Raw genomic sequence first — 54,341 nt, 5'->3', positions numbered from 1 at the left:
CGCTCGCGCCCAGCAGCATCACCGCCACCTCGGCGGGGGCGACCCGCTCCACCATGCGCGCGACCGCCATCATCTCCGGCGCGCCGGTGACGAGGCCGCCCAGCACCCGCCGGTCCTCCGGCGCCCTGTCCGCCAGCCGCACATTCTCCGCCTCCAGCCGGTGGACGTGAAAAGCGCGCGCGACGATATGGCGCAGCGAATCGAGGTCGATGGGCTTTTGGTAGAAATCCCACGCTCCCTCCGCGATGGATCGGCGCGCGCTTTCCCGCTCGCCATGGCCGGACGCGATCACCACCTTCGTATCGGGCGCGATCCGCAATATCTCGGCCAGCGTGGCGAAACCCTCCGTCACCCCGTCCGGGTCCGGTGGCAGGCCGAGGTCCAGCGTGACGACATGCGGGGATTCCGCGCGCAGGATGGCGATCGCCTCCTCACGGTCGCCCGCCATGAAGATCTGATATTCGTCATAGGACCAGCGGAGCTGCCGTTGCAGTCCGGCATCATCCTCGACGATCAGCAATTTCGGGCGGCTATCAGCCATCAGCCGGTCTTTCGGTCACGCAGGTGGGGGAGGGGGGACAGGGCGTCTGCCTCACTGTCCACGACCAGCGGCAAAGAAAGCGTAAATTCGGTGCCCTCGCCCTCGCGGCTGGTGACGCTCAACTGTCCGCCCATCGCCATTATCAGGGATCGGGCTTCGTGCGCGCCCAGCCCGAATCCCATCGCCTTGGTGGAGGCAAAGGGCCGGAACAGCCCGTCGCGCACGAATTCGGCCGACATGCCGCAGCCCCGGTCGGTGATCCCGACCCGTGCCCTGTCCCCCTCCTGCGTCAGGGCGAGCCGCACCGGCGCGCCGTCCGCCAGCGTCGCGTCGAGGGCGTTCTGCACCAGATGGCCGATGGCCTGCGTCAGCCGCCCGGCGTCGCCGCGCACCATCAGCCGCTCCGTGCCCGACACCTGCACCCGGCCGCGTGCCGCGCCGCGCCCCGTCACGTCGCGCACCACCGCGCCCATGTCGCATACGGCCCTGTCGCCCGCCCGCACCGGGTCGGGCCGGGCCAGCCGGGCGATCAGGTCGTTCATCCGGTCCGCCGTCTCGCGCAGGGTCAGCACCATGTCGGCGCGAAAGGCGGGGTTTTCCGCATGACGCTCCGCATTGGCGGCCAGCAGGCTCATCTGGCTGACCATATTCTTGATGTCGTGCAGGATGAAGGCGAATCGGCGGTTGAACTCGTCGAACCGCTGCCCCTCGGCCAGCGCCTGTTGCTGCCGCCGCTCGTTCAGTGTCACGGCCAGTTGCCGCGCGACGACGCGCAGCATGTCGAGGTCTTCCCAGTCCACGCCGCCGCGCCCCGGCGGCCGGGCGAGCAGCACCGCACCGGTCAGTATGCCATGGTGGATCAACGGCACCAGCGTCCAGGCGGCCAGCGTCTCCGCCATCCAGCGGGGCAGGGCGTCGGCCAGCGGGTCGGCGGGGTCGAGGATGTCCGCGATCCATCCCGACGCCTGCAATCGTTCGGCCAGCCCGGCGTCGATCACATGGCCCGGTGCGTCCGCCTCCGGCCAGTTCCAGTCCGCCTCCGGCGCCAGCGTCCCGTCCTCCCCCCGCATCATCAACAGCGCACCGGGCGCGCAGACCAGTTGCGCCACCGCTCGCGCGGCCCGGCGCGGGGGCAGGCCGCCATCCGTTCCGTCGCTGCCCAGCGTGTCCGCAAAGCGCATCCACTCCTGCCGATAGTCGTATCGGTGGGTGAACAGATGCTTGGCCACCTCCACCCGCAACCAGGCGCGAAAGGGCGCGGACGGTAGCAGGATCAGGGTGAAGACCGACAGGGCGAACACCGCGCCCAACTGGATAAGCTGGGCTGGCACATTCTCCGTCACGCGGATCAGCACGATCATCGCCAGCAGAACGACGGCATAGAGGATCGCCAGCGCGACGGTGACGGTGTGATAGGTCGCACGGCGCGACAGGGTGATCGCCCGCCGCTCCCGCTGCCCCGTGCCCAGCATGATGAGCGGCGCGATCAGCGTCATCACCACGCCGCGCATCTGGCCGATGGCGATGAAGCGGCCGTCGCTCAGCCACGCCAGCAGATAATGGTTGAACTCATAGGCCCACAGGATGGTGAGCGCGCAGCCCAGCCAGCCTATGCTGCTGCTCCTCTCCCGGTCCAGCCGCGCATACAGGCCATGGAGCAGGAAGATCGCGCCCAGCGCCGTGGACGCGCGCAGCAGCCAGCTCGTCTGGACCAGCGGCTGCACCGTCTCCTCGGTCAGTACCAGGTCGCTGACCACCATGTCGAGGCATAGCTGGCACCCCAGTGCCAGTAGCAGGGCATAGAATACCGGCCGCGCGCCGGCGGGCATCGCATCGACGCCGGGCCGGGTGCTGGACCCGCGCAACAACAGCCAGGACACGGTCAGCCAGGCCCCGTTGCGCGCGGTCTCCGCCACCCCGCCCGAAAAGCTGGGCAGCCCTGCCACGCTGCGCGCCACCAGACCATAGAGCGCCCACAACGCCGTGATGACGAGGGCGACGATCAGCATCTGCCGCGCGGAACTGTTGCCGCCCTGCCCCCCGCCAGCCTGCCCCCCGATACTCTGCTGTCCGCTGCCCTGTCGTGACGTCACTATCGCGATGGCCGTGAACAGGGCCGCCGCCAGCGCATAGCCCCAGTCGCCCAATATGACCCAGAAGCCGGTCATGGCTGCTCGTCATTCAGGGTGGCGGCACCGGCCCGCACCGATTCAGCATCGCCGAATCGCATGTCAGCGCGCACCCTCCGGCCAGATGATGACGCGGATCGTCTGGAGCAGGATCAGCAGGTCGAGGAAGGGGGAGTAATTCTTGGCGTAATAAAGGTCATATTCCAGCTTGTTGCGGCTGTCCTCGATCGACGCGCCATAGGGATAGTTGATCTGCGCCCAGCCGGTGATACCCGGCTTCACCATATGCCGCTCCGCATAATAGCGCAGGTGCTGGACCAGATCGTCGACGAACTGGCGTCGTTCCGGGCGCGGCCCCACGAAGCTCATGTCGCCCTTCAGCACCACCCATGTCTGCGGCAGTTCGTCGATACGCAGCTTGCGCAGCCAATATCCGACGCGGGTGATGCGCGGGTCGTCTTTCTCCGCCCACACCGCCTGTCCGTTCACCTCCGCGTCGATCCGCATGGTGCGCAGCTTGACGATCTGGAACTCCTGCCCGAACAGGCCGACACGTGCCTGCCGGTAGAAGGCCGGTCCCTTGCTATCGAGCTTCACGATCAGCGCGCCCAGCAGGATGACCGGCGCGGTAAGCACCAGCAGCAGCGCGCTGGCGCCAATGTCGAACAGGCGCTTGGCAAGGCTGGACAGGCGTTGCCCGGCGGAAAATCCGTCGGAAAAGATCAGCCAGCTCGGATTGACGGTGTCCAGGTCGATACGGCCCGTCTCCCGCTCCAGAAAGGTGGACAGGTCGTTGACGTGCACGCCGGTCGTCTTGATGCGCAACAGGTCCGCCATGGGGACGGAATTGCGCCGTTCCTCCAGCGCCAGGATGACCTCGCTCGCCGCCATGCGCACCACGAAGTCGGACAGGTTGAAGATGGCGTTGCGGTTGATCGCTTCCTCGATCACCTGCTCGCCGTCGTTCATCTGGATATAGCCCACGACCAGAAAGCCGCTGCCCTTGCGTTGCTCCAGTTGGCGCACCCGGTCGGCGCGCTTGCCCGCGCCCAGCACGACCAGCCGCCGCTTGAACGCCTCCCCGCCCAGCATGGAGCCGATCATGACCCGCAGCGCCAGCAGCGCGCCGAACGACAGCACCATGGCGTAGAGCGAATTGGACCGCCACAGCGTCAGTTGCGGCATGGTGAAATGCATGACCGACAGGAAGATCACGCCCAGCGAGATGGCGACCAGCAGGCGGGCGGTGGCGAACCGCAGCGATTGCAGCGCTTCAGGGCCATAGACCCCCACCGCGATCATCGACACCAGCAAGGATACGCCAAAGCTCAGCAGCGGCCCGACCCGGCCATAGATTTCGCCGACATCCATGCCGATCTGCTGCGCGCGCAATATCCAACCGGCCTCCGCCGACGCGATCAGCAGCAGGAAATCCAGCAGGCCGAGCAGCAGCACGGGGTAGGGGATATAATGTTTGAAGAGCCTGATCATCGTGCCGCTGTCCTTGGCACCGCGCCGGGGCGACGCCTGCCGTCCGGCGCGCCGTCCCATTGTGGTACGTTCATCCGGCTCGCTTATGCCCGGAAAAAGCAAAAATAGACTGAACAAAGCGGTGGGCATGGCGCGAACCCTGCCGCCACCCCTTGGACCGGCCCCGCCACGCACCCCCGGATCGCGCTCGTCGCTGGTCCCACTCCCGCCCCCGGCCTCCGCCGCCCCGTCCGCCGCCGGGCCATGCCATACACGGGCCGTTCAGCCGCCGGGGCGGAGGATGCCGCCATGACCCCTGCACCGCGCTCCACCCTGCCGTTCCTGCCGGCCCTCGGCCTCCTCCTCGCCGCAGCGTTCCTCCCCGCCGCGCTCGTCGCCGCGCAGGAACCGGACGAACGGATCAACGCGCTGGTCGTCTATGGCAATGATCCCTGTCCCCAGTCGGACGACGGCACCATCATCGTGTGCGCGCGCAAGCCGGAGAATGACCGCTATCGCATCCCCAAGGAATTGCGGAAGAAGGAGGCGGTGACGGTCGGCGCACCCGGCTGGGCCAGCAATGTGCAGTCGCTGGAGGCGTCAGGCCGCGTGCTCCTGCCCAACAGTTGCTCGGCGGTCGGCACCAATGGCTTCACCGGCTGTTCGCTGGCCATGCTGCGCCAATGGTATGCCGAACGGCAACTGGAAGGCCGCGCTCCCCCCGCCCGCTAGGGCTTATGCAGGATTTGGCGCGCGATAACGCCGGTCCGCACATTCATGTCTGAACTTTTGCCGGATCGCGACGTTGCTCCTCTCAATGACCTTTTTTCGAGGAGCACCTGATGGCCGATGCCCGCATCTTCGCGGATCTGAAGAAGGATCACGACAATCACCGCGCCCTGCTCGCCCGGATCGACGAGACGAAGGACAAGGGCGCGCTGGAGAAATTGTTCATCGAATTTCGGACGGAGGTGACGGCCCATGCCGCCGCCGAGGAGGAAAGCCTCTACTCCACCATGCTCGCCAAGCCGGACTTGCGCGAGGAGGCGCAGCACAGCGTTTCCGAGCATAAGGAGATTGAGGATTATATGGAGGAGATGGCCGACCATGACGCCGGTTCGGTGAAATGGAACGCTATCTATGCGCAACTGCGCAAACGCTACCTCCACCATATCGAGGAGGAAGAGGAGGAGATGTTCCCCGAAGCCTCCGATGGCCTCTCCGATGCGGAGGAAAAGCGCCTCGCCACGGTCTTCGAGGCCCGCAAGCCCGCCGAGCTGAAGCGCGCGGAAAAAGCCATCGCCGAAGAAGAGAAGGCGTAAACCGCCTTCTCCTGAAGCCGTCCCGCCATCATCGGCGCTGAACGGCTGAAGCGCCCCTTATAGCAGCCCCAACCGCGCCAGTTCGCTGGCCAGAGCGGGCGGCAGCGTGTCCCCGCTGTCGCCCGTCGCATCCGCAGGCTTGTCGCTATCCTCCAGATAGCGCCAGCCCTGATGCGCCCGGCGCGGCCGCGCCTCCACCGCGATCAGGCGCGGTTCCAGCCTGATCCACACCTTGCCGTCCGGCTTCTCCGCAAAGCCGCGCAGCGGGCTGCGCCCCACCATCACCCCGCCCAATATCCAGTAGAGCGAGCCGCCCTCCATCTCCGCCACGCGCTTGGGCATGTAGCGAGTGGTGAGGAGCGCCTCCTCCGCATGGCTCTCCAGCCAGGCGCGCAGCGTGACCGCGCTGTCCGAGCCAAAGGCGATCTTGGTCATGTGGAGCGGCACCGCCCGCCCCTATCCCGCGATGCCGCTGAGCGTCGCCAGGCCCAGGAAGGCGAAAAAGCCCATGGAATCCGTAATCATCGTGACGAAGATGGAGGAGGCCACCGCCGGATCCTGATCCAGCCGGTCGAAGATCAGCGGCACCGCGACCCCCGCCAGTCCGGCGGTCACGATATTGGTCATCATGGCCGCCGCGATGACCATGCCCAGATGGCTGTCCTGAAAGACCAGCGATACACCGACGCCCAGCGCGATGGCGACCGTGCCGCCGTTCATTACCGCGACCTGCAACTCGCGCCGGATCGACCGCCATGTGTTGGACTGGGTAATCTGGTTGGTGGCCAGCGCCCGCACGGTCACCGCCATCGTCTGGCTGCCCGCATTGCCGCCCACGCCCGCCACGATCGGCATCAGCGTCGCCAGCGCGACCATCCGCTCGATCGTATGTTCGAACAGCGCGATGATGGTGGAGGCCAGCAGCGCGGTGAACAGGTTGGTCAGCAGCCAGCGCACCCGCGCTTTGTAACTGTCGACCACCGGCTCGTTGATGTCGCCCTCGCCCGCGCCGGACAGGCGCAATATGTCTTCGCCCGCCTCCTGGCTGATGACGTGCACGATGTCGTCGACGGTTATCATGCCCGCCAGCCGCCCGGCCGGATCGACCACGGCGGCGGAGATGAGCGCATATTTCTGGAAGCGCAGCCCGACTTCCTCCTGATCCATGTCGACCGGGATCAGCGTCTGCTCGCGCTTCATCACATCGGCCATGGCAATGCCGCGCGGACAGGTCAGCAGCCAGCTCAACTGGCACGTCCCGATCGGCCGGTGGCCCTCGTCCACGACGAACACTTCCCAGAAGTCGGTGGTCAGGTCGCTGCCGTGTTGCAGGAAGTCGATGACCTGCCCCACCGTCATATGCTCCGGCACCGCGATCAGGTCGCGCTGCATCAGGCGGCCGGCGGATTCCTCCGGGTAGGACAGGGCGCTCTCGATGGCGGCCCGGTCCTCCGGCTCCATCGCGTCGAGCACGGCCTTCTGGTCGTCCTCCTCCAGATCCTCGATGATCGCGACCGCGTCGTCGGTGTCCAGCTCGCTGGCGATGTCGGCGAGCTGTTGCGGCTCCAGCGCCTCGACGATGGCCTCGCGGACATAGTCGTTCAGTTCGGACAGCACTTCCGCGCCGACCAGGTCGCCCAGCGCCGCCGCCACCGCGCCGCGCTGTTCATTGGGGACGAGTTCGAGAAGGTCGGCGATGTCCGCGGGGTGGAGCGGCGCGACCAGTTCGCGGGCCTCCTCGTCCCGGCCCTCGTCCACCGCGTCCAGCACGGCGTTGACGAAGTCCGGCTTCAGCCGGTCGTCCTCGTCCAGCGAGCCGCCGTCCTCCATCACGATTTCGCCGTCCGCCCGCTCGTCGTCGATCGGGCCGTCGCCGTGCGAACCGGGGCGTACACTGGCCTTGTCGTCACTCATCGCCAGCTCCTTTCGCACTGCACAACGTATCCGGCCCTGCTTTTGCCCAGCTTGTGCCCAAATGCAATCATCCGGGGGCTTTCATCGACGCGGGTTAGGCGATAGGACGGCCCGCCTGTACCGGGTGCCCGCCGCCCGGACGCCAATCTTTCAGAAGGATGCCCCATGGCCGATCAGACCCTTACCCTCACGCTCGACACGGGCAATGGCACCGGCGATGTCGTGATAAAGCTGCGTGACGACCTGGCGCCCGGCCATGTCGAGCGTATCGTCAGCCTCGCGAAGGAAGGCTTTTACGATGGCGTGGTGTTCCATCGCGTGATCGACGGCTTTATGGCGCAGGGCGGCGATCCGACCGGCACCGGCATGGGCGGTTCGGAGCAGCCCGACCTCAAGGCGGAGTTCAGCGCGGAACCGCATGTGCGCGGCGTTTGCTCCATGGCGCGCGCCAGCAACCCGAACAGCGCGAACAGCCAGTTCTTCATCGTGTTCGACGACGCCACCTTCCTCGACCGCCAGTACACTGTCTGGGGTCAGGTCACGTCCGGCATGGAGCATGTCGACGCCCTGCCCAAGGGCGAGCCGCCGCGCACCCCTGGCAAGATCGTCAAGGCGACCGTCAGCGAAGGCTGACAATTGGTGACCGTCAGCGAAGGCTGAATCCAGCGTCCCTATTATCGGTAAAAACCCTCCCCGGACCTGTGCCGGGGAGGGTTTTTCGTTATCCGAGGCTTCCGGCTCAAAGAGGAATGTCGTCCCCCTCCCGCTTGCGGGAGGGGCCGGGGGTGGGCAAGCGACCGACAGGTCGCTGTCGGCGTCGAACACCGCGCGAGCCTATCCCCAACCTCTCCCGCAGGCAGCAGGGAAGGCACCCCCAAATCCCCTCCCCACACCCTAATCGCTTGACAGGGGGAAGTGCGCCCTGTCTGTTTCCCGGCCAATATCGGGGGGTGGCAACTATGGATGCAGACAGGCCGAGCGCGTCTCGCTTTACTGGGCGATGGCAGGACTATGCGCCTATTGCCTTCACCAACCTGTTGCTGATGATCGTCACGCTGGGCATCTATCGTTTCTGGGCGACGACGCGGACGCGCAAATATCTATGGGCCAACACCCATTTCATCGACGAATCGCTGGAATGGACCGGGACCGGCGTGGAACTGCTCGTCGGCTTCCTCATGGCGCTGGTCTTTTTTGGCATCCCCTTCTTCTTTCTCCAGTTTGGGGCGCAGGCGCTGGCGTTGCAGGGGCATGCCGCCATCGCGGGCCTGCTGGGCATCGCTGCCTTTCTCGTCCTGCTGATGCTGGCGGGCGTCGCGCGTTTCCGGGCGCTGCGCTACCGGCTCAGCCGCAGTTGGTGGCACGGCATCCGGGGTGGCAGCGATGACAATGGCATCGCCTATGGCTTCTCTTGGCTGTGGAAGAGCATCGTCGGCGCGCTGCCGCTCTGGCTGTTGATTCCCTGGTCGATGACATCACTGTGGAACGACCGGTGGGAGAGGATGAGCTTCGGGTCGCAGACCTTCCGGTCGGAGGCGCAGGCGGGACCGATCTACAAGCGGTTCCTGCTCTTCTACCTCCTCCCCTTCGTGATCGCGGCGGGGGCGGTCGGGGTCGCCGGGCTGTTCGCATCCGGCTTCCTGCGGCGGGACATGGACGTGACGGCGGCGATCGGCGCCATCCTCGTCCTGATCGTGGCGGTCATCGGCATCTACATCCTGCTCGGCCTGATCGCGCTGGCCTATTATGCGGCCTTCCTGCGGGAGGCGATCGGCAATCTCTCGCTGGGTGAGATCCAGTTCCAGTTCGGGGCGAAGACGGTGCAGTGGCTCAAGCTGTTCCTGGGCGATGTGCTGCTGGTCGTCGTCACGCTGGGCTTCGGGGCGCTGTTCCTCTCCTATCGCCACTGGAAATTCTTCGTCACCCATCTGGAGGCGACCGGCGAGGTCAGCCTGTCGGCGCTGGGTCAGTCGCGCACGCGCGAGCCGGGACAGGGCGAGGGGCTTCTCGACGCCTTCGACCTCGGCGCGCTCTGATCGACGGGGGCGGCATGGACGACGGCGCAGCGATCACGGGGCAGGACGGCCAACAGGGCGCCGCATGGCATTATGACGGCCGCTCCGCCACGCGCCATGCGGTGCGGGTAGCGCCCACGGGGGAGGGCTTCACCCTGTCGGGCGACGGCGTCTTCAGCGGGCCGCACCGCTGGTCGGACATTGCGGCGCTCGACGGGACGCGGGGCCGGTCGGTCTATGGGCTGAACGGGCTGGCGGGCTGGCGGCTGATCTTCGAAGGGCCGCCACCGGAGGCCTTTGCCGTGCATCTGCCGCTGCCCGCCCGCTATGGCCGGTGGGTCGATCGGTTCGGCCTGACCCGCGCCGCCATCGGCTTTACGGCGATCGCGGCGGGATTCGTCGCGCTGGTGCTCAGCGCGCCCTCCTGGATCGCGCCCTTCGTGCCCCGTTCGGTGGAGAACCGGCTGGGCGACGCGATGATCGGCGATTTCGGCGGGCGCTTCTGCCGCACGGCGGCGGGGCGGACGGCGCTGGACCGGCTCGCCACGCATCTGGGGGCGGAGGCGGCGGGCGTCCGCTCGGTCGAGGTCGCCAACATCCCCATGGTCAATGCGGTGGCGATGCCCGGCGGGCGGATCATGATCTTCGACGGGCTGCTGAAACAGGCGAAGTCCGCGGACGAGGTGGCGGGCGTGCTGGCGCATGAGATCGGCCATGTCCGCCACCGCGACACCATGGCGGCGCTGATTCGCCAGCTCGGCCTCAGCATGGTGCTGGGCGGGCTGGACGGCAATGTCGGCGCGCTCGTCTCCGGCGCATTGTCGCTCAGCTATGGCCGCGATGCGGAGCGGGCGGCGGACGTCTACGCCATCGACGCGCTGCGCACCGCCGCCATCTCACCCGATCCAATCGCCGCCTTCTTCGACCGGCTGGGCGGGGGCAAGGGCGGGGAGAAGCTGGAACGGGCGACGGGCTGGATCAGCTCGCACCCCGTCTCGGCGGATCGCAAGGCGGCGTTCCAGAACAGCAAACAGCGCGGCAAAACTTATGGCCCCGCGCTCAGCGATGCCGACTGGGCGGCGATCCGGGGCATGTGCCGCGCCGATCCGAAGGGCGCGAAGGCGAGCGGATTTTCCTGGTGAGACATGACTGACGAGACGGTTCCTGCGCACCCCCTGATTGAGATGCCCCCGCTTCAGATGCCCCCGCTTCAGATGATTGCGCGGGCGGACGGCCTGCGCCTTGCCTGCCGCTATCGGGAGGGGGCGGGACCGGCGATCGTCTTCCTGCCCGGCTATATGTCGGACATGGACGGGGGCAAGGCGTTGGCGCTCGACGCATGGGCGGCGCAGGAAGGGCGGGCGATGCTGCGCCTCGACTATGCCGGCTGCGGGGCGAGCGAGGGGGCGTTCACCGACGGCACGCTGGCCAGCTGGCGGGACGATGCGCGCTTCCTGATCGACTGTTTCGTGCCGGGCGAGGTTATATTGGTCGGGTCGTCGATGGGCGGCTGGATCGCGCTGTTGCTGGCGCGGGCGCTGGGGGCGAAGGTGCGCGGGCTGGTCGGCATCGCCGCCGCGCCGGACTTCACCCAATGGGGCTTTACCGACGACCAGAAGGCCGTCCTTCAAAGCGAGGGGCAGATCGTCGAGCCGACCGATTATGGCGACCAGCCTTATGTGACCACCCGCGCCTTCTGGGAATCGGGGCAGGCGAATCGGCTTCTCGACGCCGCCATCCCCATCGAAGCGCCCGTGCGGCTGGTGCAGGGGCAGGCCGACCCGGATGTGCCCTGGCTCACTGCGCTCACCATTGCGCGGCGGATCAGTTCAGCCGATGTACAGACGTTGCTGGTCAAGGATGGCGATCATCGCCTGTCGCGGCCGGAGGATATTGCCCTCCTCCTCCGCACCGTCGCGACCCTGCCCTGATCCCGCTTCTCCGACCGAAGAGATAGACCGCCATGTCCCTGTTCCTCGCCCTGCTTGTCGCCGCCTCGTCCGGCGTCGATCCAGAACTGGGCGCGGTGATGGGGCGTCGCCTGCCCCCCGCTGAACGGCGGCTCAAGGGGCGGGGCATCGTCACGCCCGCCATCGACCCCGCGCTGGAGGAGTGCGCCGACCTCGCCCGGCGCGACAGCGGCGCGGCGATCACCCGCGCCCACCAGTGGATCGCGCGCAGCGACGGCCCGGCCGCGCGCCAGTGCCTCGGCTTTGCGCAGGCGCAGGCGGGGCACTGGACGGAGGCGGTGGCGGCGTTCCGCGACGGCGCACGGCTGGCGGGCCGTGACGCCGCCGCTGCCGCGCGGCTGTGGGCGCAGGCGGGCAATGCCGCGCTGGCGGGGCAGGATACGGGCGGCGCGCTGACCGCGCTTGACGCCGCTCTGGCGGGGACGGCGCTGCCTGACGGGATCGAGCGGGGCGAGGCCTATCTCGACCGCGCCCGCGCCCGCGTGGCGGTGAAGGACGAGGCGGGCGCGCGCGCCGACCTCGACAACGCCATACGCCTCGCGCCGCAGGATCCGCTCATCTGGCTGTTGTCCGCGACGCTGGCCCGCCGCATGAACGATCTGCCGCTGGCCAAGCGCCATATCGCGGAGGCCGCCTCGCGCGCGGGCGATGACGCGGCGGTGGCGCTGGAGCAGGGCGTGATCGCCGCGCTGGACCAGGACGATCTGGCCGCCCGCGCCGCCTTTCACCGGGCAAAGACATTGGGCGCGGGAACGCCGGTGGCGGAGGCGGCGACCGGCTATCTCACGCAACTGGGCGATGCTCCCGTCACTGCCACGCCCGCCATGGGCAAGCCCGCCGCCACTTTGCCCGCCCGGCCCAATGCCCAGCCCCAGTCCCAGCCTCAGTCGAGGTAGAAGTCGACGGTCGTGACGACCCGCACCTTCTTATAGGGTGAATCCGCGACGCCATAATTGCCGCCCGCCGCATCGCCATCGCGCGCCTCGATGGAGAAAAATCCCTGCGTGGCGCTCTTGATCCCGCCGACAGCGGTGTCGCTGTCCTTGGCGAATTGCTCGGCGGCCTTGCGCGCGTCCATGGTCGCCTGCGCCACCATCGCCGGCTTGACGGCGTTGAGCTTGGTGAAGCTGTACACCATGCCCGACCCTTCTTGGAGCGTCACGCCGCGCCGGACGAGGTCGAACTGCCCCGCCACCGCGCGCCGGGCGCGGGCGATGTCGGTGGTGCGCAACTGCATGCGCTGGGTGATGGTGATGGTGTTGACGCCATTGTTCATGAACTGATTCACGCCCGCGCCGATCGGCGACAGGTCGCTGGGCTTGAACCCGACCCCCGCGAAATAGCCCTTGAGCGCCGCCGTATTATTCTCGATCTCCGCCCGGACGGTGGGCAGGTCGGTGCCTGTCGCGGAATAGGCGATGGTCCAGGTGGCGAGGTCGGCGGTCACGTCCCGCTCCGCCAGTCCGCGCACGGTCACAGACCGGTCGGCGGCCTTTGCCCGTTTCAGCCCGTCGCCGAGCAGATAGCCGCCCGTCACCATTCCAAACGCCAGGAGGGCGGCACTGCCGATCGCCACCTTGCCCGCGCCCTCTTGCCAGATCGCCATGCTGTCATCCTCCCTCACCTGCGGTTCGGGGAGAACGCGCGGGCAGGGGAGGCTCTAGGACATCATGGTTGAACCGTGCATGAATTACGATGAACGGTTCGAGGCGCTACTGTCCCTCAGAACAGCGGCGCGACGCCATAATATTGGTACAGCGCCTTGGTATAGGCCTCGTCGAATTGCGGTTCGCGGCTGAGTTCGTAGCGGGGCGCATCCTCCAGCTGCTTCTTGTCGAGCGCGACGACATAGCCGCCTTTGTCGAGGTCGTAGCTCAACATGCGCCAGGGCAGCGGATAATGCTCATGGCCGATGCCCAGAAAACCGCCAAAGGACAGGACGGCGCATTCCACCTGCCCGTCGCGCTTGCCGATCAGCAGGCGGCTGATGCTGCCCAGCCGCTCGCCTTCGGGGTTGTAGACCGCCGTGCCTTCCACCCGGTCCGATGCGATGACCGATGATCGGTCGTATGTGCCGGTGTCTGCCATGATCCTGATCCTTCTCCTGTGCCGGCCATCGTCCGGCGACGGCCCGTCGCATCAAGAACCCGCCGCGCACCGCCGCGTTCCGCCACCCGCAGGGGCCCGCAGGCACCCGCAGGGAACCAGCCGGACGAAACGGTCGGCGACAGGGACGAACGGAAACGCCGGCTTCTGTGCAGCGCGCGGCACTGGTGTAGGGTGGCGTGGTCGTCGCAACGCTTTTCCGGTGAAAGGCCATGCGGACGACGGCAAGGGGATGGAACCGGCGCAATGCCTCCCGCGTTCAATGCCGAAACGACCGATCCTTATACAGGACCGGATTCGGCGGATTTTGGAGGTCATGATGGCACAGCAGGAAACCCATATCTCGACCGACCGCGCGCGGGCCGGATCGACGCCGCATATTGTCCGCTATGTGCTGGGCATATCGCTGGCCCTTGCAATAGTCGCGATGGCCCTCATCTTGGGCGTTCAATAGGATCTGGCCGGCTTGACGATGGGGATGCTGGATCGCGCGCAGGCCGAAGGCCGCACAGACAGGCCGCAAGGCGACATGCACCATGGGTCGCCGCGACTCCGGGTCGTGCCCCGGTCGGCAGGGTGAGGGGAAGAGAATGACGGCCGCAATGGCGCATGACGACCACGGGTACGACCCGGAGTCGATCATGCCGGACATTCCCGAACTCGCCGAGGATCGTGTCCAGCTGAGCGATACGGAGTTCAAGGCGCAATTGACGGCCATCGTGCCGCATCTGCGCGCCTTTGGCCGCTCGCTGTCGGGCAACCGCGACCTGGCCGACGATCTGGTGCAGGAAACCCTGCTCAAGGCATGGGCCGCGCGCTCCCGCTTTCAGGCGGGCACCAATATGCGCGCCTGGACCTTCATCATCCTGCGCAACCATTATCTCTCGCAGGTGCGCCGCAACCGTTTTCGCGGCGAATGGGACGATCTGACCGCCGACCGCATATTGGCCGCGCCCGCCAGTCAGGACCGGCATATCGACCTGACCGACCTGCAACGCGCGCTTCAGGAATTACCCCAGCCCCAGCGGGAGGCGCTGATCCTCGTCGGCGCGGGCGGCTTTGCCTATGAGGAAGCGGCGGAAATCTGCGGCGTCGCGGTGGGCACGATCAAGAGCCGGGTTGCGCGTGGCCGCACCGCGCTGGAGGCGATCCTCGAACAGGGCGCTCTTCCGGCGCGCTCGACCCATCATAACAGCGCAGAGGGTGTGCTAACCGAGATCATGGACGAAGTGGACCGGCTCAGCGAAGGCCGCTGATCGCCGGTTGTCGGTCCAGTCTTCGGGCCGAGCCGGTGTTCGGGTCGGTCTTCGGGATTGCGCCGCGTCTGCCGTCAGGCTCCAGCCGCCCGCACCCCATTTCGTCAGGGCGCGGTCTTGCGGTCCAGTTCCTGCAACAGGCTCATGAAATCGTCGCTGTCGCCACCCGGCGCAAAGGCCCGGCGCAACGCCACGCCCACGCCGTCCGAGCGGGCGGGCGATACGACTTCACGATAGCGCGATCCGTTCATGCCGTTCCTTTCTTCTGGGGACTTATGGTTGCGATATTCCATCATGCAGACAATAACGGCGGGAAAATGCCAAAGTTGCGTTGTTAAGCCGCGACTTGCGACGAATGGACAGGGTGTCGGCTATGGATGGGGTTATGACAGGATTGACCGATGCGCTGGACCGTGCCGGGGCGAACAGCGGCTATCTGGCGCGCCAGATGGAGGTGTTTCCCGACATTGTGGCGCTGCTGGCCGACGGCGCGATAGACGTCGCCTGGGACCGGGCGGCGCTGGTCGGGGAGGGCGAGCCGGTCGGCCGGGCGCTGCGCCTTGAAAAGCGGGCGCGGGGCCTCGTCATCGCTATTGCCGATCTGGCCGGGGCATGGCCGTTGGAAACCGTCACCGCGCGTCTGTCCGCCTTTGCCGACGCCGCGCTGGACCGGGCCATCGCGACCGCCTTTCAGGAACGCTACCCGGATGCGGAGCCGCGCGGCTTTGCGGTGCTGGCGCTGGGCAAGCATGGCTCGGCGGAACTCAACTACAGCTCCGACATCGACCCCATATTGCTGTTCGACCCGACCACCCTGCCGCACAGCACGCGGGAGGAGCCGGTGGAGGCCGCCGTGCGGCTGGGTCGCCGCGTCGTCTCGCTGATGAACGATGTGACGGCGGACGGCTATGTCTTTCGCGTCGACCTGCGCCTGCGCCCCTCGCCGGAGGCCACGCCCATCGTGCTGCCGGTGGAGGCGGCGATCAGCTATTATGAATCGACCGCCATGGGGTGGGAGCAGGCCGCGTTCATCCGCGCCCGCGCGGCGGCGGGGGACCGGGCGCTGGGCCAGATGTTCCTCACCGCTATCCGCCCCTTCGTCTGGCGGCGCAGCCTCGATTTCGGGGCGGTGTCCGGCATCGGTGAGATCACCCGCCGCATCCGCGACCATTATGCGCAGGGCCAGCGGCTGGGAGCGGGCTACGACCTGAAGCGCGGTCGCGGTGGCATCCGCGAGGTGGAGTTTTTCGCGCAGATCCACCAACTCATCCATGGTGGCCGCGACCCGTCGCTGCGCGCGCCCGCGACGCTGGATGCGCTGGCGGCGCTGACCGCGGCGGGCATCGTGGCGGGTGAGACGACGGCTGTGCTGGGCGCCGCCTATCGCGAATATCGCACCATCGAGCATCGGCTCCAGATGGTGAACGACCTTCAGACGCACAGTCTGCCGACCTCGCCCGAATCGCTCGACACCGTCGCGCGCCTCGCGGGGCTGGCCGATGGCGACGCGCTGGTCGCGGAACTGGCCCCCCATATCGAGCGGGTCGGCACCCTTTACGACGGACTGGTCGCGGCCAGCGGCGGCGACAAGAACGATCATCTGTCGCGCAGTCCCGACGCGCTGGCCGAGCAACTGGCGGAGATGGGCTTTGCCGATCCCGCCCCCGCGCTCGCCCGCATTGCGGAGTGGCGGGAAGGCAACGCCCGTGTCCTGCGCTCACCCCCGGCGCGGGAGGCGCTGGAGGACATGCTGCCCGAAGTGATGCGCGCCATCGCAAAGGCGCCCGATCCCGCCGCCACCGTGCTGCGCCTCGACGCGCTGCTGCGCGGCCTGCCATCGGCGATCAACATCTTCCGCCTGCTGTCGGCCCGGCCCGGCCTCGCCCAGATCCTCGTGGAGATATTGAGTCATGCACCGACTCTGGCGGAGGCGCTGGGGCGACAGGCGTCGCTGCTCGACGGGCTGATCGACGCCAGCGCTTTCGACCCCATGCCGCCCATCGCGCAACTCATCGCGGACTTCGGGCATCAGGAGGCCGGAGAGGGTTATGAGGCGCTGCTCGACAGCGTGCGCAAGAAGGTGGGCGAGCGCCGCTTTGCATTGGGCGTGCAGATCGTGCGCGGGGCCAGCGATCCCATAGAGGCGGCGGCGGGCTATGGCCGGGTCGCGGGCGCCGCGATCGAGGTGCTGGCCGCCGCGACCGTCGCGGAGTTCGAGCGGACGCATGGCCGCATCCCCGGCGGCGAACTGGTCATCCTCGCGCTCGGCCGGCTCGGCGGCGGGTTGCTCACCCACGCCTCCGACCTTGACCTCATCTTCCTGTTCACCGGTGATTTCGCGGCGGAATCGGACGGCGCAAAGCCGCTGGGCGCGACCCAATATTTCAACCGTCTGGCGCAGCGGGTCGGCAACGCCCTGTCCGTCGCCACGGCGGCGGGGCCGCTGTACGAGGTGGACACCCGGTTGCGCCCGTCCGGCGCGCAGGGCCTGCTGTGCGTCAGCTACGACAGTTTCGCCCGCTATCAGGCGGAATCGGCCTGGGCGTGGGAGCATCTGGCTCTGACCCGCGCCCGCCCGGTCTTTGGCTCGGCTGCGGCGCGCGGGGCGTTGCAGGACATCGTGACCCACACCCTCCGGGCGGAGCGGGACACCGCCGAACTGGCCCGTGCCGCCGTGAAGATGCGCGGCGACATTGCCACGCACAAGCGGCCCAAGGGCGATCTGGACGTCAAGCTGCTGCCCGGCGGTCTGGTCGACATCGAATTTCTGGTCCATGTCACGCAATTCCGCACCGGGCAGGGTTTCGCGCCGGACCTGCGGGACGCGATTGCGACGCTGACGGATGCGGGCCATCTGCCCGCCACCATCCTGCCCGCGCACGACCTGATGATCCGCTATCTGGTCGTCGCGCGGCTGGTGACGCCGGGGTCGGAGGAGCCTGCGGCGGAGACACGGCCTCTCGTCGCGCGCGCCTGCGGGGCGAAGGATTGGGCCGATCTGCTTGCGCAAATCGCGGCGGCGCGGCAGAGCGTCGGCGCCGCATGGGGCGGGATTGCAAAGGAGTTTGGCGATGCTGACGACCGGGGATAGCCTGCCACCTGTGACGCTGGCCGGATCGGACGGCGCGCCTATCGCGCTCGCCGACCATGCGGGCAAACCGCTCGTCGTCTATTTCTATCCCAAGGCGGACACGCCGGGATGCACCAACGAGGCGCTGGATTTCAGCGCGCTTCAGGGGGATTTCGACGCCCTCGGCGTGCCGGTGATCGGCGTGTCGAAGGATACCCCCGCAAAGCTCGCCAAATTCGCGGCCAAGCATGGCCTGACCGTCACCCTCGCCTCCGACGGCGATGGCGCGGTGTGCGAGGCGTTCGGGACATGGATCGAAAAGAAGCTGTATGGCCGGGCATATATGGGCATTGCCCGTGCCACTTTCCTGTTCGACGCGGTCGGCACGGCGGTGCGCGTCTGGCCATCGGTGAAGGTGAAGGGGCACGCGGCGGAGGTGCTCGAGGCGGCGCGGGCGCTTGGCTGAACCCGCCTTGCCCCCCACCGCTCTCCCATCCGTCGCATCCGCCTGCCACGCCGTCCTGACCACCGCGCAGCCGCGCGCCAAGTTGATGCTGGCACGCCATGTGTCACGCGCATGGCGGGCGGGGCGGCTGGATCATCGTTTCGATAGGGCGATGCCGGACGTGCCCGCACGGCCTGACGCCCCGGAACTGTTGCCGCCCAACCGTATGCCCCGGCGCAGCAGCGGCGGGGGGGAGAAGGGGCGGGTCGCCCTGCTCCACGCGCTCGCCCATATCGAATTTTCCGCCATCGACCTGGCGTTCGACCTGATCGGGCGATTCGGGGACGGGTTGCCGCGCGATTTCGTCGATGACTGGATGCGGGTCGGCGCGGAGGAGGCGATGCACTTCGCGCTGGTCGACCGGCGGCTGCGCCAGTTGGGCAGCCATTATGGCGCGCTGCCCGCGCATGACGGGTTGTGGGATGCCGCGCATGACACGCGCGACGATCTCGCCGCCCGCCTCGCCGTAGTGCCGCTGGTGCTGGAGGCGCGGGCGCTGGACGTGACGCCGCAGATGATCGCGCGGCTGGCACAGGCCGGTGACAGCATTTCGTCCCGCATCCTGACGCGCATCGCCAGCGATGAAGTGGGGCATGTCGCGGCGGGTGTGAAGTGGTTCGAAACGGTGGCGAATCTCCGGGGATTCGCGCCGGCGTTAACCTTTCAGTATCTTGTCCAGTGCCACTTTCGCGGCACGGTTAAGCCTCCGTTCAACGACTCGGCGCGTCGACAGGCCGGTTTAACCCAGGAATATTATGCGGCACTTGCCCATTAACCGTTTGTCCGCTGAACAGTGCAACCAACAGCACGCAGAGGCTGTGGGGATGGGTCCCGGGCGGGACGGGACTGGTAACGCGGGGATCGCATGACTGTTTCGAACTATAAGAACGAAGAGCGTCGCACTGTGTTCCATCAAATCGGACTTGGTTTTGGCCGCATGGTCGCCGCCGGTCTGCTCTGTGTGATGACCATGGGCGCCACCGCTGCGCAGGCCGCGCCGGGCGATGCCCAATTCTCCTCCCTCTTCAGCGCCTGGACGAAACTGGACGGCCCCGCCGCCAGCGCCCGCCAGACCGCCGCCGTCCCCTCGCGCAAGCCGGTCGACGACATCCGGCTAACCAGCAACTTTGGCGTCCGCAACGATCCCTTCAACGGCAACCACCGCATGCATCAGGGCATCGACATCCCCGGTGCCATCGGCACCCCCATCTATGCGACGGCGGACGGCATCGTCTCACGCGCGCAGTGGGTCGGCGGCTATGGCAATCTGGTCGAGGTCAGCCATGGCAACGGTCTCCAGACCCGCTATGGCCATATGTCGAAGCTGATCGCGCAGCCCAACCAGCGCGTCGTGCGCGGCCAGTTGATCGGCCTGATGGGGTCGACCGGCCGTTCCACGGGCAGCCACCTCCATTATGAAGTGCGCATCGCCGGTTCCGCCGTGAACCCGATCCCCTATCTGGAAGGCACCAATTACGAGCTGGCGCTGAACGCCGCCAGGACGCACATCGCCATGGGCGGTCCCGAAGCGCGCGGCCGCGGCGACAACGACTGATCCTTCTCCTCTGACAGTTCCGATGTGCGGAACAGGAAAGGCGGCGGCACTGGGGTGCTTGCCGCCTTTGTCGTTGATCCCTATCTTATGCCCATGTCCCTCGACTCCCCCAGCCTCGCTCCCGACCGGGTTCTTCTGTCCGCCGCCGCCGCCGCGCGCGTGGCCTATATCGCGGACCGGCAGAAGAAGCCCGCCATCCTGCGCCTGTCGGTGGAGGGCGGCGGCTGTTCCGGCTTCCAGTATCGCTTTGGCCTGGACGAGGCCGTCGATGCGGAGGATGCGGCGGTGGAGCTGGACGGGGTGACGCTGGTCGTCGACCCGATGAGCCTCGACCTGGTGCGCGGCGGCATGGTGGACTATGTCGAGAATCTGGGTGGGGCGGCGTTCAAGGTGGTCAATCCCAACGCCACCGCCGGATGCGGATGCGGATCGAGCTTCTCGGTCTGAATGGTCCGGGGCGGCACGGTACGCCGCATGATCCCACCTGCGACGCAGTGACATAGGGACATTTTGCCCTTCTGCGGCGCTCACTCACGCTAACCCGCTAACCCGCTTCCCCATCCGCGCCGCACGCGCGGAACGGATCATGTCTTTCGTTTCCGCATTTTCCCGGCCAGCAGACGATACCATCTGCGTCGAAAATGCTCTAGGCAGCCTCCATGCGGATCGCGACATTCAACATCAACGGCATCAAGGCGCGCCTGCCGCGCCTCGTCGAATGGCTGGAGGAAACCCGGCCGGACGTCGCGTGCCTTCAGGAAATCAAGACGGCGGACGAGGGCTTCCCCGCCGATGTGCTGGAAAAGGCGGGCTATGGCGCGATCTGGCATGGGCAGAAGGGGTTCAACGGCGTCGCCATCCTCGCCCGCGGGCAGGTTCCGGTGGAGACGGCGCGCGGCCTGACCGGCGAGCCGGAGGACGAGCATAGCCGCTATCTGGAGGCGGATGTGAACGGCGTCCGCATCGCGTCCATCTACCTGCCCAACGGCAACCCGCAGCCCGGCCCGAAATTCGACTATAAATTGCGCTGGATGCGGCGGTTGCGCGCCCGCGCCGCCGAAATCTGGGCGACGGAGCAGCCCGCCGTGCTGGCTGGCGACTATAATGTCATTCCCTTCGACCGCGACGTGTGGAAGCCCGCCGCCATGGCCAGCGATGCGCTGATGCAGCCGGAAAGCCGTGCCGCCTATCGTACCCTGCTGGGTGACGGCTGGACCGATGCGCTGGCCAGCCGTCATCCGGCCGGCGGCGTGTGGACCTTCTGGGATTATCAGGCGGGCGCGTGGCAGCGCGACATGGGCTTTCGCATCGACCATCTCCTCCTGTCCCCCACCGCCGCCGACCGGCTGGTCGACGCACAGGTGGACAAGCCCTATCGCGGCCGGGAAAAGGCCAGCGACCATGCTCCGGTCTGGGTCGAACTCACCGACGGGTGACGCCCGCCTTCCGGGACAGACGAGGCGTAAAGGCGCCCCGTCCGCCATTCTGACGAAAGTCAGGAGCCTGTTCCGTGCCACTTTTCGAAGGCAGGGCGGAGGGCCGATTCCCTCAACTGGTTGAACCTGTGACAGTGCTGGCACCAGCCTCTCACGCCTCGTTATTGCGAGCGGAGCGAACCAATCCATAGGATGGCGCAATGGATGGTTGGGTTTCGCCCGCCTTCGGCTCGCACCACTCGCAATGGCGAAGCGCCATCACCCAGCGCCAAAGCCCCGCGCCTAGCGTCCCCCCGCCACCTCCACCGCCAGCGCATCGGCGATCACCCGCATGCCCGCGCTGTTGGGGTGCCAGGGCGATCCGTCCGTGCCACCGGTCCGCGCGCCCACCGCCCATGGTTCCGCATCGCACGGGCTGTGGCCGCGTGAGAGCCGGTCCATGGGGATCAGGCCCGCGCCGCTGTCGCGCGCGACCCGTGCCGTGACCTCCGCCAGCCGCTCCCCGATGGTGCGGATCGCGGCGGCGTTGGCCGGGGCCAGCGGCGCGGCCGGGCAGTCCCGGTCGGGGACCAGCGTGACATATTGGACGAAGATCAGCCGGGCGCGGGGCGCGCGCGCCGCGACCTGTGCGGCGATGGCGCGCAGGCTCGTCTCCAGCTTGCCATAGTCCGCGTCCGTCGGCAGGCGCAGCGTGGGGCAGGCGCGCGGGGCGCTGCCCGGCGGTGCCCAGCCCTTGGCCGGGTCGCAACCCGCCGCGAACAGATTGCCGACATAGAAAAGGTCGTTGCCGCCGATGGTCAGGGTGACGAGGGCGGTGTCGGCGGTCACGCCGTCGATCTGCGGCGCGATTTCGCGCCACGCGCCCAGGATATGATCGGTCGTTGCGCCCCCGCAACTGCGATCCTCCAGCCGCAGGCCGAGCCGCGTCGCCAACAGGGTGGCATAGTTGAGCGCGCTCTGGCCGCATCGCTTCGCCGCACCGGGCTTGTCGGGCGCGATGCCCGACCCGGCGGCAAAGCTGCTGCCCATCGCCACATAATGCGCGCCGGGGGGCAGTGCGGCGCGGGACGGGCGATGCGGCGTCCCGGCGCAGGACGCCAGCGCCAGCATCGCCCCGATCATGCCCAACGCCCCGGCTGCCTTGCGTCCCATCATCCCCGTCCTGCCTTTGCCTGTCCCGTCTATGGGCGGCACTGTAACGGGGGACGGGACGGGTGCAAGGGGGGCGGACGGGCGCTCCCGGATCGCCCGCTGCGGTTCGACAGACGGGCTATGGCGATGCCGGGAGTTCCCGCTTTCCCTCGATGGGAAAAGGCTCTGGCAGGCACGCCATAACCGGGCGGGAAAAGGGCGTGCCGGAAAGAGGCTTTCCGGTGCGGCGGGGACTATGTCCAGCGGCGCCATTCCGTTCTGGGGAGCGTACCCGTCCTCCCCTTTCATGATACCGATGCCTGTCGCCACCAGTCCGGCCGCCCATCGCGATGGCGCGCCAAGCGGAGCGGGGCAATCGTCACGATGACGGACAGGCGACAACCTCGACCATCCGCCTTCCGAATCGCGGTGCTATCCCTTCACCACCAGCGGATGGTCCAGCCGGACATCGTCCAGCAACCGCTCGATCAGCGCATTTTCCTGCGCGTTGCCGACCGGTGCGACCGACCAGTTGCAATGGGGATGGGTGGCCGGGTCGTACAGCCGGACCGGCCCGATCGCCTGCCGCCATCGGCGGCGGCTGCCGCCCGCCTTTCGGATCAGGGCGGCGATCAACAGGTCGAGAATCTGGCTGACGGTCATGCCGCGACCCTTGCCGCGAAAAGGATGCGGCTGACAAGAGGGGCAGGCTGTTCAGGGGAGGGCGGGCCGTTCAGGCCCCCCGCCACGCCACCGTCAGTTCCTCGCGAAAGGCGAAACGGACCAGGTGCCGCACCACCACATCCTGCAACGGCGGCATGTCCGTCGCCACCGGCGCGGTCAGGGTCAGGATCAGCCGCCCTTCCTCCGCATCCATATGGCAATTGCCGATGGAGAAGGGGATGTCCCCCGTCTCCGGCGTGAAGCTGACCGGCAGCTTGTGCGCGAAATGCTTGGCCAGTTGCTGGAGGTAGCGGCTCGCCTTGTCCGTGGGGATTTCGGCGATGCTGTGGGTCGCGTTGGGGGCCGCATTGGGGGCGGCATCAGGGGTGCCGCCGGGGGCGACGTCGGGCGTGGGGGTGTCTGTCGGGTTGTCGGTGCTCACCGGCTTTTCTCCACGATACGGGCGGCTTCGTCGATGGCGGCGGCGATGGCGTCGGCGGCGGCTTCATCCACCGGGCCGTCGCGAAAGCGCAACCGCATGGCGAGTTTCAGATTCTCCATCGCGCGGATCACCGGGGCGGGGACGCCCGGCCGGCCGGCCGCTCCGGCGGAGCGGGCGAGGAGGGCGTCGGCGGCGGCCCGGTTGGCGTCGAGGAAGGCCGTGCCCTCGGCGGTCACGCTATGGCGTTTGCGCGCGCCGTCCGATGGCTCGATCGCGGTATAGCCCATGTCCTCCAGCCAGCTCAGCGTCGGGTAGATGACGCCGGGGCTGGGCGAATAGCTGCCGCCAAACCGTTCCTCGATGCCTTTGATAAGCTCATAGCCATGGGCGGGTTGTTCCGCGAGCAGGGCGAGGACGAGGAGGCGCAGTTCGCCATAGTCGAACAGGCGTCCGCGACGGCCACCGCCGCGCCCTCCGCGTTCCGCGTCGCCCGCGAAGCCCTCGGCCATGCGGTGGCCAAAGCCGCGTCCGCCGCCGCGATGATGATGGTGATGATCCTCGCCCCGGCGATGACCGAAGAGAGAGTGATCGGTGAAATGGCGGCCCATGCCGCGGCCCCAATGGGCGTCTTTGCAGTTTCTCATGACGCCGATATAAATCTCGATATATCGGATTTCAAGATATATCGAAAAATATTCCGTAACAACTTTTCAAAACGGCCTTTCGGTTGGTCATCCTGCAATTGTCCCACGCAAAAAAACCCCGCGCCACTGGGGCGCGGGGGTTTTGCAACCGCTCCGTCGGCGGGCTTCAGAAGGGGAGGATCTTGCCCTTCTCGGAGAATTTCATGTAGCCGGCGTTGATACCCAGCCGCCATCCCACGCCCAGACGGATGGGGATCAGCACGATGTCGCCCTTGCGTAGGTAGGTCGCGGTGAACCCACCGATGACATAGGCGGCGCCCTCGGCTCCGGGGAATCGGCTGAACAATTGCTGGGTGTCGAACAGGTTATAGACCAGCACGAACACCTTGGACGCATTGCCGCCCACGTCGAACCCGACCGATGGGCCGGTCCAGTACACCTTGCGCTCACCCTCGATCTTGTGACTCAGCGTGCCGGAGCCATAGCGCAGGCCGACGATGATCGCGCCCGACGCCTCGCGCCCACCGATATAGCCGATCGGTTGGCCCTGATCCTTCAGAATCTTCTCGATCATCGCGGCCAGCCCTTCGGCGCCCTTGCCGAACACGCCCTCCGCACCCGCGATCACATCGTCCTTCTGGTAACCGCTGGTCGCCGCGCTCTGCGGCAGGTTGGTCGACGAGGTATAGCTGTCGGTCGCTGGATCGACCGGTGCGGGAGTGGGCGTGTAGGTCGCCCCGGTCCCTGTCCCCGTCACGGGGGCGCTCGACGATGGCGGCGTGACATCGCCCGCAGGCGGCACGGGCGCCAGATCGGCGTCGATGGCGCTGTTGGGATCGACGGTGCGAACCTGCGCCAGCGCGCCGCCGCCGGGCAGGGCCATCAGCGACAGCGCGACCACCGCCAATGCCCGCGCGACCGCGCCTTGGCCGATGGTTCGAAATATCCGGTCCGCTCGAACCATGGCAATCCTCATCCTGCGTCCCCCGACGGCTCGCTCATCAGCGGTTGCGCAACCCGCGCACACAGCCGGTTCTATCCGGCCCATGCGATGAAGCGACAATGAATGAACGACGACCCGAATCTATTTCGCGCCAGACCGAATCGCGGGGTCACATTGTCGGCCGCGATCAGGCGGAGTTGTCGGGCAGGTCGTTCAGGGCGTTGATCGCGGCATGGACCCGCGCTTCCGCCTCCGCACGGGGCAGGCCCGCAGGAATGGTCTCGCCGATGCGATAGCGGATGATACCCGGATAGCGCAGGAAGCCACGCGGATTGATCGCGCCGCTCTCCACCGCGATCGGCACCACCGGCATCTTGAGGATCACATACAGGCCCGCAAAGCCGGACTTGAGCGGCGGCGCTTCGCCATGGGGCACCCGCGTCCCCTCCGGGAACAGGCACAGCGACCGTCCTGCTGCGATCCCCGCCTGCGCCTGCGCCCGCAACTGCCGCAGCGCCGATGCGCCCGCGTCCCGGTCCACCGCCAGCAGGCCATAAGCTCGCGCCAGCCGCCCCCAGCCGAAAATCTCCAACAGTTCCTTCTTCGCAGCGATCACCGGTCGGTTCAGCAGATGGGGCAGGTCCATCGTCTCGAACATGGATTCATGCTTGAGGACATAGAAGGACGGCACGGTGGGCAACTGACCCTCCATCACCACCTTCTGCCCGCAGATCCAGCGCGCCATGAAACGGTGCGACTTCGACCATGTCACGGCGATCCACAGGAACAGTCGCCGGTTCAGCGGCATGGCGACATAGGCCAGCACCAGCCATGGTACGGTGAAGCCGAAGAAGATGATGAAGAAGAGCGTCGACCGGACGATGGCGATGAATTTGTGCATGTGACGATCAGATTCCCGCAAGGCCGGCGATGCGGCGCAGCGCATATTTGTGAAATTCCCGCAGCAATATCCGCAGGCTGGGTTGGGTCGGCACGCTGTCCGATACGATGTGGACATCGGCGGGCATCTGCCGCTCCAGCTCATAGCGCGCGCGGCGCATATGCCAGTCGGCGGTGATGAGGCGGACGGAGCGATAGCCGCGCTTGCGAATCCAGGCCGCCGTTTCGATCGCGTTGGACCGGGTGTCGATGGCCTCATGACCCAGGTCCACCTGCGCGCGCATGGTCTTCATCGGGATATGATAGGTGCGACTGATCGAAAATTTGCCCGCGTCCCGGTCCACGCCGGAAATCAGCAGCCGCTCTGCCCGGCCCCGTTTCAATAGCGCGGCGCCCCGCTCGATCCGCCCCGCCGACCCGGTCAGCACGACGATGGCGTCGGTGCGCTCCTCCTTCGCGGCGGGGGGCAGCAGCGTGGCGAACAGCGCGAACGCGCCCATCCAGACCAGCAGGATCAGGGACAGCAGGCGCAGGATCATGGGGATATGCTCATCGCGGACGACTCACAACGACCGGCTCAGCGCGGATTGCAGCGTCAGCCGCGCCGCAAACCAGGCGACGCCGATGAAGGCGATCGGCAGGATAGGCAGGACGACCCATCCCCACCAGGGCAGGGCGATGCTGCCCATCAGGTCGCCCGCCAGCAACCGGATCGACCGGCCGACCAGCAAGATGACCGCCCCGGCGGCAACCAGCCCGACGATGGACCCGAAACTGATGTCCCGCGTCATGCGGCGCTGGAACAGGCGCATGACCTGCCCGTCGGTCGCGCCCAGCATGTGCATGACCTCGATCGTGCCGCGATGCGTCGCATGCGCGCCGCGCGCCGCCAGCACCACGACAAAGCTGGTCGCGACCGCCATCAACGCCACGATGGCCAGCGCGATCCAGCCGATGGTGCGGACCAGTGCGGCGACCGGCGCGATATAGGCGGCATGCGGCTCCACCCGTGCTTCGGGCGTGATGGCCGCGACGGCCTCTGCGACCTTGGCGCGCGTTGCGTCGCCCGCCTGCCCCTCGACGGACAGGTCCACGTCGATCAGCGCGGGGATCGGTATTTCCGCAGCGGCGGCATCCGCGCCCAGCCAGGGTTCGAGCTGGCGCACCAGTTCCTCCTGTGGCGCGACGGTAACGCGCCCCACGCCGGGCAGGCGCGCGATGGCGGACCGGATGCGCGGCACTAGAGCGTCGCGGCGCGCGGCGTCTGCCTCTGTCACCTGGATGGTCAGGCGGTTGGCGACCGCATCGCGCATCCCCGCCGCGCCCTCGCCCAGCGCTATACCCGCCGCGCAGGCCAGCACGGTCAGGAAGATCATGATCGCCACGATCCAGGGCATCGGCCCCGCCAGCCGCCCCTGGGGCAACAGCCGGTCGTTGGCGCTGCCCTTCGGGATGACGCTGTCCATGGTCGGCGCGCTCACCATTTCGGCAGGTCCGGTGCGGCGGGCGCACGCGGGGGATAGCGCAATGCGCCGGTGGGATCGACCAGCTTGCCCTCGTCCAGCCGCATCATCCGCGCATTGGCGACCTTGCCCAGCAGATTGAAATCATGGGTGGCGACGACGATGGTCGTGCCCAGCTTGTTCAGCGCCTCGAACAGGGTGATGAGGCGGTTGGCCATTTCCATGTCGACGTTGCCGGTGGGTTCGTCCGCGACCAGCAGTTCGGGTCGACCGATCACTGCACGGGCGATGGCGACCCGCTGCTGCTCCCCGCCGGACAGGGTGGCAGGCAGGGCATGGGCGCGGTCGGTCAGCCCGACCCAGTGCAGCATTTCCTCAACCGGCGTCTTCAACTGCGCGTCGGACACGCCCGCGATGCGTAGCGGCAGCGCGACATTGTCATAGGCGGACAGGTGCGGCACCAGCCGGAAGTCCTGGAACACCACCCCGATCCGCCGCCGGAATCCGGGCAAACGGGTGCGCGCCATGGTCACGATGTCGGTGCCGAACAGATGGATCGCCCCCCGGCTGGGCCTTTGCGCGAGGTATAACAATTTGAGCAGCGAGGTCTTGCCCGCGCCCGATGCCCCGGTCAGGAAATAGAAGCTGCCCTGCTCCAACGAGAAATTGAGGTCGGACAGCGTTTCCCCGCCGAAACCATAGCGCAGGCCGACATTTTCGAACTGGACGATCGCCGTCATCGTCGACCCGTTGGCCCCTGTGCTGCTATGCCGGGCGCGCGCCACGGGCGCCGGTCAGCGCCCTCCATGGCACAGGCGACCCGTCCCCGTAAAGCCGCGCCCGCCGCCGAGTCGCGAAACCGTCAGGCCGGATCATTAACCCTACTTGCCCTTGGGGCTAAAGCCGTGTTTATGGACGGCAGAATGATCCTGACCTGTCCCAGTTGTGCAACGCGCTACGTCGTCCCGGATAGCGCCATCGGGCATGAGGGCCGCCGGGTCCGCTGCGCCTCGTGCAAACATAGCTGGTTCCAGGAGGGCGCGCCCTTGGCCGCCCGGCCGGATGCGGACTCTGTGCCCGCCGCGCCGGTCGCCCAGCCACAATCTCAGCCCCAGCCTTCTCCATCGCCATCTGTTCCGGCGGAAGCGCCCGCTCCCGTTACGCCTGTTGCGAGTGCACCGGTTGCGGAAACGCCCGCAAATCGATCTGCGGAAGCCGTGGTCGACGCCCCACCCGTCCCGCCAGTGGCGGCGCCAGAGGCGGTCGCCCCCACTTCGCCCCCGGCCAGTCCGGTCGCGTCGACCTATGCCGATCCGGCGGATGCCTATGCCTATGCGGAGTATGAGGCGGAGCCTGTGGTGCGTCCACGGCGCAAGCCGCGGCGTAATCCGGCACGCTACTGGACGATCGGGGCGATTCTGTTCGCGCTGCTGACGGCGGTGGCGGGCGGCGCGCTCTGGCATTTCGGCCCGCCGGGATGGGCGGTCAGCCTCGGCCTCGCCGCCAATCGCGAACAGCCGCAACTGCTCTTCTACCTTCCCAAAGAACCGGAACGGCGCAAGTTGCCCACGGGCGAGGAATATTTCGCGTTCAGCGGCCGCATCGTGAACAGCGCCGATCAGGAACTGCCCGTGCCGCCCATCGTCGTGGAACTGCGTGACGCGCAGGGGCGGCTGGTGTTCAGCTGGATCACGAAGGCGGACAAGGCCCGGCTCAAGCCCAACGAGGAAGCGCGCGTGTCGGAAAGTCGTCTCGACATTCCCAAGAACGCCCGCAACCTGTCGCTCAAGTTCGTGGACGACAGCGCCAACTGAACTTTCGGTCGTTCGGCAGTGGACGCCATTGTTTATCGCATATCGGGGCGCCGGGACCGCCCATTCCCGCCATCGTTGCGATTGGTGCCATCATTGCGCAGAGAAATTTCACCATGGCTTGCACAAGCGCCTGCCCTCGTCTAGGGCACGGCCTTCCTGGCATGCGGAGCGGTGGCCGAGTGGTCGAAGGCGCTCGCCTGGAAAGTGAGTATACGTCAAAAGCGTATCCAGGGTTCGAATCCCTGCCGCTCCGCCATTTCCCCTTATTACCCGGCTGCCGGGCGCCGCTCGGCGCAGGCGCTGGCTCATCCGGGGCACGGACAGAGCCACCGGAAGCCACCAGAATCGGCCCATCATCGCCGCCATGGCGAACGGTCGACGGCTGGGCTATGAGGGGCAGCCAGATTCGCCCTTACCTGTCCGTTACCGGAGCTACCCATGTCCGACCATAATCCCGGCTTGCGTCCCTGGCGCGACATCGTCCGCCGGAAAAGCCGTCAGATCATGGTGGGATCGGTGCCGGTCGGCGGCGATGCGCCGATCACCGTGCAGACCATGACCAACACGCTGACCAGCGACGCGAAAGCGACGATCGACCAGATCCGCCGGTGCGAGGAAGCGGGGGCGGATATCGTGCGTGTCTCCTGCCCCGACGAGGAATCGACGGCGGCGCTGCGCGAGATTGTGCGTGCGTCGCGGGTGCCCATCGTGGCCGACATCCATTTCCATTATAAGCGCGCGCTGGAAGCCGCCGATGCCGGTGCCGCCTGCCTGCGCATCAACCCCGGCAACATCGGTTCGTCCGCCCGCGTCAAGGAAGTGGTCGATGCCGCGAAAGCCAACGGCTGCTCGATCCGCATCGGCGTCAATGCGGGGTCGCTGGAGCGTGACCTGCTCGAAAAATATGGCGAGCCTTGCCCGGATGCGCTGGTCGAAAGCGCGCTCGACCATATCAAGCTTCTCCAGGACCAGGATTTCCACGAATATAAGGTGGCGGTAAAGGCGTCGGACGCCTTCCTCGCCGTCGCCGCCTACAGCCAGTTGGCGGATGCGGTGGATTGTCCCCTGCACCTTGGCATTACCGAGGCGGGCGGGCTGCGTGGCGGCACGGTGAAGAGCGCCATCGGCATCGGCAATCTGTTGTGGGCCGGCATCGGCGACACGATCCGCGTCTCCCTCTCCGCCGAGCCGGAAGAAGAAGTGCGCGTCGGTTATGAAATCCTGAAATCCCTTGGCCTGCGCACACGCGGTGTTCGCGTCGTCTCCTGCCCGTCCTGCGCGCGGCAGGGTTTCGACGTGATCCGCACGGTGGAGGCGCTGGAGGACCGGCTCCAGCATATCCGCACCCCGCTGTCCCTTTCCGTCCTCGGCTGCGTCGTCAACGGGCCGGGCGAGGCGCGCGAGACGGACATTGGCGTCACCGGGGGCGGCAATGGCAAGCATATGATCTATCTGTCGGGCGTGACCGATCATACGGTGGAGAGCGAGACGATGCTCGACCATATCGTCAGCCTGGTCGAGGCCAAGGCCGCCGAGATGGAAGCCGCCGCCGCGATCGAAGCGGCGACCACCGACGCGGGACAGGCCAGCGTCGCGGCGGAGTGATTACATGCGGACTGCAGCGGCCCCGTTGCTGGTCATGGCTGCAATCGGCGCCTGCACGGCAGGGCAGTCCGAGGAGCATGGCACCGCGCTTAAGCTGCCTTGCGGCCCGGATGGTGCGTTGGTTGGCGTGACAGTGAACGGCGTGCGGACGGACCGCGCGACCACGCAGGACGTCGATTCTTTCGTTCAAACCGCTCTGGGCGGGATACGGGAGCCTGTGCATGTCCAGGCCAGCGATGCGACGCCTTATCGCTGCATCGGCGCGGCCCTCTTTACGATGCAGTATGTGGGCATCAGCAAGGTTGGCATGGTGGCGCCTCGACTTGAACGGAATGGTCCATGACCGGCATCCAGCGTCGCGTTCTGCTGGCGAGTTTCGGTGGTGCCGGACTCGCTTTTGCGCTGGGGCGGGGATGGGCGAATCCTGCCAGCGGCGAAGGGCAATTCGCGGACAGCCTCGCGCGCCTTGAAAGCGGTTCCGGCGGTCGCCTTGGCGTCGCGTTTCTTGATGGCAAGACGGGTGTGTTGCTGGGCCATCGGCAGGACGCGCGTTTCACCCTATGCTCCACCTTCAAATTCTCGCTTGCCGCCGCTGTGCTGGCGCGGATCGACGCGGGGACGTTGCGCGGGTCGATGCCCGTCACCCTTTCCGAACGGGACATCGTCGGGCACAGCCCCGTCGTGCAGGCGGCGCTGCCGCAGGGGGCGCTCAGCATCGCGGCGCTGGCAGAGGCCGCGCAAGTGCAGAGCGACAATGCCGCCGCCAACCTCCTGCTGCGCCAGATCGGCGGGCCGGAGGCGCTGACCCGCTTCTGGCGCGCGCTGGGCGATGATGTGAGCTGGCTCGACCGTTATGAGCCGGACCTCAACACCAGTGAGGGCGATGACCAGCGCGACACCAGCACGCCCGCCGCGATGGCGCGCACCATGGCGGCGATCCTGACCGGGGATGTGCTGAAACCCGCTTCGCGCGACCGGCTCGTCGGCTGGATGGTGGCGACCAAGACGGGTGCAGCGCGGCTGCGCGCCGGACTGCCGCAGGGTTTCCGGGCGGGGGACAAGACCGGCACCTACGCCAGCGAGGATGGCCGCATCGTAAAGGTCAATGATATTGCCGCCTTCTGGCGCGCGGACGGGACGCCCTGCTTCCTCACGGCCTTTTACGAACCGCCATCGGGCATGGCGGTGACGGAGCGGGAGGCGGTGCTGGCGCGGGTCGGGGCCATCGCGGCGGCGCTATAGGCCGTCGTGGCCCCGAATCACCGTTTCGTGAAACGCGCCAGCCGTTCCGCATGGTCGGGCGCATTGCCGGGATAGCGATCCCGATCCTGCATCAGGGCCTGCGCCAGCGGCAGCCCCTCCCCCTCGCGCATCATCCGTTTCGCCGCGAAATTTGTGTGCCAGCTGTTGGCCAATATTTCCTGGGCCAGCCCGGCGACCAGCGCATCCAGTTCTCCCGTTGCCGCCAGCCCGTCGATCAGGCCCAGCCGCTGCGCTTCCGTCGCGTCGATGCTCCGGCCGGTCATCATCATCCGTTTCGCGGGCGCGGTCCCGATGCGCCGGGACAGGCGCTGCGCCATGCCCCATGCGCCGACCAGCCCCCATGCGCCATGGGTGTCGGCAAAGCGCGCGCTGGCATCCGCCATGATGACATCGCAGGCCAGCGCCAGTTCCAGCGCGCCGGTCAGGCAGACGCCATGCACCGCCGCGATCACCGGCTGCGGCAGGACGGCCAGCCTGTCGATCACGCCGGGTTTATAGGTGGGCGGCACCGGCGCCTTGCCCATCGCGTTCAGGTCAGCGCCCGCGCAAAAACCGCGCCCGGCCCCGCGCAGCACGACGCAGCCGATCCGGTCGGTCTCCGTCTCCAGCGCCGCCAGATGCGCCTCCAGAGCCTCGAAGGATTCGGTGTCCAGCGCGTTGAGCTTGTCGGGCCGATTGAGGGTCAGCGTGCACAGCCCACCGGCATCCTCCCGCAGGATGCGCTCGCCGGTCATGCCCCCGCCCGTGCGGCGTCCGCCATATCGGGCGTGGCGCAGGCGGCGACATATTCCGCGCGCAGCCGGGCGACCAGATCCTCCACCGCCGGAATATCCGCGATCAGGCCGATACCCTGCCCGCCGCTCCATATGTCGCGCCACGGCGTCTTGCCTTCGGGCAGATGGTCGGTGCTGCGCCCTTCCGGGATGAAGAGATTTTCGGGGTCGAGGCCGATGGTGCGCAACGACGCCTTCAGCCAGCTTGCGGGCAGGCCGTTGACGCCACGGGTGTAGGTGACATCGGTCACGCCCCCTTCGACCAGCATGGCCTTATAAGCGTCCGGCGCGGCGGCCTCCCGCGTCGCGATGAAGCGGGTGCCCATATAGGCGAGGTCCGCGCCCAATATCTCCGCCGCGCGGATCACCGCACCGCTGGACACCGCGCCGGCCATCACCACCGTCCCGTCGAACATCGCCCGCACCTGCGGTATGAAGGCGAGGTGGCTGATCGTGCCCGCATGGCCGCCGCCGCCCGCGCCGATGCACACGATGCCGTCCACGCCCGCCGCCGCTGCTTTTTCGGCAAAGCGGATAGTGGTGGCGTCATGGAAATGGAGCAGGCCATGATCCTGCACCAGCGGCGCATTGAGGGTCGGGTCGCCCACCGACGTCACGATGATCCGCACGCCAAAACGGCGGCAGGCGGCGAGATGGGCGCGAAACTCCTCCTGCGCGAAAGTGGGGGAGATATTCACCGCCAGCGGGCCGATCTTCGCGCCGGGATGGGCCTCCGCATGGCTCGCCAAGGCCGCCGTCACCGCCGTCAGCTGCGCCTCCAGCTCGGCCAGGTCGCGGCAATGGTTGCGCGTCAGCGACCCGATGATCCCCGCCTTGCAACAGGCGATGGCCAGATCGACGCCGCTGCACAGGAACATCGGCGCGGCAAAGGCGGGCAGGGTCAGCCGATCCCGTATGTCCTGAGCAAGTGCCATCTCTATCCTGTCTCCCTCTCGTCTTGCACGATGCCGGGCGGTTATCCCCGCCGGGTGCTGCCCCGTTTCTGGAGCGCACCCTCGACGATCACCTGCTCGAACCGTTCGCGCGCGTCGAGGTCGAGGACCAGTTCCATCACCCGGTCGATCATCGGGCCGATGGGCTGGGAATAGGTGGTGAGGTCGAAGGACGGCCAGGACGCATCCGGCATGTCGTCGAACCCGGCGATACCGATCTCGCGCCCGATCTCCAGGCCGAATTCATGGCGCGCCACCTCCATCGCCGCGATGGCCATGAAGTCGTTGGCGCAGAAAATGGCGTCGGGCCGGTCGGGCCGGTTCAGCAGGGCGCGCGCCGCCGCCATACCGCCTTCACGGGTCAGATAGCCCAGTTCGCGCATCGCTGGCTCCGCGCCCTGCTGCTCCAGCGCGCGGCGGAAGCCCTCCTCGCGCTCATTATTGGTGGGGGAATCGGTCGGCCCGCCCATATAGGCGATGCGGCGATAGCCCTGTTCGAGCAAATGGCGGCCGATCTCGCCCGCGCCCTTCTCGTTCGCGCCGGTGACGCTGGCCATGGGCAGATCCCACCGCGGTCGCCGGTTGAAGAAGATCAGCGGTATCCCTTCCCGGCTGCACTTCTCTGCCAGTTCGAAGGACAGGCTGGCCGACATCAGCACCAGCGCATCGACGCGATAGCGCAGCACGTCCTCGATCTGGAAATCGGCGTCATGCCCATGCTCGGCGGTGAAGACCAGGCTGTGCTTGCCCGCGCGGGTCAGGCGGGTGGACAGTTCCTCCAGCACCGGCAGGAAGAAGGGGTTCTGCGTATTGCCGATCACCACCCCGATCAGGTCCGACACGCCCTTGATGAGCGACCGGGCGAGCAGGTTGGGGCGATAGCCCAGCTCCGTCGCGGCCTCCATCACCTTTTCCCGCGTCGCCTTGGCGATGCTCGCGCCCGGCGTGAAGGCCCGGCTGACCGCGGCCTGCGACACGCCGGCCAGCCGCGCGACGTCATGCGCGGAGGGCGGGGAGGGACGGATACGTTTCAGCGAGCGATCCAATGCGGGTCTTGCCTTTCAGTCGAGTCGGTCGAGCCGGTACACGCGCCGTGCGGTGCCGGAAAAGAGTGCGGTCTTTTCGTCTTCCGACAGCGCGGATGCAATGCGTTTGAAGCTGTTCCAGATTGCGCCATAGCTGCCCGACGCCGCATCGGGCGGAAAATTGCTCTCGAACAGGGCGCGGGCGGGCGTGAAGGCGTCGAGGACAGGGGTGACGAGGGGCCGCCACCGCTCCGCCAATATCTCCGACGGGGCGCGTTCGGCACGGCTGCCGATGGGCGCGGTGCAGTCCATGCCCATGCCGCCGATCTTGACGCAGACATTGGGGCGACGGGCCAAGTCGCGGATCGCCGCGCGCCATTGCGCCATCGCCTCCGCCTCGCCTCCCGCTGGACCGGAAAGGTCGGGCGTGCCGACATGGTCGAGGATGATCGACAGGCCGGGCACGGCATCGGCCAGCGCCGCCACCTCCCCGATCTGTCCATGGAAACACCATAGGTCGAGGCTGAGGCCCAGCCGCTCCAGCCGCCGCGCTCCCGCGACGAAACCGGCCGAGAGCATCGTGCCCCTTCCCTCCGGCGCGCAGGGAAAGCCGAACATGCCCGCCGCGCGCCAGGCGGTGTGCGCCCGCACCCCGCGCAGGCGGCCACCGGCGGCGGCGGCCTGCGCCTCCAGCAGCGGCAGGACAGCCTCGCCCAGCGACAGGTTCGCGCCCGCGACGATGGCGCCCCCGATGCGGCAGGGACCATAGTCGCCGCTCGCGCTCATCGCCGCCATGCCGCGCAGGAACTCCACCTCGCCCAGTGGTTTCATCAGCTCCGGCCCATCGGCGCGATACATGGCCCCGCACTCCACCGCGACGGTCTGCACGATGGCATGGCCGCTGCGCGCGACCGTCTCCGCCATGTCGGGCAGCAAAAAGGTCTGCGGCGTCTGGAGCGATCCCGGCGCGGCCTTGATGTCCCACAGATGATGATGCGGATCGACGATGGGCCGATCGCGGTCGATCGCCGCTTCTTCCTCCACCCGTGCCGGACCTGTCGCCACAAGCCTCTCCTTTGCCCGTCTTGTGTGAATAGCCATGCAAGCATGCGTCAACAGCAAAGATGCAGGGTGCGGCATTTCGGCTGGCCTGCCTGATTCAGGGCTGCGGTTCGTCCTGTTTCTCGGCTATCCTGCACCGACAAGATCACGGTGGAGACGGTGTATGCAGACGCGCAAACTGGGATCGGGCGGGCTGGAGGTTTCGGCCATCGGGCTGGGCTGCATGGGGCTGAACTTCGCCTATGGCGACCGCCCGACGCGGGAACAGGGCATCGCCCTGCTCCGCGCCGCGGTCGACCGGGGCGTCACTTTCTTCGACACGGCCGAAGTCTATGGCCCCTACAGCAATGAGGAGATTGTCGGCGCGGCGCTCGCCCCGGTACGCGACCGGGTGGTGATCGCCACCAAATTCGGTTTCCGGATCGGACCGGACGGTCAGCAGACCGGCTTCGACAGCCGCCCCGCCCATATTCGCGCGGTGACGGAGGCGTCGCTCAGGCGGCTAGGCGTCGAGGTGATCGACCTCCTCTACCAGCATCGCGTCGATCCCGACGTGCCGATCGAGGATGTGGCGGGCACCGTCGCGGAGCTGATCGCGGAGGGCAAGGTAAAGCATTTCGGCCTGTCCGAGGCAGGGGAAGGCACCATTCGCCGTGCCCATGCGGTCCAGCCGGTCGCCGCATTGCAAAGCGAATATAGCCTGTGGACCCGCGACCCGGAGACGAATGGCACCCTGACCGCTTGCGCCGAACTGGGCATCGGTTTCGTGCCATACAGCCCCTTGGGCCGGGGTTTCCTGACCGGCGCGCTGGGCGCCGGCACGGGGTTTGAGAAAGGCGATTTTCGCAAGGCGCTGCCCCGCTTCACCCCGGAGGCGATGGCCGCGAACCAGTCGCTGGTCGACCTGATCGGCCACTATGCCGCCGCACGGGATGCGACCCCGGCGCAAATTGCCATCGCCTGGTTGCTGGCCCGCCATCCGTGGATCGTCCCCATCCCCGGCACGACGAAGCGGCACCGGCTGGAGGAGAATATCGGCGCGGTCAGCGTGACTCTGGGGGCGAAAGAACTGGCGGAAATGGACGCCGCGACCGCTGCCATAGAGGTGCAGGGCGGGCGCTACCCGGCTGCGTTGCAGGCGGTGGTGGGACGATAGGGAGCGGCGAGGTGCGGGGCGGCGAATGTCCATCCCGCTCGTCCTGAGCTTGCCGAAGGACCGTATTTTTTTTCGAACATGGCCTGGGAAGAAAAACGGCCATTGGGCTTTGCCCGCTCTTCGATCTCACCCGCTCAGGGCGAAGGGCCGGCGAGTTCCCCCTACAGTCAACAGCGGTCACGGCCTCACCGGGCCATGACCGCTATCGTACCGATCAGTCGCGCAGCAGCTCGTTGATTTCGGTCTTCGCGCGGGTCTGCTCGTCCACGCGCTTCACGATCACCGCGCAATAGAGGCTGGGACCGGGCGTGCCGTCGGGCAGCGGCTTGCCGGGCAGCGCGCCGGGGACGACGACCGAATAGGGCGGCACTTCGCCCATGAAGATCTCGCCCGTGTTGCGGTCCACGATCTTGGTCGACTTGCCGATATAGACGCCCATGGAGATGACCGCGCCCTTGCCGACGCGCACGCCCTCGACGATCTCCGACCGTGCGCCGATGAACGCGCCGTCCTCGATGATGACCGGGTCGGCCTGGAGCGGCTCCAGCACGCCGCCGATGCCGACGCCGCCGGACAGGTGGACATTCTTGCCGATCTGCGCGCAGCTGCCGACCGTTACCCAGGTGTCGACCATCGTGCCTTCATCGACGAACGCGCCGATGTTGACGAAGCTGGGCATCAGGATGACGCTCTTGGCGATGTACGCGCCGGAACGGGCAAAGGCGCCCGGTACCGCGCGGAAACCCGCCTCGCGGAATTTCGCCTCGTCCCAGCCTTCGAACTTCGTCGGCACCTTGTCGAACCAGCTGCTGCCGCCGGGCGCGCCCTGGACCAGCTTGTTGTCGTTCAGGCGGAAGGACAGCAGCACCGCCTTCTTGAGCCACTGGTTGATCTGCCACCCGTCGGAGGTCGGCTCGGCCACGCGGGCCTTGCCGGAATCGAGCAGGGCAAGCGCAGCATCGACCGCCTGGCGCACGTCGCCCTGGGTGGAGAAGGCAATATTGGCGCGGTCTTCCCACGCGGCGTCGATGGTGGCGATCAGTGACTGGGTCATGGCGAGGCGTCCCCTTACTCTTTGAACAGCGCCGTCAGGAACGGCGCGAGCGCGGGGGTTTCATAGTCGATAAAATCCCTGTGTGAACCCTCCGTGCCGATGTCGGCGCCCCATTCGGACCCGTTGTTCAGCCAGACGGTGGTCATGCCCAGCGCCTTTGCGGGCGCCAGGTTGCGCGCCATGTCCTCGAAAAAGGTCGCGCGCGTCGGATCGACGGCATAGGCGGCGCACAGTGTCGCATAGCCCGGCGGCTGCGGCTTGGGCACATAGGCGCAGGCGTGAATATCATGCACACATTCGAACAGGCCGGTCAGTTCCAGCCGCTCCAGCACCCGGCCCGCATAGTCCGCATCGCCATTGGTGTAGATCAGGCGGCGGCCCGGCAGCCGCTCGATCATGTCGCGCAGCACCGGATCGGGCGACAGCCGGTCCAGCGCGATGTCATGGACATGCGCCAGGAAATCGCACGGGTCGATGTCATGATGGTGCATCAGGCCGGACAGGGTGTTGCCATGGTCGCGGAACCAGCCCTTTTGCAGGACGCGGGCTTCCTCCAGCGGCAGGTTGAGCAGATGCGCGATATAGCCGGTCATCCGCACGTCCATCAGCGCGAACAGGTCAGCTTCCGGCGGGTAGAGCGTATTGTCGAGATCAAAGATCCAGCTTTCGACATGGGCCAGCGTCGATAGGGTGGGAAAGGGGGCGCGCGAAGTGGAAGATTTGTCCATTACGTCACCATAGCGGGAAGCGGGAACGGGGTATATCGGCTCCTCTTTGAAAGGCCCCATCGCTCCTGCACAAAAAATCCCAACCGCTTTGGTGGTAATTACTCAAGCTCAACGATCCTTTAACCCAAACTTCCTATAGTCACGCCAGCCATGGTCGACGGAGGAAGACGTGGAGAATAAGAGCAGGCGCAGTGCGAACCGCAAGACAGCCGAGGAAGCGATCCGCTTCCTGGACACCAACATGCTCGATTCCACGCCCTCCAACTATCGCTTCGCCTATCTGTATGTGACCGGGGTCGACAGCGGCCTGCGCAAGGCGGTCAACGCCATCATCAGCGACGGCGTGCGCCTGTCGCAGCAGGATATCGACGATCTGTCCGGCGCCAGTACGACCGGCGCGGCGGCGGCCATGCCCTCGCTGGCGGAGGATCAGGCGGCGCAGTTGCGGCATCAGGCGCTGGCCTTTGGCGAACTGGCGGCGGCCACGCTGCGCGATACGGGCGCGTTCAACCGCGACTTGACGCAGGGGGTGGAGGCGATCGGGTCCGGCGCCGACCTGCTCACCATCATGCAGGCCATGATCGTCAAGACGGCGGAGGTCGAGCGCAAGCTGGCCGAGACGACGCGCGAGACGGAGCGGCTGCGTTTCGATCTGGAGGCCGCGCGCGACGACGCGACGCGCGACGCACTCACCAACCTGCCCAATCGCCGCGCCGTGGACCGGGAAATGCAGACCCTTATCGCGCAGGGCACCCGCATCACCATCGCCTTTTGCGACGTAGACCATTTCAAGCTGGTCAACGACCGCTTCGGCCATGCGGTCGGCGACCGCGTGCTGAAGGCGGTGGCGGAGACGTTGCAGGATATCTTGCGACCCCACACGGTGGCGCGCTTCGGGGGCGAGGAATTTGTCGCCATCCTGACCGACGTGGATGTGGATCAGGCGTTCGCGCTGGTCGAGAAAGCGCGCGAGGCGGTCTCCGAGCGCAATTTCCGCGTTCGCGACACGGACGAGATGATCGGACAGGTGACATTTTCCGCCGGCATCGCGACCACGACTTGCGACCCCAGCGAGGCGCTGCGGGAGGCGGACCATTCGCTTTATGAAGCGAAGAACAGCGGGCGCAACCGCACCATCTGCAAGGGCGGGATGCGCGAGGCGGCGTGAAAGTTGCCACCCTGGCCTGATCCCGTGGGCCTGATCGCCAAGCCCCGATTCATGGTCAGCCTGTATCGACGGTCCGGCTTTATGGACGGTGCCTATCCACCGATCCCATTGAAAATCGGCATGCTTGCAGGGCTATGACAGTTTCGCTCCGAACGAGGCGAGGGGAAAGCGTTTCAGCGCAATCCTCCAACCGGTGGCGGTGCCCCGATGCCCGCCAATCGACGGACCGCAACCATTCCCGGCATCGCAACGGCGACCCCCTCCCCCGCCATGATGCGGGAAAGAGGGCCATCGCGTCATTCCGCCGCCAGCGCCTCTTCCACGGCGGGAAGGCGGATCAGATGGTCGAAGGCTGAAAGCGCGGCGGTCGATCCCTGCCCCATGGCGATGACGATCTGCTTGTATGGTACGGTGGTGCAGTCGCCCGCCGCGAACACGCCGTCGATCGTCGTGTGGCCGCGATGGTCGATCTCGATCTCGCCCCGGTTGCTCAGGCCGATGCTGTCCTTGAGCCATTCGGTGTTGGGGACGAGGCCGATCTGGACGAAAATGCCCTCCAGCTCGATCAGGTGCGACTGGTCGCTGTTGCGATCCTTGTAGGTCAGGCCGATCACCTTCTCGCCATCGCCATGCACTTCGGTCGTCAGCGCGGAGGTGATGACCGTCGTGTTGGGCAGGCTCGCCAGTTTCCGCTGCAACACCGCATCGGCGCGCAACTGGCTGTCGAACTCGACCAGCGTGACGTGGCTCGCCAGACCGGCCAGGTCGATCGCCGCCTCGACGCCCGAATTGCCGCCGCCGATTACCGCGACCCGCTTGCCCTTGTAGAGGGGGCCGTCGCAATGCGGGCAATAGGCCACGCCGCGATTGCGATATTCATCCTCGCCCGGCACGTTCATCTGCCGCCAGCGCGCGCCGGTGGACAGGATCACGGTCTTCGCCTTCAGCGACGCCCCGCTCTCCAGCTTCACCTCGGTCAGGCCGTTTGGCCCCTTCGCGGGGATCAACTGCACCGCCTTCTGGAGGTTGATGATGTCCACGTCATAGTCCTTGACGTGCTGTTCCAGATGCGCGGCCAGCTTCGGCCCCTCCGTATGGGAGACAGAGATGAAATTCTCGATCGCCATGGTGTCGAGCACCTGCCCGCCGAAACGCTCCGCGACGACGCCGGTGCGGATGCCCTTGCGCGCGGCATAGATGGCCGCCGCCGCCCCGGCGGGACCGCCGCCGACGACAAGGACGTCGAACGCCTCCTTCGCCGCGATCTTCTCCGCCGCTTTCGCCACCGATCCGGTGTCCAGCTTCGCGAGGATCTGCTCCAGCTCCATGCGGCCCTGCCCAAAGCTCTCGCCGTTCAGATAGACGGACGGCACCGCCATCACCTTGCGGCTTTCCACCTCCTCCTTGAAGAAGGCGCCGTCGATCGCCGTCGCCTTGATGCGTGGGTTGAGCACGCTCATCAGAGTCAGCGCCTGCACCACGTCGGGGCAGTTCTGGCACGAGAGGGAGAAATAGACTTCGAAATCGAAATCGCCGTCCAGCGCCTTGACCTGTTCGATCACGTCGTCGCTGAACTTCGGCGGATGGCCGCCGGTCCACAGCAGCGCGAGGACGAGGCTGGTGAATTCATGGCCCAGCGGGATGCCGGCAAAGCGGATGCCTGTCGTCTCCCCCGCCCGGCTGATGCGGAACGACGGCTTGCGAGCGTCCCCTTCATCGGCGGCGAGGGACACAAGGTCGCTCATGCCCGCAATCTCTTCCAGCAACTGGCGCAATTCTGCGGCCTTGGCGCTGGTGTCGAGCGAGGGAACCAGCTCGATGGGGTGCCGGATATTGGCCATATAGGCCTGCAACTGGCTCTTGATCGTGGCATCGAGCATGGCGGAACTCCTTTGAATAAGGTGGTCGGGGTGCCGGTCCCGGAGCCAGCGAAGGCTCCGGGACCGGCGGATAGTCAGGGCTTAGATCTTGCCCACGAGGTCGAGCGACGGGGCGAGCGTGGCTTCACCCTCTTCCCACTTGGCGGGGCACACTTCACCCGGATGGCTGACCCAGTACTGGAGAGCCTTGATCTTGCGGAGCAGCTCGGCGGCGTTGCGGCCGACGCCTTCCGGGGTGATCTCGACCAGCTGGATCGTGCCTTCGGGATCGACGACGAACGTGCCACGGTCGGCCAGGCCGACGCCTTCACGCAGCACGTCGAAATTCTTCGTGATGGTGTGGTTCTGGTCGCCGACGAGGTAATAGTTCACCTTGCCGATGGCGGGCGAGCTGTCGTGCCAGGCCTTGTGGCTGAAATGGGTGTCGGTGGACACGCCATAGACTTCGACGCCCAGGCCCTGGAGCGTAGGATAGATGTCGGCCAGGTCTTCCAGCTCGGTCGGGCAGACGAAGGTGAAGTCCGCCGGATAGAAGAAGAACACGGCCCACTTGCCGATCACGTCGGACTCGGTCAGGTCCACGAACTTGCCTTCCTTGAAGGCGGTCGCGCTGAAGGGCAGGATCTTGGTGCTGATAACGGACATACACATTCCTTCGGTTGTCATGACGGGAGCCTCTCTAGCCGCCGCCCGGTAAAAAGCGAAAACGATAAGTTTGCTCGCTATAATCGGTTTAGTCGATTGTCAGCGGGGGTGCATGCAAGGCGCCACCGACGTTTCTGGCGCGCGCATATGTCAGGGCGATGGCAGTGGCGGGGGAGGGTTTGAGGACGGACCCTGTCCTTCCGTCAACGCCATTCCCGCCGCCGTCCGCCTGTGCCACACTCCGGCAAAAGGACAGGAGAGAGGCATGCGGTATTCGGGGAAGGTCGCCATCGTGACCGGCGGTGGTGCGGGCGGCATCGGCGCGGGGATCGCGACCGGGCTGGCGAAGGCGGGGCTGAAGGTCGTGGTCGCGGATGTCAGCGCGGAAAAGGGCCGCGCGACAGCCGACAGCCTGACCGCCGCCGGGCATGACGCGGTCTTCCTGCCCGTGGACATCGCCTCTCCCGATTCGGCGGAGGCGCTGGCGACGGCCGCCATCGACCGATTCGGGCGTATCGACTATCTGGTCAACAACGCCGCCCTGTTCGGCGGCATGGCGCGGGGCGGGCTGCTCAGCATGGACTGGGACGTGCTGATGCACCATTTCCAGATCAACCTGTTCGGCGGGCTGATCGTCACGCGCGCGGTCGCGCCGCATATCGAAAAGGTGGGCGGCGGCGCCATCGTCTGCACCAGCAGCACCGCCGCATGGCTGGGCGGCGGTCATTATGGCGTGGCCAAGGCGGGGGTGAACGCGCTGGTCCTGTCACTGGCGCGCGAACTGGGACCGAAGAATATCCGCATCAACGCCATCGCGCCGGGCATGACGGACACCGCCGCGATGCAGGAACAGGTGCCGCCGCAATGGCAGGACAGCCGGTTGCAGGATCTGGCGATCAAGCGGCTGGGCACGCCGCAGGATCATGCGGAGGCGGTGAAGTTCCTGCTCTCCGACGGTGCGGCCTTCATCACCGGACAAATTATCGCGGTCGACGGCGGGAGTGTTTACGCCCGGCTGTAACGGGGCGGGGTGGGCGCGCGGCGGTTTCCGCCCCGGCGCGCCCGCCCCATTCCCTTTACCCGCGATAGGTCGTGACCAGCTCCAGCATGCGGATCGCCGCCTTGGCCGCTTCGCCGCCCTTGTCCTTGCGGGTGGAGTCGGCGCGTTCCAGCGCCTGCGCCTCATTCTCCACGGTCAATATGCCATTGCCGATGGCGATGCCGTCCATGCTCAGCGCCATCAGGCCGCGTGCGCTCTCGTTCGAGACGACCTCGAAATGATAGGTCTCGCCGCGGATCACCACGCCGATGCCGACAAAGCCGTCATAGCGGCCGCTCTCCGCCGCGATGGCGATCGCGCCGGGCACTTCCAGCGCGCCGGGCACGGTCAGCACGTCATATTTATGCCCCGCCTCGTCGAACGCGGCCTGTGCGCCCGCGATCAGCATGTCGTTGAGATGGTCGTAGAAGCGCGCCTCGACGATCAGGAACTTGGCCATGGTATGTCTCTCTGTCTCAGAGGGTAATCGGCTGGTGCCCGACCACGGCAAGGTCATAGCCGTCAAGGGCAATCAGGCTCTGGTTGCTGTTGGACAGCAGGACCATGTCATGCACGCCCAGTTCCGCCAATATCTGCGCGCCGACGCCATAGTCGCGCAATTCCTCCAGCGGCGGGTTCTTGCCCGCGCGCATTTCCTCGCGGATTTCGAAGGATCGGGCCAGCTTGCCGGCGGGATGGTTGAGGATGACGACCACGCCATTGCCCGCCTCGCCGACGATCTCCATCGCGCGGTGCAACATGCCGGTCCGCGCGCTGTCCTCGCCCAAAATGTCGGCAAAGACGGATACGGTGTGCATGCGGACCAGCGTGGGGCTGTCGGGGTCGATCCGGCCCTTGACCAGCGCCAGCGTCTCGTCGCCCGTCGCCCGGTTAAAGAAGGTGATGGCCGTCCAGTCGCCGCCGAACTGGCTGGTGAAGCGGGCTTCGGCCCGCTTCTCGATCAGATGGTCATGCTTGCGGCGATAGGCGATCAGGTCGCGGATCGTGCCGATCTTCAGCTTATGCTTCTGCGCAAAGGGGATCAGGTCGTCGAGGCGCGCCATCGTGCCGTCGTCCTTCATGATCTCGCAGATCACGCCGGACGGGTTCAGGCCGGCCAGCCGCGCCACGTCCACCGCGGCCTCCGTATGGCCGGTGCGGACCAGCACGCCGCCGTCCTTGGCGATCAGCGGGAAGACGTGGCCGGGCGTGACGATGTCGGCCTTGCCCTTGGAGGCGTCGATGGCGACCGACACGGTGCGCGCGCGGTCGGCGGCACTGATCCCGGTGGTCACGCCTTCGCGCGCCTCGATGGAAACGGTGAAGGCGGTTTCGTGCCGGGTGCCATTGTTGCGGCTCATCAGGCCGAGGTCGAGCTGCTCCACCCGTTCGCGGGTCAGCGTCAGGCAGATCAGGCCGCGCCCGTGCGTCGCCATGAAGTTGATCGCATCCGGCGTCGCCATCTGGGCGGGGATGACCAGGTCGCCCTCATTCTCCCGGTCCTCGTCATCGACCAGGATGAACATGCGGCCGTTGCGGGCCTCGTTGATGATCTCTTCCGGGCTGGCGAGCGCGGTGCCGCCCTCGCGCTTGAGCAGATAGGTTTCCAGCTTCGCCAGCGTGTCGGCGGTGGGGTTCCAGTCGACTTCGCCCAGACGGCGCAGGCTGTTGGCGTGGAGGCCGGCGGCGCGCGCCAGGCCGGACCGGGACATGCCGCCATCGGTGACGAGGGTGCGCAGATTTTCGATAAGTGCCGTGGACATGACTTTTTCTTCCTTTGGCGCCATAATCACACTGCAATGTGATTATGCAAGAAAGAAATCACATGTCAGCGCGTGCTCCCGGCATAGGCCTGCATACGCGCCAAATAGCGGGCGAGCGTGTCGATCTCCAGATTCACCTTGCGACCGGCGGCCAGCGTGCCCAGCGTCGTCACGTTCCAGGTGTGCGGGATGATGTTGACGGAAAAATGGGTCACTGTCGTCCCGTCTGCCCCGATCGCATCCTTCACATCGTTGACGGTGAGCGACACGCCGTCGATGGTGATGCTGCCCTTGGGCGCGATCAGCGGGGCGAGCGCGGGCGGCACTTCGAATCCGATGCGGTGCGAATCGCCCTCGGCGCAGACGCCCAGCACGGTGCCGATGCCATCGACATGGCCGGTGACGATATGGCCGCCCAGTTCGTCGCCGACCTTCAGCGCCCGTTCCAGATTGACCTTGCCCCCGACACGCCACAGGTCGGGCGCGGTGCAGGCGATGCTTTCCGCCGAAATATCGACGGTGAAGCTGTCGGCGGTCTTGGACACCACCGTCAGGCAGGCGCCGGAACAGGCGATGGACGCGCCGATGGCGACGCCTTCCATCGCAAAGCCGCAGCCGATGGTGAGGCGCAGGTCGCCCCTTTGCTCCACGGAGCGGATGGTGCCGATGTCGGTGATGATGCCGGTGAACATGGCGACCGCTCTATCCGCGACCTTCGGCCACGTAAACCTCCACGCTGTCCACGCCCAGCGTGCGCCGGTCGTCCAGCCGCCAGCGGCCATGGGCGCGGGCCAGGTCGGTCAGGCCGATGTCGCCCAGCGCGGGGCGGCCGCCGCCGATCAGGATAGGCGCGCGATAGATCAGCAGCCGGTCCACCATGTCCGCCGCCAGAAAGGCGGACGCCGCCCCCGCGCCGCCCTCCACCAGCAGCCGGTCGCCGGGCAGGTCGAGCGCGGCGACGGCCTGCGGCGAATCGGCGTGGAGCCAACCTGCGGGCAGGCCCCGCGCGCTGCGGCTCAGCAACAAGGGGCGCGGCGCGCGGTCGGCCAGCCCCGCGATGCGCACGTCGAGGCGGGGGGCATCGGCCTCCAGCGTGCCGCGTCCCACCAATATGGCGTCGGCGCGGGCGCGCTCGACATGGGCATGGGCGCGCGCTTCCGGTCCGGTGATCCAGCGACTCGTGCCGTCCGCCATCGCGATGCAGCCGTCCAGCGACACGGCGATCTTGAGCGTCACATGTGGCCGGCCCAGCGCCGCGCGGGTGAAATAGCCCGCCATGGCCGCCCGCGCCGCGTCCCCCAGCAGGCCCGTCTCCACCCCGATCCCGGCGGCGCGCAGCATCGCCGCGCCCTGCCCGTTGGTGCGCGGATCGGGGTCGCCCGTTGCGATCACCACCCGCGCCAGCCCCGCCGCGATCAGCAGGTCGGCGCAGCGCGGCCCCCGTTCGGAAAGATGCGCGCACGGCTCCAGCGTCACATAGGCGGTCGCGCCCCGCGCCCGTTCGTCCGCCTGCGCCAGCGCCATCGCCTCCGCATGGGGGCGACCGCCCGGTTGGGTCCAGCCGCGCCCGACGACCTGCCCGTCCGCCACGATCACACAGCCGACATTGGGGTTGCGCTCGGTGCGCCCCGCGCCGCGCTGCGACAGCGCGATCGCCACGGCCATCGCCCGCGCGTCGTCGATCAGGGGAGCGTGTGGCAGAGGGGGCGTCATGCAGGGGCCGTCATGCCGGGGGTCAGGGGGGTCAGCGGTTCGCCGCCGGGGCGCCGGACGCGGCCTCCCGCTTCTTGGCGGCGGCGATGCGTTCGTCCAGGCTCTTGTTCACGGCGGCGATCACCGCTTCGCGCTGCGCCTTGTTGCGCGCCGCATCCTTGCGCCATTCAACGCCGAACGTGTCGGCCAGATTCTGATATTCGCGCTGCTTCTTGGTCAGCGCCTTTTCATACAGCGCCAGGTCGGCCTTCTGCCGCTCCAGGATCAGGCTGTCCTTGCGGTCCGCCATCCAGCTTTCGACATAGATGATCTGCGGCCCCGGCTTCAAGCTCAGCGAATCATGTTCGAACGCCCACATGATGACGCCGGTCAGCGCCATGGACAGCGCGAGCAGCGGCCATTTATGCGCCCGTGGCTCGACCAGGAAATCCTTGAGGTCGGTCAGGGCGCTCCTGGGCGAAACCGGGCGGGGAATGATGCGCATGGTCGTCAACATAAGGGGGCGGGCCACCAAATGCAAAGCGCCCCGCCGTCCTCGCCGCCCCCCGCCTCAGCCCGGATACCGCTCGAACTGCGGCAGGGCGGTCTGCGTCTCCATCCACCCGATGCGCTCCGCCACCTGGATATGGACCTGCGGGGGCAGGGCGTCGGGGTCGTCCAGCGTGGCCGATTGCACATCCACGATGCCGGGCAGGGCATCCTCGTTGCGAAAATACAGGCCGGTTCCGCAATCGGGGCAGAAACTGCGCAGGCTGGCGCCCGACGAGTTGATCGTCTTCGCTTCGCCCTGCGTCACCGCGAAATCCGCCTCCGCCCATGCGGCCCAGGCGACCATCGGCGCGCCCGCGCTCTTGCGGCAGTCCGCGCAATGGCACAGCGCCACATGCTTCGGCGCGCCACGCGCCCGATAGCGTACCGCCCCGCACTGGCATCCACCCACATGGTCCGTCATCGCGAATCTCCCTCTCTGAATCGGAACGTATAAGGAACATATCGCCACTGCAAGCCATGTTCCCTTGGCGGCCGATTCCCGCTAGAGGGCTGCGCCATGGCGAAAATCGAAACGCCCCGGCCGATCCGGGGAACGCAGGACATGTTGGGCGACACGGCGGATCGCTTCGCCCATGTGGTCGAAACCTTCGACCGGGTGCGCAAACTCTATGGGTTCCGGCGCATAGAGGTGCCGGTGTTCGAATCCACGGCGGTCTTTTCCCGCTCGCTGGGGGAGAGCACGGATGTCGTCTCCAAGGAGATGTATTCGTTCGACGATCGCGGCGGCGACAGCCTGACCCTGCGCCCGGAATTCACGGCGGGCATCGCGCGCGCCTATATTACCGAGGGCTGGCAGCAGTTCGCCCCGCTCAAGGTCGCGACCCACGGCCCGCTGTTCCGCTATGAGCGCCCGCAGAAGGGCCGCTATCGCCAGTTCCACCAGATCGACGCGGAGATTCTGGGCGCGTCGGAACCGCTGGCCGATGCCGAACTGCTGGTCTTCGCCGACCATCTGCTCAGGGAACTGGGCGTGAGCGAGGGCGTGACCCTCACCCTCAACACGCTGGGCGATGCGGCCAGCCGCGATGCCTGGCGCGCCGCGCTGGTCGCGCATTTCGAGGGGCATCGCGATGGCCTGTCGGAGGACAGCATCGACCGGCTGGCCCGCAACCCGCTGCGTATCCTCGACAGCAAGGATCCGCGCGATCAGGCGGTGGTCGCGACCGCGCCCGATATAGATGCCTATCTGACGGACGAGGCGCAGGCGTTCTTCGGCAAGGTCACGGACGGCCTCGCGGCTGCTGGCGTGGCGTGGACGCGCAACGCACGGCTGGTGCGCGGCCTCGACTATTATCGCCATACCGCGTTCGAGTTCGTCACCGACCGGCTGGGCGCGCAGGGCACTGTGCTGGGCGGCGGGCGCTATGACGGGCTGATCGAGAATATGGGTGGGCCGCACACGCCCGCCGTCGGCTGGGCGGCGGGGATCGAGCGGCTGGCGATGTTGCTGGATGCGCCGGCGCCATTTGCGCCAACCGTCATCATCGCGCTGGAGAATGACAGCCTATTGTCGTTCGGTCAGAAGGCGCTGGCGGCTTTGCGAGGTGCAGGCATTTCGGCGGAGATGATTGCCACAGGTTCACCGCGCAAACGGTATGACAAGGCGGTCAAGGTGCCTGCCAAGGTTCTGGTCTCGATCACGCTGGCCGATGACAAGCCCGTGGCGAATCTCCGGTCTTCGGAAGATGTGCCTGAACATGCTCAGGTTCGGGCCGTGCTCGAAACGCTGGGATAATGACCACCATCTCCCCCGACCGCATCGCGCAAATCCTTGCGCGGCGGGACGAGGTGCAGGCGGCGATGGCGCGGCCCGACCTTGAACCCGCCGAGTTCGTGCGCCTGTCCAAGGATTATGCGGAGTTGGAGCCGGTTGCTCGCGCCGCCAGCGATGTGGAGGGCCTGCGCCGCGAGGCTGCCGATCTGGAGGCGATGCTTGCCGACCCGGAGATGAAGGCGATGGCGGAGGAGGAACTGGCCACTATCCGCGACCGCCTGCCCGATGCGGAGCGGGCGCTGGCCCTCTCGCTGTTGCCCCGCGATTCCGCCGATGCGCGTCCGGCCATGCTGGAAATCCGGGCGGGGACCGGCGGGGACGAGGCGGCGCTGTTCGCGGGCGACCTGCTGCGCATGTACCAGAAATATGCGGAGACTCAGGGCTGGCGGGTGGAGATCGTGTCGGCCAGCGCGTCGGAAGTCGGTGGCTTCAAGGAAGTGATCGCCTCGATCAACGGCGCGGGCGTGTTTGCCCGGCTGAAGTTCGAAAGCGGCGTGCACCGCGTCCAGCGCGTCCCCGCGACGGAGAGCGGCGGGCGCATCCACACCAGCGCCGCGACCGTCGCCGTGCTGCCGGAGGCGGAGGAGGTCGACATCGCCATCAACGAGGCGACGGACCTGCGCATCGACGTCTATCGCTCCTCCGGGTCGGGCGGGCAGCATGTGAACACGACCGATTCCGCGGTGCGCATCACCCATTTGCCGACCGGCCTTGTCGTGACGCAGCAGGACGAGAAATCGCAGCATAAGAACAAGGCAAAAGCGATGAAGGTGCTGCGGACCCGCCTGTATGAGCAGGAACGGGACCGTCTGGCCGCGACGCAGGCGGGCGCGCGCAAGGCGATGGTCGGCTCCGGCGACCGATCGGAACGCATCCGTACCTATAATTTCCCGCAGGGTCGCGTGACCGACCACCGCATCAACCTGACCCTGCACCGCCTGCCGGAGATATTGGAGGGTTCAGGCCTGGACGAGGTGATCGCGGCCCTGCTGGCGGAGGACGAGGCCGCCCGCCTCGCCCAGTTGGATGCGGTGGGATAGTCGTTTTGGTTGTAAAACCTGTAATGACCTTGTCCGACTGGCTCCGCGATTCCGCCCTGCGGTTGGCCCCGGTCAGCGATACCGCGCGGCTGGATGCCGAACTGCTGGCGGCCTTCGCGCTCGGCCTCTCCCGCCCGGATATGTTGTTGCGCCTGCGCGACCTGACCGTGCCGGACGGGGCCGATGCGCTGATCGCCCGCCGCCTGCGCCTTGAGCCTGTCGCGCATATCGTCGGCACCCGCGATTTCTGGACGATCTGTCTGGCGGTGACGCCCGACGTGCTGATTCCCCGCCCGGACAGCGAGACGCTGATCGAGGCGGCGGTCGCGCATTTCGCGGGGACGGCCGGGCCGCGCCGGATTCTCGATCTGGGTACCGGATCGGGCGCGCTGTTGCTGGCGGCGCTGGACCAATGGCCGGATGCGACCGGCCTCGGCATCGACATTAGCCCGCGCGCCCTTTCTGTGGCGGCAGGCAATGCGCGGGCGCTGGGCATGGCCGACCGCGTTCGCTTTCGGCAGGGTGACTGGGCCGGGGGGCTGGACGAACGGTTCGACCTGCTGCTGTGCAACCCCCCCTATATCGCTACAGGCACGCGGCTGTCCCCGGAAGTGGTGGATCATGAACCCTATGGCGCGTTGTTCGCTGGGCATGACGGGCTGGATGATTATCGCCGTCTGGCCCCGGTGGTTCATGCGCTGTTGGCTCCCGGCGGCGTGGCGCTATTCGAGATCGGGCACGAACAAGGGGAGACGGCTACGCGCTTGTTTGCGGATGCGAACTTTGCCCCCGTCGTCCTCCCAGATCTGGCAGGGCGTGACCGCTGTATCCGGCTGCTGGCGGGTGAAGGGGGAGGCGGGCTTTCGTCCTGACGCTTTTTTAGGGTGTCAATGTTATTTCACTTGGTTTGATGGCCAGGAAAGGCTATTTGGCGGGCATGGACCGCGCGGCCCATGGGTCTTGGCGATGGTGTAATCCTGTTGGGATTGATCCGCTGGCTACTCATCTGGGCAAAACGCGAACCGCTCCCACAGTCATGACGGTGCCGATGTCCGGGCGCCGTTGGTGCGCAGGATCGCGGAGGCCCTTACTTCCGCTGACCAGGGCGCCGCGTGCAGTGCGGCAAGATCGAGCGAGCGCAGGAAATTGATTGCACACGCCTACATGAAGGACCGAAGGACTTGATCAATAACCGTCAGGCCGGTCGCCGTCGCGGCCGGAATAATAACAACAACAATGGTGGCCCGCGCCAGAATGGTGGTGGCAATCGTGGCAACGGTGACTCCGGCAACCGGATCGACAATCGCGCGCGTGGCAATGCGGCGCAGCTTCTCGAAAAGTATCGGAACATGGCCCGCGACGCGCAGTTGGCGGGCGACCGGGTGAACATGGAATATTATCTCCAGTTTGCGGACCATTATTTCCGCGTGCTGGCCGACAATCGTGCTCGCCAGGAAGAGCAACAGGGTGGTCAGCAGGGGCAACGGTTCCAGCGGTTCGATGCCAGTGAGCAGGACGAGGAATTCGGCAGCGACGACGACGGTCTGGGCGATCTGCCTGAGATTGGCGGTCGCCAGCGTGATGATTTCCGTCGCGAAAATCCTCGTGATGCCAATCGCGACGATAATCGGAATGAGGATGTCCGCCGCGACGACAATCGTCGTGAAGAGGCGCGGGGTAATCGTGACGACAATCGCGGAAATCGTGAGGATAGCCGTAACAATCGCGATGACAATCGTGGCAATCGGGATGAGACTCGCGTCCCGCGCGAAGGTCGCCGTCCGGCGCGCGAGCGTGCTCCTGTCCAGCAGGACGATGTCCGCGCCGAAACTGCTCCGCAGGACGTGCGGGTGGAGCGGGCCGTGCCTGCACCGTCGTTCGCCGATCCTGCCAATGATGAAGGTCGGGAAGAGCCTCGTCCCCGCGTTGCTCGCGGTCGCAAGCCGCGCCGTGAGGTGGAAGCGAGCGAGACGCAGGAAGTGGGTCTCGACGCCGCCGTGCTTCCGCCCGCTATCGGACGTCCGGCTCCCGTCGCGGATGCTGGGGATGATGTAGAGCCGGCAGCTCCTGTACGCCGCACTCGCCGCCCGCGCGCCACGCCGGCACAGGCTGCCGAATAGATAGCCCATCCTTATGGGCGACAGGAAGACGGCATCGGCTCCTTTGGGCCGGTGCCGTTCTTTTTGGGGCTTAACGGTATGAAGGCCGGAGTCAGTCCGTTTCGGGGGGGAGCGGGCGAGGGCGCGCCTGTTCGTCGATGGCGACGAAGGTGAAGATAGCACTGGTCAGCGGGATGGGGTGATTTACCCCGGCGCGTTCGGCCATAACCTCGATATTGATAGCGACAGACGTGCGCCCGCGCCGCGCCACCGTCGCATAGAGGGAAACAAGGTCGCGCACCAATATCGGCGCGATGAATTTCATCGTCTCGATTGCGACCGTAGCGACAGGCCCGTCTGCGATCCGCCCGGCGAGGATGCCGCCCGCTATGTCCATCTGTGACAGAACCCAGCCGCCGAAGATATGTCCGTTGCTATTAATGTCGGATGGCATCGGGACGACGCGCAATATGGGATCGCGCGGAAATAATGTGTCAGTCATCGAGGGAATGTGCTCCTTCTGCGAAATCCATGACATCTTTATCGTGCCCGGTTCCGTTGGATAGGAACATCAGGCCCATCAGCGCCGCCGCCATCAACAGGGTGAGGTAGATGCCCCCAAAACTGAACGCCGCAAAAATCCATGGTAATTCGTCGCTGCCATACCAGATCAGCCCAACACCTGCGCCTGCAATGCTGAGCGATGCCAGGTTCATATAAAAGAGGATGGTGCGGAATCGGCGCCACGCGAATTGTGCCGCCTGTGGATCGGAAAGGCCCTGATGCTGTTCCATGAAGCGGAGGTAGGTGTGATGGGTCGCACGATCAACAGGCTTTGACGCTGGATCGCTTCAGGCGCATAGTATCGTGCCGGAACAGGCGGAAAACCGCGTTTCGATGCCCTGCCTATAACGCCGGGCCGCAATGACCAATGGAGGGAGACACGCGATGACGGTTTCAATGTTCCTCAACGATGCCCGCGGACCCGTAACCCATGTGCTGGTGACGGATAGTGTGGCGGAAGTCATCGCACTCCTGGCCGAGCGGCGGATCGGTTGCGTTCCTGTTGTCGATACGGACGATAATCGGGCGGTGGTCGGCATCTTTTCCGAGCGCGATGTCATCTATGGCCTGTCGATGCGCGGCGCATCCATGCTGGATCTCCCTGTGGGTGAGGTGATGACCAGTCCGGCAGAAACCATTGACAAGGATACGCCAATTCTCTCGGCCCTGTCGCTCATGACTCGACGCCGTATCCGTCATCTGCCGATCGTCGAGGAGGGGCAGATGGTGGGCTTCATCAGCATAGGCGATCTGGTGAAATCCCGTATCGACAGAATCGAGCAGGAGGCGGAGGCCATGCGGGAATATATCCAGAGCGCGTAAGCGCGCTCTGGTTCGCGAACAGCGGTCAAGGCCGAATTCTGACGCCGCTGGAGTCTCGATTCGAATCAAATTTGGCGGATTCGTGCGAAATTCGCGATTGATTCTCTCCCTTCGTCCTACGCTTGCTCATCCGGGTGTGGATTGTGTCAGTTTTTTGATCTCACAAAAGTCCCATGGCATCGGGCTTTTGTGAGGATCGGTGAAAAAGACTGACACAAAAATGCAAAAACTGTTTGACGGTCCGGGTCCCCCCGCCTAGAGGGGTTTCACCGCAGCGGTGCAGCGGCCTTCGGGTCGCCGGTTCTGCTACGGTCGCCAACATCGACGGACTAAGGTCCCCCCGGTAGAGATAGCGGGAGGGCTGGTTGTCCGCC

The 54,341-nt window shown here is 66.7% G+C and carries 60 protein-coding genes, 1 tRNA gene and 1 pseudogene (1 of these 62 running past the window's edge); 29 read left to right on the top strand and 33 right to left on the bottom strand.

The window, feature by feature from the left end; all coding sequences use genetic code 11:
- The 3 genes from prsR to LWE61_RS00290 all read right to left on the bottom strand — a co-directional run.
- Window positions 1-541 carry the 5' end (the start) of a PEP-CTERM-box response regulator transcription factor gene (prsR, locus tag LWE61_RS00300; protein WP_234147705.1) on the bottom strand. 827 nt of this gene lie to the left of the window's left edge, so only the first 541 of its 1,368 coding nucleotides appear in the window; its start codon is at window positions 539-541; its stop codon lies off the left edge, out of view.
- On the bottom strand, window positions 541-2,709 hold the full coding sequence (gene prsK, locus LWE61_RS00295) for an XrtA/PEP-CTERM system histidine kinase PrsK (RefSeq protein ID WP_234147704.1): 2,169 nt from the start codon (window positions 2,707-2,709) through the stop codon (window positions 541-543). Before prsK ends, prsR begins: the two co-directional genes overlap by 1 nt.
- 63 nt (window positions 2,710-2,772) lie before the next feature.
- A complete protein-coding gene (locus tag LWE61_RS00290) occupies window positions 2,773-4,161 on the bottom strand; it encodes a TIGR03013 family XrtA/PEP-CTERM system glycosyltransferase (protein ID WP_234147701.1) in 1,389 nt (462 codons plus the stop codon).
- Window positions 4,162-4,449: 288 nt separating this feature from the next.
- On the opposite strand from LWE61_RS00290, the gene LWE61_RS00285 reads away from it, so the two are divergent.
- Together LWE61_RS00285 and LWE61_RS00280 are read left to right on the top strand one after the other, a co-directional pair.
- Entirely contained in the window at window positions 4,450-4,872 is a 423-nt protein-coding gene (locus LWE61_RS00285; RefSeq protein ID WP_234147698.1) for a hypothetical protein, read from the top strand.
- A gap of 110 nt (window positions 4,873-4,982) precedes the next feature.
- The gene (locus tag LWE61_RS00280) at window positions 4,983-5,462 is read left to right on the top strand and encodes a hemerythrin domain-containing protein (protein ID WP_234147696.1); all 480 of its coding nucleotides are present in this window, start codon (window positions 4,983-4,985) and stop codon (window positions 5,460-5,462) included.
- Window positions 5,463-5,519: 57 nt separating this feature from the next.
- Here LWE61_RS00280 and LWE61_RS00275 read toward each other — a convergent pair whose 3' ends face one another.
- On the bottom strand, window positions 5,520-5,909 hold the full coding sequence (locus tag LWE61_RS00275; protein ID WP_234147694.1) for a DUF1489 family protein: 390 nt from the start codon (window positions 5,907-5,909) through the stop codon (window positions 5,520-5,522).
- A gap of 9 nt (window positions 5,910-5,918) precedes the next feature.
- Window positions 5,919-7,292: a magnesium transporter gene (mgtE, locus tag LWE61_RS00270; protein ID WP_234148563.1), complete on the bottom strand. Its 1,374-nt coding sequence runs from the start codon at window positions 7,290-7,292 to the stop codon at window positions 5,919-5,921.
- A 249-nt stretch (window positions 7,293-7,541) separates the two neighbouring features.
- Between mgtE and LWE61_RS00265 the strand changes: the two genes are divergently transcribed.
- The 5 genes from LWE61_RS00265 to LWE61_RS00245 all read left to right on the top strand — a co-directional run bounded on the left by LWE61_RS00265 (window position 7,542) and on the right by LWE61_RS00245 (window position 12,257).
- A complete protein-coding gene (locus LWE61_RS00265; protein WP_234147691.1) occupies window positions 7,542-8,009 on the top strand; it encodes a peptidylprolyl isomerase in 468 nt (155 codons plus the stop codon).
- Window positions 8,010-8,335: 326 nt separating this feature from the next.
- Window positions 8,336-9,412: a YjgN family protein gene (locus LWE61_RS00260; protein WP_234147689.1), complete on the top strand. Its 1,077-nt coding sequence runs from the start codon at window positions 8,336-8,338 to the stop codon at window positions 9,410-9,412.
- A gap of 14 nt (window positions 9,413-9,426) precedes the next feature.
- On the top strand, window positions 9,427-10,533 hold the full coding sequence (locus tag LWE61_RS00255) for a M48 family metallopeptidase (protein ID WP_234147688.1): 1,107 nt from the start codon (window positions 9,427-9,429) through the stop codon (window positions 10,531-10,533).
- A 57-nt stretch (window positions 10,534-10,590) separates the two neighbouring features.
- On the top strand, window positions 10,591-11,322 hold the full coding sequence (locus LWE61_RS00250; RefSeq protein ID WP_234148562.1) for an alpha/beta fold hydrolase: 732 nt from the start codon (window positions 10,591-10,593) through the stop codon (window positions 11,320-11,322).
- A 32-nt stretch (window positions 11,323-11,354) separates the two neighbouring features.
- Window positions 11,355-12,257: a tetratricopeptide repeat protein gene (locus LWE61_RS00245; protein WP_234147687.1), complete on the top strand. Its 903-nt coding sequence runs from the start codon at window positions 11,355-11,357 to the stop codon at window positions 12,255-12,257.
- Here the strand turns inward: LWE61_RS00245 and LWE61_RS00240 are convergent.
- Both LWE61_RS00240 and LWE61_RS00235 read right to left on the bottom strand, forming a co-directional pair.
- The gene (locus LWE61_RS00240; protein WP_234147685.1) at window positions 12,245-12,967 is read right to left on the bottom strand and encodes an SIMPL domain-containing protein; all 723 of its coding nucleotides are present in this window, start codon (window positions 12,965-12,967) and stop codon (window positions 12,245-12,247) included. The two genes, LWE61_RS00245 and LWE61_RS00240, sit on opposite strands and share 13 nt — an antisense overlap.
- A 116-nt stretch (window positions 12,968-13,083) precedes the next feature.
- Window positions 13,084-13,449 carry a PRC-barrel domain-containing protein gene (locus LWE61_RS00235; RefSeq protein ID WP_234147684.1) on the bottom strand — a complete coding sequence of 122 codons (366 nt, stop codon included), beginning with the start codon at window positions 13,447-13,449 and terminating at the stop codon, window positions 13,084-13,086.
- A 337-nt stretch (window positions 13,450-13,786) separates the two neighbouring features.
- Between LWE61_RS00235 and LWE61_RS20530 the strand changes: the two genes are divergently transcribed.
- Together LWE61_RS20530 and LWE61_RS00230 are read left to right on the top strand one after the other, a co-directional pair.
- Entirely contained in the window at window positions 13,787-13,921 is a 135-nt protein-coding gene (locus LWE61_RS20530) for a hypothetical protein (protein WP_267961535.1), read from the top strand.
- A 187-nt stretch (window positions 13,922-14,108) separates the two neighbouring features.
- Window positions 14,109-14,723, top strand: a complete 615-nt coding sequence (locus LWE61_RS00230; protein ID WP_234148561.1) for a sigma-70 family RNA polymerase sigma factor — start codon at window positions 14,109-14,111, stop codon at window positions 14,721-14,723.
- 104 nt (window positions 14,724-14,827) lie between these two features.
- Here the strand turns inward: LWE61_RS00230 and LWE61_RS00225 are convergent, their stop codons facing one another.
- Entirely contained in the window at window positions 14,828-14,974 is a 147-nt protein-coding gene (locus LWE61_RS00225) for a hypothetical protein (protein WP_234147682.1), read from the bottom strand.
- Between the two features lie 134 nt (window positions 14,975-15,108).
- Between LWE61_RS00225 and LWE61_RS00220 the strand changes: the two genes are divergently transcribed.
- The 6 genes from LWE61_RS00220 to xth all read left to right on the top strand — a co-directional run bounded on the left by LWE61_RS00220 (window position 15,109) and on the right by xth (window position 21,289).
- Window positions 15,109-17,814, top strand: coding sequence for a bifunctional [glutamine synthetase] adenylyltransferase/[glutamine synthetase]-adenylyl-L-tyrosine phosphorylase (locus tag LWE61_RS00220; RefSeq protein ID WP_234147681.1), 2,706 nt, complete (start codon window positions 15,109-15,111; stop codon window positions 17,812-17,814).
- A complete protein-coding gene (locus LWE61_RS00215; protein ID WP_234147679.1) occupies window positions 17,795-18,259 on the top strand; it encodes a peroxiredoxin in 465 nt (154 codons plus the stop codon). The genes LWE61_RS00220 and LWE61_RS00215 overlap by 20 nt, the downstream gene beginning before the upstream one ends.
- Window positions 18,252-19,073, top strand: a complete 822-nt coding sequence (locus tag LWE61_RS00210) for a ferritin-like domain-containing protein (protein ID WP_267961534.1) — start codon at window positions 18,252-18,254, stop codon at window positions 19,071-19,073. The genes LWE61_RS00215 and LWE61_RS00210 overlap by 8 nt, the downstream gene beginning before the upstream one ends.
- Before the next feature lie 162 nt (window positions 19,074-19,235).
- Window positions 19,236-19,853, top strand: coding sequence for a M23 family metallopeptidase (locus LWE61_RS00205; RefSeq protein WP_407696180.1), 618 nt, complete (start codon window positions 19,236-19,238; stop codon window positions 19,851-19,853).
- A 93-nt stretch (window positions 19,854-19,946) separates the two neighbouring features.
- On the top strand, window positions 19,947-20,300 hold the full coding sequence (gene erpA, locus LWE61_RS00200; RefSeq protein WP_234148559.1) for an iron-sulfur cluster insertion protein ErpA: 354 nt from the start codon (window positions 19,947-19,949) through the stop codon (window positions 20,298-20,300).
- Between the two features lie 212 nt (window positions 20,301-20,512).
- Complete coding sequence (xth, locus tag LWE61_RS00195; RefSeq protein ID WP_234147675.1) at window positions 20,513-21,289, top strand: exodeoxyribonuclease III; 777 nt, start codon at window positions 20,513-20,515, stop codon at window positions 21,287-21,289.
- Between the two features lie 282 nt (window positions 21,290-21,571).
- On the opposite strand, the gene LWE61_RS00190 is transcribed toward xth, so the two are convergent.
- The 9 genes from LWE61_RS00190 to ftsE all read right to left on the bottom strand — a co-directional run bounded on the left by LWE61_RS00190 (window position 21,572) and on the right by ftsE (window position 28,215).
- Complete coding sequence (locus LWE61_RS00190) at window positions 21,572-22,441, bottom strand: SGNH/GDSL hydrolase family protein (protein ID WP_234147673.1); 870 nt, start codon at window positions 22,439-22,441, stop codon at window positions 21,572-21,574.
- A 411-nt stretch (window positions 22,442-22,852) separates the two neighbouring features.
- Window positions 22,853-23,083 (bottom strand): hypothetical protein, encoded by a 231-nt coding sequence (locus LWE61_RS00185; protein WP_234147671.1) that lies wholly within the window; start codon window positions 23,081-23,083, stop codon window positions 22,853-22,855.
- 70 nt (window positions 23,084-23,153) lie between these two features.
- On the bottom strand, window positions 23,154-23,525 hold the full coding sequence (locus tag LWE61_RS00180; protein WP_234147668.1) for a DUF2218 domain-containing protein: 372 nt from the start codon (window positions 23,523-23,525) through the stop codon (window positions 23,154-23,156).
- Entirely contained in the window at window positions 23,522-24,133 is a 612-nt protein-coding gene (locus LWE61_RS00175; RefSeq protein ID WP_234147666.1) for a PadR family transcriptional regulator, read from the bottom strand. Before LWE61_RS00175 ends, LWE61_RS00180 begins: the two co-directional genes overlap by 4 nt.
- A 202-nt stretch (window positions 24,134-24,335) precedes the next feature.
- Entirely contained in the window at window positions 24,336-25,133 is a 798-nt protein-coding gene (locus LWE61_RS00170) for a DUF1134 domain-containing protein (RefSeq protein WP_234147664.1), read from the bottom strand.
- Window positions 25,134-25,299: 166 nt separating this feature from the next.
- Complete coding sequence (locus LWE61_RS00165; RefSeq protein WP_234147657.1) at window positions 25,300-26,013, bottom strand: lysophospholipid acyltransferase family protein; 714 nt, start codon at window positions 26,011-26,013, stop codon at window positions 25,300-25,302.
- Window positions 26,014-26,020: 7 nt separating this feature from the next.
- Window positions 26,021-26,551, bottom strand: a complete 531-nt coding sequence (locus LWE61_RS00160; RefSeq protein ID WP_234147655.1) for a YdcF family protein — start codon at window positions 26,549-26,551, stop codon at window positions 26,021-26,023.
- Between the two features lie 24 nt (window positions 26,552-26,575).
- Window positions 26,576-27,496: a cell division protein FtsX gene (locus LWE61_RS00155; RefSeq protein WP_234147653.1), complete on the bottom strand. Its 921-nt coding sequence runs from the start codon at window positions 27,494-27,496 to the stop codon at window positions 26,576-26,578.
- Entirely contained in the window at window positions 27,490-28,215 is a 726-nt protein-coding gene (ftsE, locus tag LWE61_RS00150) for a cell division ATP-binding protein FtsE (protein ID WP_234147650.1), read from the bottom strand. Before ftsE ends, LWE61_RS00155 begins: the two co-directional genes overlap by 7 nt.
- Before the next feature lie 27 nt (window positions 28,216-28,242).
- Between ftsE and LWE61_RS20720 the strand changes: the two are divergent.
- The 6 genes and pseudogenes from LWE61_RS20720 to bla all read left to right on the top strand — a co-directional run.
- Window positions 28,243-28,494: pseudogene (locus tag LWE61_RS20720) on the top strand (MJ0042-type zinc finger domain-containing protein); the annotation flags it as partial.
- Window positions 28,495-28,692: 198 nt separating this feature from the next.
- Complete coding sequence (locus LWE61_RS00145) at window positions 28,693-29,289, top strand: thioredoxin (RefSeq protein WP_326490597.1); 597 nt, start codon at window positions 28,693-28,695, stop codon at window positions 29,287-29,289.
- Window positions 29,290-29,454: 165 nt separating this feature from the next.
- A tRNA-Ser gene (locus LWE61_RS00140) sits at window positions 29,455-29,545 on the top strand.
- Window positions 29,546-29,727: 182 nt separating this feature from the next.
- Window positions 29,728-30,894 carry a flavodoxin-dependent (E)-4-hydroxy-3-methylbut-2-enyl-diphosphate synthase gene (gene ispG, locus LWE61_RS00135; RefSeq protein ID WP_234147645.1) on the top strand — a complete coding sequence of 389 codons (1,167 nt, stop codon included), beginning with the start codon at window positions 29,728-29,730 and terminating at the stop codon, window positions 30,892-30,894.
- A 4-nt stretch (window positions 30,895-30,898) separates the two neighbouring features.
- Entirely contained in the window at window positions 30,899-31,237 is a 339-nt protein-coding gene (locus LWE61_RS00130) for a hypothetical protein (RefSeq protein ID WP_234147644.1), read from the top strand.
- Window positions 31,234-32,136 carry a class A beta-lactamase gene (bla, locus tag LWE61_RS00125; protein WP_234147643.1) on the top strand — a complete coding sequence of 301 codons (903 nt, stop codon included), beginning with the start codon at window positions 31,234-31,236 and terminating at the stop codon, window positions 32,134-32,136. The genes LWE61_RS00130 and bla overlap by 4 nt, the downstream gene beginning before the upstream one ends.
- 17 nt (window positions 32,137-32,153) lie before the next feature.
- Here the strand turns inward: bla and LWE61_RS00120 are convergent, their stop codons facing one another.
- The 4 genes from LWE61_RS00120 to LWE61_RS00105 are packed head-to-tail and all read right to left on the bottom strand — an operon-like array spanning window position 32,154 to window position 35,973.
- Window positions 32,154-32,891, bottom strand: a complete 738-nt coding sequence (locus LWE61_RS00120) for an enoyl-CoA hydratase/isomerase family protein (protein ID WP_234147642.1) — start codon at window positions 32,889-32,891, stop codon at window positions 32,154-32,156.
- Entirely contained in the window at window positions 32,888-33,865 is a 978-nt protein-coding gene (locus LWE61_RS00115; protein ID WP_234147641.1) for an NAD(P)H-dependent flavin oxidoreductase, read from the bottom strand. Before LWE61_RS00115 ends, LWE61_RS00120 begins: the two co-directional genes overlap by 4 nt.
- Window positions 33,866-33,906: 41 nt before the next feature.
- A complete protein-coding gene (locus LWE61_RS00110; protein ID WP_234147640.1) occupies window positions 33,907-34,929 on the bottom strand; it encodes a LacI family DNA-binding transcriptional regulator in 1,023 nt (340 codons plus the stop codon).
- A gap of 15 nt (window positions 34,930-34,944) precedes the next feature.
- Complete coding sequence (locus LWE61_RS00105) at window positions 34,945-35,973, bottom strand: amidohydrolase family protein (protein WP_234147639.1); 1,029 nt, start codon at window positions 35,971-35,973, stop codon at window positions 34,945-34,947.
- Between the two features lie 160 nt (window positions 35,974-36,133).
- Between LWE61_RS00105 and LWE61_RS00100 the strand changes: the two genes are divergently transcribed.
- Window positions 36,134-37,126: an aldo/keto reductase gene (locus LWE61_RS00100; RefSeq protein ID WP_234147638.1), complete on the top strand. Its 993-nt coding sequence runs from the start codon at window positions 36,134-36,136 to the stop codon at window positions 37,124-37,126.
- Window positions 37,127-37,340: 214 nt separating this feature from the next.
- Here LWE61_RS00100 and dapD read toward each other — a convergent pair whose 3' ends face one another.
- Window positions 37,341-38,180 (bottom strand): 2,3,4,5-tetrahydropyridine-2,6-dicarboxylate N-succinyltransferase, encoded by an 840-nt coding sequence (gene dapD / locus LWE61_RS00095; protein WP_234147636.1) that lies wholly within the window; start codon window positions 38,178-38,180, stop codon window positions 37,341-37,343.
- Between the two features lie 14 nt (window positions 38,181-38,194).
- Window positions 38,195-38,908 carry a pyrimidine 5'-nucleotidase gene (locus LWE61_RS00090; protein ID WP_234147634.1) on the bottom strand — a complete coding sequence of 238 codons (714 nt, stop codon included), beginning with the start codon at window positions 38,906-38,908 and terminating at the stop codon, window positions 38,195-38,197.
- Between the two features lie 169 nt (window positions 38,909-39,077).
- Between LWE61_RS00090 and LWE61_RS20715 the strand changes: the two genes are divergently transcribed.
- Window positions 39,078-40,076, top strand: a complete 999-nt coding sequence (locus LWE61_RS20715; RefSeq protein ID WP_234147633.1) for a GGDEF domain-containing protein — start codon at window positions 39,078-39,080, stop codon at window positions 40,074-40,076.
- Window positions 40,077-40,372: 296 nt separating this feature from the next.
- Here LWE61_RS20715 and ahpF read toward each other — a convergent pair whose 3' ends face one another.
- Complete coding sequence (gene ahpF / locus LWE61_RS00080) at window positions 40,373-41,956, bottom strand: alkyl hydroperoxide reductase subunit F (RefSeq protein WP_234147631.1); 1,584 nt, start codon at window positions 41,954-41,956, stop codon at window positions 40,373-40,375.
- 81 nt (window positions 41,957-42,037) lie between these two features.
- Window positions 42,038-42,601, bottom strand: a complete 564-nt coding sequence (gene ahpC, locus LWE61_RS00075) for an alkyl hydroperoxide reductase subunit C (protein WP_234147629.1) — start codon at window positions 42,599-42,601, stop codon at window positions 42,038-42,040.
- Window positions 42,602-42,866: 265 nt separating this feature from the next.
- On the opposite strand from ahpC, the gene LWE61_RS00070 reads away from it, so the two are divergent.
- Window positions 42,867-43,622, top strand: a complete 756-nt coding sequence (locus LWE61_RS00070; protein WP_234147628.1) for an SDR family oxidoreductase — start codon at window positions 42,867-42,869, stop codon at window positions 43,620-43,622.
- 55 nt (window positions 43,623-43,677) lie between these two features.
- On the opposite strand, the gene ribH is transcribed toward LWE61_RS00070, so the two are convergent.
- The 6 genes from ribH to LWE61_RS00040 all read right to left on the bottom strand — a co-directional run bounded on the left by ribH (window position 43,678) and on the right by LWE61_RS00040 (window position 48,068).
- On the bottom strand, window positions 43,678-44,100 hold the full coding sequence (gene ribH, locus LWE61_RS00065) for a 6,7-dimethyl-8-ribityllumazine synthase (RefSeq protein WP_234147626.1): 423 nt from the start codon (window positions 44,098-44,100) through the stop codon (window positions 43,678-43,680).
- Between the two features lie 16 nt (window positions 44,101-44,116).
- Window positions 44,117-45,403 (bottom strand): 3,4-dihydroxy-2-butanone-4-phosphate synthase, encoded by a 1,287-nt coding sequence (gene ribB, locus LWE61_RS00060; RefSeq protein WP_234147625.1) that lies wholly within the window; start codon window positions 45,401-45,403, stop codon window positions 44,117-44,119.
- A gap of 65 nt (window positions 45,404-45,468) precedes the next feature.
- The gene (locus LWE61_RS00055) at window positions 45,469-46,095 is read right to left on the bottom strand and encodes a riboflavin synthase (RefSeq protein WP_234147623.1); all 627 of its coding nucleotides are present in this window, start codon (window positions 46,093-46,095) and stop codon (window positions 45,469-45,471) included.
- A gap of 10 nt (window positions 46,096-46,105) precedes the next feature.
- Window positions 46,106-47,068: a bifunctional diaminohydroxyphosphoribosylaminopyrimidine deaminase/5-amino-6-(5-phosphoribosylamino)uracil reductase RibD gene (gene ribD / locus LWE61_RS00050; RefSeq protein WP_234148558.1), complete on the bottom strand. Its 963-nt coding sequence runs from the start codon at window positions 47,066-47,068 to the stop codon at window positions 46,106-46,108.
- Window positions 47,069-47,147: 79 nt separating this feature from the next.
- On the bottom strand, window positions 47,148-47,600 hold the full coding sequence (locus tag LWE61_RS00045) for a hypothetical protein (protein ID WP_234147621.1): 453 nt from the start codon (window positions 47,598-47,600) through the stop codon (window positions 47,148-47,150).
- Between the two features lie 66 nt (window positions 47,601-47,666).
- Window positions 47,667-48,068, bottom strand: coding sequence for a GFA family protein (locus LWE61_RS00040; protein WP_234147619.1), 402 nt, complete (start codon window positions 48,066-48,068; stop codon window positions 47,667-47,669).
- Window positions 48,069-48,164: 96 nt separating this feature from the next.
- Between LWE61_RS00040 and hisS the strand changes: the two genes are divergently transcribed.
- The 4 genes from hisS (at window position 48,165) to LWE61_RS00020 (ending at window position 52,602) form a co-directional block, all read left to right on the top strand.
- Complete coding sequence (gene hisS / locus LWE61_RS00035; RefSeq protein ID WP_234147617.1) at window positions 48,165-49,403, top strand: histidine--tRNA ligase; 1,239 nt, start codon at window positions 48,165-48,167, stop codon at window positions 49,401-49,403.
- Complete coding sequence (prfA, locus tag LWE61_RS00030) at window positions 49,403-50,482, top strand: peptide chain release factor 1 (RefSeq protein ID WP_234147616.1); 1,080 nt, start codon at window positions 49,403-49,405, stop codon at window positions 50,480-50,482. Before hisS ends, prfA begins: the two co-directional genes overlap by 1 nt.
- 23 nt (window positions 50,483-50,505) lie before the next feature.
- A complete protein-coding gene (gene prmC / locus LWE61_RS00025) occupies window positions 50,506-51,354 on the top strand; it encodes a peptide chain release factor N(5)-glutamine methyltransferase (protein WP_234147614.1) in 849 nt (282 codons plus the stop codon).
- Between the two features lie 240 nt (window positions 51,355-51,594).
- Window positions 51,595-52,602: a DUF4167 domain-containing protein gene (locus LWE61_RS00020; protein ID WP_407696168.1), complete on the top strand. Its 1,008-nt coding sequence runs from the start codon at window positions 51,595-51,597 to the stop codon at window positions 52,600-52,602.
- 91 nt (window positions 52,603-52,693) lie between these two features.
- On the opposite strand, the gene LWE61_RS00015 is transcribed toward LWE61_RS00020, so the two are convergent.
- Together LWE61_RS00015 and LWE61_RS00010 are read right to left on the bottom strand one after the other, a co-directional pair.
- Window positions 52,694-53,083: an acyl-CoA thioesterase gene (locus LWE61_RS00015; protein WP_234147612.1), complete on the bottom strand. Its 390-nt coding sequence runs from the start codon at window positions 53,081-53,083 to the stop codon at window positions 52,694-52,696.
- Window positions 53,076-53,375, bottom strand: a complete 300-nt coding sequence (locus tag LWE61_RS00010) for a hypothetical protein (RefSeq protein WP_234147610.1) — start codon at window positions 53,373-53,375, stop codon at window positions 53,076-53,078. Before LWE61_RS00010 ends, LWE61_RS00015 begins: the two co-directional genes overlap by 8 nt.
- Before the next feature lie 154 nt (window positions 53,376-53,529).
- On the opposite strand from LWE61_RS00010, the gene LWE61_RS00005 reads away from it, so the two are divergent.
- The gene (locus LWE61_RS00005) at window positions 53,530-53,967 is read left to right on the top strand and encodes a CBS domain-containing protein (RefSeq protein ID WP_234147609.1); all 438 of its coding nucleotides are present in this window, start codon (window positions 53,530-53,532) and stop codon (window positions 53,965-53,967) included.
- The last annotated feature ends 374 nt before the right edge of the window (window positions 53,968-54,341 follow it).

The organism is Sphingobium sufflavum, from assembly GCF_021403115.1.
In the GTDB taxonomy this organism is placed as follows: domain Bacteria; phylum Pseudomonadota; class Alphaproteobacteria; order Sphingomonadales; family Sphingomonadaceae; genus Sphingobium; species Sphingobium sufflavum.
The sequence above is the reverse complement of the archived record's forward strand: the minus strand, read 5'-3'. Positions and strand labels throughout refer to the sequence as shown.

Bases quoted from the DNA above. Each gene is read 5' to 3' on its own strand.
- LWE61_RS00220 (WP_234147681.1), top strand. From the start codon at position 15,109: ATGACAGGATTGACCGATGCGCTGGACCGTGCCGGGGCGAACAGCGGC.
- LWE61_RS00225 (WP_234147682.1), bottom strand. From the start codon at position 14,974: ATGAACGGATCGCGCTATCGTGAAGTCGTATCGCCCGCCCGCTCGGAC.
- erpA (WP_234148559.1), top strand. From the start codon at position 19,947: ATGTCCCTCGACTCCCCCAGCCTCGCTCCCGACCGGGTTCTTCTGTCC.
- ispG (WP_234147645.1), top strand. From the start codon at position 29,728: ATGTCCGACCATAATCCCGGCTTGCGTCCCTGGCGCGACATCGTCCGC.
- LWE61_RS00070 (WP_234147628.1), top strand. From the start codon at position 42,867: ATGCGGTATTCGGGGAAGGTCGCCATCGTGACCGGCGGTGGTGCGGGC.
- hisS (WP_234147617.1), top strand. From the start codon at position 48,165: ATGGCGAAAATCGAAACGCCCCGGCCGATCCGGGGAACGCAGGACATG.
- LWE61_RS00260 (WP_234147689.1), top strand. From the start codon at position 8,336: ATGGATGCAGACAGGCCGAGCGCGTCTCGCTTTACTGGGCGATGGCAG.
- LWE61_RS00165 (WP_234147657.1), bottom strand. From the start codon at position 26,013: ATGCACAAATTCATCGCCATCGTCCGGTCGACGCTCTTCTTCATCATC.
- LWE61_RS00190 (WP_234147673.1), bottom strand. From the start codon at position 22,441: ATGGGACGCAAGGCAGCCGGGGCGTTGGGCATGATCGGGGCGATGCTG.
- LWE61_RS00175 (WP_234147666.1), bottom strand. From the start codon at position 24,133: ATGGGCCGCCATTTCACCGATCACTCTCTCTTCGGTCATCGCCGGGGC.
- LWE61_RS00215 (WP_234147679.1), top strand. From the start codon at position 17,795: ATGCTGACGACCGGGGATAGCCTGCCACCTGTGACGCTGGCCGGATCG.
- ribH (WP_234147626.1), bottom strand. From the start codon at position 44,100: ATGGCCAAGTTCCTGATCGTCGAGGCGCGCTTCTACGACCATCTCAAC.
- xth (WP_234147675.1), top strand. From the start codon at position 20,513: ATGCGGATCGCGACATTCAACATCAACGGCATCAAGGCGCGCCTGCCG.
- LWE61_RS00280 (WP_234147696.1), top strand. From the start codon at position 4,983: ATGGCCGATGCCCGCATCTTCGCGGATCTGAAGAAGGATCACGACAAT.
- bla (WP_234147643.1), top strand. From the start codon at position 31,234: ATGACCGGCATCCAGCGTCGCGTTCTGCTGGCGAGTTTCGGTGGTGCC.
- LWE61_RS00130 (WP_234147644.1), top strand. From the start codon at position 30,899: ATGCGGACTGCAGCGGCCCCGTTGCTGGTCATGGCTGCAATCGGCGCC.
- LWE61_RS00230 (WP_234148561.1), top strand. From the start codon at position 14,109: ATGCCGGACATTCCCGAACTCGCCGAGGATCGTGTCCAGCTGAGCGAT.
- LWE61_RS00265 (WP_234147691.1), top strand. From the start codon at position 7,542: ATGGCCGATCAGACCCTTACCCTCACGCTCGACACGGGCAATGGCACC.
- ftsE (WP_234147650.1), bottom strand. From the start codon at position 28,215: ATGACGGCGATCGTCCAGTTCGAAAATGTCGGCCTGCGCTATGGTTTC.
- LWE61_RS00185 (WP_234147671.1), bottom strand. From the start codon at position 23,083: ATGACCGTCAGCCAGATTCTCGACCTGTTGATCGCCGCCCTGATCCGA.
- LWE61_RS00170 (WP_234147664.1), bottom strand. From the start codon at position 25,133: ATGGTTCGAGCGGACCGGATATTTCGAACCATCGGCCAAGGCGCGGTC.
- LWE61_RS00290 (WP_234147701.1), bottom strand. From the start codon at position 4,161: ATGATCAGGCTCTTCAAACATTATATCCCCTACCCCGTGCTGCTGCTC.
- LWE61_RS00090 (WP_234147634.1), bottom strand. From the start codon at position 38,908: ATGGACAAATCTTCCACTTCGCGCGCCCCCTTTCCCACCCTATCGACG.
- prfA (WP_234147616.1), top strand. From the start codon at position 49,403: ATGACCACCATCTCCCCCGACCGCATCGCGCAAATCCTTGCGCGGCGG.
- LWE61_RS00015 (WP_234147612.1), bottom strand. From the start codon at position 53,083: ATGACTGACACATTATTTCCGCGCGATCCCATATTGCGCGTCGTCCCG.
- prmC (WP_234147614.1), top strand. From the start codon at position 50,506: ATGACCTTGTCCGACTGGCTCCGCGATTCCGCCCTGCGGTTGGCCCCG.
- LWE61_RS00040 (WP_234147619.1), bottom strand. From the start codon at position 48,068: ATGACGGACCATGTGGGTGGATGCCAGTGCGGGGCGGTACGCTATCGG.
- LWE61_RS00245 (WP_234147687.1), top strand. From the start codon at position 11,355: ATGTCCCTGTTCCTCGCCCTGCTTGTCGCCGCCTCGTCCGGCGTCGAT.
- prsK (WP_234147704.1), bottom strand. From the start codon at position 2,709: ATGACCGGCTTCTGGGTCATATTGGGCGACTGGGGCTATGCGCTGGCG.
- ahpC (WP_234147629.1), bottom strand. From the start codon at position 42,601: ATGTCCGTTATCAGCACCAAGATCCTGCCCTTCAGCGCGACCGCCTTC.
- LWE61_RS00160 (WP_234147655.1), bottom strand. From the start codon at position 26,551: ATGATCCTGCGCCTGCTGTCCCTGATCCTGCTGGTCTGGATGGGCGCG.
- LWE61_RS00005 (WP_234147609.1), top strand. From the start codon at position 53,530: ATGACGGTTTCAATGTTCCTCAACGATGCCCGCGGACCCGTAACCCAT.
- LWE61_RS00255 (WP_234147688.1), top strand. From the start codon at position 9,427: ATGGACGACGGCGCAGCGATCACGGGGCAGGACGGCCAACAGGGCGCC.
- LWE61_RS00120 (WP_234147642.1), bottom strand. From the start codon at position 32,891: ATGACCGGCGAGCGCATCCTGCGGGAGGATGCCGGTGGGCTGTGCACG.
- LWE61_RS00155 (WP_234147653.1), bottom strand. From the start codon at position 27,496: ATGGTGAGCGCGCCGACCATGGACAGCGTCATCCCGAAGGGCAGCGCC.
- LWE61_RS00235 (WP_234147684.1), bottom strand. From the start codon at position 13,449: ATGGCAGACACCGGCACATACGACCGATCATCGGTCATCGCATCGGAC.
- LWE61_RS00250 (WP_234148562.1), top strand. From the start codon at position 10,591: ATGCCCCCGCTTCAGATGATTGCGCGGGCGGACGGCCTGCGCCTTGCC.
- ahpF (WP_234147631.1), bottom strand. From the start codon at position 41,956: ATGCTCGATGCCACGATCAAGAGCCAGTTGCAGGCCTATATGGCCAAT.
- LWE61_RS00100 (WP_234147638.1), top strand. From the start codon at position 36,134: ATGCAGACGCGCAAACTGGGATCGGGCGGGCTGGAGGTTTCGGCCATC.
- LWE61_RS20530 (WP_267961535.1), top strand. From the start codon at position 13,787: ATGGCACAGCAGGAAACCCATATCTCGACCGACCGCGCGCGGGCCGGA.
- ribD (WP_234148558.1), bottom strand. From the start codon at position 47,068: ATGGCCGTGGCGATCGCGCTGTCGCAGCGCGGCGCGGGGCGCACCGAG.
- LWE61_RS00045 (WP_234147621.1), bottom strand. From the start codon at position 47,600: ATGCGCATCATTCCCCGCCCGGTTTCGCCCAGGAGCGCCCTGACCGAC.
- LWE61_RS00285 (WP_234147698.1), top strand. From the start codon at position 4,450: ATGACCCCTGCACCGCGCTCCACCCTGCCGTTCCTGCCGGCCCTCGGC.
- mgtE (WP_234148563.1), bottom strand. From the start codon at position 7,292: ATGGAGGACGGCGGCTCGCTGGACGAGGACGACCGGCTGAAGCCGGAC.
- LWE61_RS00240 (WP_234147685.1), bottom strand. From the start codon at position 12,967: ATGGCGATCTGGCAAGAGGGCGCGGGCAAGGTGGCGATCGGCAGTGCC.
- LWE61_RS00205 (WP_407696180.1), top strand. From the start codon at position 19,236: ATGGTCGCCGCCGGTCTGCTCTGTGTGATGACCATGGGCGCCACCGCT.
- LWE61_RS00115 (WP_234147641.1), bottom strand. From the start codon at position 33,865: ATGGCACTTGCTCAGGACATACGGGATCGGCTGACCCTGCCCGCCTTT.
- LWE61_RS00010 (WP_234147610.1), bottom strand. From the start codon at position 53,375: ATGGAACAGCATCAGGGCCTTTCCGATCCACAGGCGGCACAATTCGCG.
- dapD (WP_234147636.1), bottom strand. From the start codon at position 38,180: ATGACCCAGTCACTGATCGCCACCATCGACGCCGCGTGGGAAGACCGC.
- ribB (WP_234147625.1), bottom strand. From the start codon at position 45,403: ATGTCCACGGCACTTATCGAAAATCTGCGCACCCTCGTCACCGATGGC.
- LWE61_RS00055 (WP_234147623.1), bottom strand. From the start codon at position 46,095: ATGTTCACCGGCATCATCACCGACATCGGCACCATCCGCTCCGTGGAG.